Here is a 57,671-nt window from a genome sequence, read left to right on the forward strand (position 1 = left end):
TTAAACTTTCCATTCTTTGACCTGATTGAGGATTTGGTCTATACACATATGAATTCTTGCCGTCCGGCCCTTGTTGCTGGCACCATTTTTCGTGGCGCCAAAGGGGCGATGGAACAGTAGTGAACTCGAAACGGTTGGACCTTCCGCTGCAATGATGCCCTGGTACGCGCCCACATCCATCACAGCCTGGCTGCGCCGCTTGCTCTCGCCGCGTCCCTTGCTGTTGGGATTGCTCGTGGTGGGATTGATGACGACCGAGTTGCGTTTGGACTGGCTCGAGCGGATGGCCGGGTACTATTTGGCCACCACCAATCCCCAGCGTCCGCGCTACGGCGCCATCTGGGACCAAGGGCGTCAAGCCGATCAGGCCCGTCAAGCCCTGGCGCAGTTCGCCAATCAGCGGCAAAACCTGCAACGCGAGGCGCGTCAGGCCGGTTCCCTGGCCGAAGTGGTGGCCACCATCGCCGAGGACACGGGGGCCATGATTTCCGCCGATCATTTTGCCGACCTTTACCTGAAGTTGCCGCCGGTGCTGTCCCAGGAGATTCTTTCGCCCTTCACCCTGCTGGCCTACAACGCGGAGGGGCAGTGGCAGCGCACCTTTCTGGAACGGCAGGACGGCGCGTTGACCATCTATTTGTTGGACGCCCAGAACCAGGTGCTGCACCGACTCAATGTGGGCCCTTTGCTGTTGGGGCACATCGAGCGGGGTGAGGTGGCCATTCAGACCGGCCTGGACCAATTGTTGGACTTCTCCCTGCACATCTATCCGGCGGACCGCTTTTTCAAGACCCTCAACACCTTGCCCGAACAGGTCCAGCAGCGGATCATTTCACACCCCCGGGACTTGCTGGGCGTCAGCGGCCGCATTCGCCGTGTCGCCATCTCCTCGGGCGCTTACGGCGATGCCGTCGATCTGGGATTCGAGGTGGAGGGGCTGGACGGCCCCCGGGTGATTTTGATGCAGGGGGTGCGCGAGGATGTGCGCCGCTTGCAGCAGATGCTGGAGGCCCCCTCCGACGCTTCCCGGCGCTGGACGGAGGGAGGGCGACCATGATGGGGCGAATGGTGATGCTTTTGCGCGGCGCGGCGGGGGTGGCGGCCTTTTTCGTGGCCGCTGCCGCCTGCTTGGTGTTGGTCCTGGTGGTGCTCTTTTTCGTTACTGTGCGCGACCTGCCCAGCGTGCCCGAACCGCTGCGGCGCATCATCGAGACCCCGCCGACCGAGATTTACGCCGCCAACGGGCAACGTGTGCTGCAGATTGGCGGCCGGGACTATGTGCCCCTGGAGCAGGTGTCCATCGCCTTCCTGCAAGCCATATTGGCCACCGAGGACCATCGCTTTTGGGATCACCACGGCATGGACAAGCTGCGCACCCTCAAGGCGTTGGGGATCACCCTTTTCACCGGCCGCACCCAGGGGGCTTCCACCATCACCCAGCAGTTGGCCAAGAACCTCTTTTTCAGCTTCGAACAGACCTACAACCGCAAGTTCAAGGAGCTGTTGGTCAGTTTGCAGATCGAATCCCAGTTTTCCAAGGCGGAGACTCTCGAAGCCTATGTGAACCAGATCTATTTCGGACCGCGCGCCCAGGGGGTGGCCGCGGCGGCCAGTCAATTCTTCGGCAAGAACGCGGCCCAGCTGGACCTGGCCGAAGCGGCCCTGCTGGCGGGGTTGCCCCAATCGCCCTCGCGTTACAATCCGCTGCGCCACCCGGAAAGGGCCAAGCGCCGTCAGAAAGTGGTGCTGGCCCGCCTGGTGGCCGTGGGCGCCATCACGCCGGCCGAGGCGGCCGAGGCGGCCGAGGCGCCCCTCACCTTTCGCCGCCAGGCCGATGACGGGCCGGTGGGCGGCTATTTTGTCGACTATGTGCTCAAGCAGCTGGAGGAGCGCTACGGCGCCGATGTGGTGTACCACGGGGGGCTGAAGGTGACCACCACACTGGACACCCAACTGCAACGCAATGCCGAGGCGTCGGTGGTGCGCGGCCTGGAGGATCTGGACAAGATCATGGCCGCGTCCGAACCAGGAGCGGCGAACGGCAACAGTGGCCGGGCACAGGGCGCATTGGTGGCCGTGCAGGTCAACTCCGGCGCCATCAAAGCCATGGTGGGGGGCCGCCGTTACGCTGAAAGCGAATTCAACCGGGCCGTGGAGAGCAACCGCATGCCCGGTTCGGCCTTCAAGCCGTTTTTGTACTATACCGCGCTGGATCGTTTGGGGCTTTCGCCGGCCTCGCCGATGGTGGACCAGCCGGTGCGCATTCCCGTGGCCGGCGCGCCGGATTGGCGTCCCCGCAATTTCCGGCGGGATTACCAGGGGCCAGTGATTCTCAAAAAGGCGTTCACCGAATCCATCAACAGTGTCGCCGCCCAACTGGTGGCCGCGACGGGACCCGAACCGGTGATTGCCACGGCACGGCGCTGCGGCATTGAAAGCCCATTGGCGTCGGTCTATTCCGTGGCGCTGGGCACTTCCGGCGTCAGCCCTTTGGAGATGGCGTCGGCCTATGCCACCTTCGCCAGCGAAGGCATCCGCTATGCCCCTTTTGCCGTCTGGCGCGTGGAAGACGCTTTCGGCCAGGTGCTGGAAGAACACATCGTCAGCGGTTCGGCGGCACTGGAAAGTCGGCTGGTCTATCAGGTGGTCGATATGATGCAAGGGGTGCTCAATGAGGGCACGGGCACCATCGTGCGCAGGCTCGGTTTCGACAAGCCGGCCGCCGGCAAAACCGGGACCACCAACGATTACCGCGATGCCTGGTTTGCCGGTTTCACGCCCACCCTGGCCGCGGCCGTCTGGGTGGGCCATGATCGCGGGGAAGGGCTCAAAGACGCCCACGGCGTGGGGATTACCGGCGGCCGGGCCGCCGCGCCCATCTGGGCCCATTTCATGATCAAGGCCACGGAAGGGGAGCCGCCCCGGCCCTTTTTGCATCCGGCCGGCATACGGCTCCAGGCGGTGGACCCCGCCACCGGCGAAGCGGTGCCCGAGGATCGGCCCGGCGCGGTGTGGGTGGCCGTCAAGGAGTAACAGAACCGTTTGGGAGAGGGTGTGCAACCGTTTTGAATGGGATCTTGCGCCATCTGTCCGTGCGATTGTGGATGACCCTGCTGTTGGGCGGGCCGTTGCTGCTGGTTTTGATGCCCCTGTGGCAGCGGGCTGTCGGTATGGCGTGGCTCGCGCTGCCGGTGACGGGGGTGCTGGCCGGCTGTTTCGCGCTGATCGGCTGGGCCATGAACCGGCGCGGTGCGGCCCTGATCGAGCGGTTGATGGCCGAGGCGGCGGTTTGGGAGCGGGCCGGCATGGCCGAGCAGGCCGAGGAGGTGTTCGAGCGGGTTCGGGCGGCCTTCGACAGTTTCTGGCTCTCGCCGTTGCGCCGCCGGGCCATGGCGCGGCGCATCACCCGCCGCCTGGCCCGTTTCCATTTATCGCGTTCCGAGCCAGGGGAATTCGGCTGCCGGATGGTGGCCACCTATTTGCGACTGCACCCGACGGATGCGGCGGTGGCCGCGGGTTGGCTGGAACAGGTGCGCCGCATGGACGAACCCGGTCCTGAGGTGCACGCCCTGGCCGAGCGTATCGGCGCCGCCTTGCCCGATGTCCCGACAGTGCAACGGGATTTGATGGCCTTTTATCTGTCCGCTGAACGTTCGGACTACGAGGCACTGCAAACTTACCGCCGTGTGTGGCGCCGGGGGGATCCGATCCCCGACGCATGGGTGGTGAACCTTGCACGCCTGCTGCGCAACGAACACCACATCAACGATTGGGCCCTGCAGGTGTACCTCAAAGGGTACGCCCTGGGAGACCAACCTTGCCTGGAAGGCATTGCGGCCGGCCATTCCCTGTTGCGCCCCCATGTGGACAACCAGGCCGATCTGGCCGCCGCCCGCGAGGCGCTCGTGGATCTGGACGCTCCGCAACAGGAAGCCTTGCTGGCGCGCTTTCGCCCCCGTGCGCCGGAGGCCCCGGGCGCGGTTCCCGTGGACCAGCCGCCCCCCACCGCCCGAGGGAGAGGGCCGTTGGTGGTCGTGGCGACCGCCGGCAAGACCCTGGCGGCATTCGTGACGGATGTCGGACGGCGGGTGCGTCCCCTGGCGCGGGCAATGGCCCTGCGCCGGGCCGTCGGCGTGGCCGTGTTGGTGGCGGTGCTCGGCGTGGCCGCCGCCTTGGGATGGCATTGGGCGGGGACACGGGAGGCGCCTGCCCCACCGCCGCCCGAACCGGTTGCAGAGGTCGAACCGCCGCCCCCGGTGACCGATCCATTCACCATTCAGGTGGCCGCCTATCTGCGACCCGAGGATGCCCAACGCTACGTGGATCGGCTAAAACAGCAGAACATCGATGCCTTCTCGACCAAGGCCGTCAGCGTCAGCCGTACTTGGTACCAGGTCAAGGTGTCCCACTTCGCCACCCGCGACCAGGCGCGCCGCTACGGCGAGCAGCTCAAGACCAAAGGGTTGATCGACGATTTTTATGTCGCCAATTATCAACCGTGACATTTGTAGTGGATATACCCAAAACGAAGTTGCCTGAAGAAAGGGAGGACCAATGAAAGAGAAGACCCGCAAGAATGTGTACGATGCGTTCATCGGCGAGGCCAAGGCCTATTTTCGATTGCTGGCGTTTGCCGAGAAGGCCGAAGAGGAGGAGGTGCCCCAGATCGCCCTGCTGTTTCGTGCCGTGGCCGAGGCCGAGCGGGTGCATGCGACCCGCCATATGAATCTGGCGAAAGAGTTGATCGTGAAGGACACCGACACCAACCTGGAAAAATCGTTTCAGAGCGAGAAAATGGTCAGCGAGACGGCTTATCCTGAATTCATCAAGGATGCCGAGGAGGAAGGCGAAACCGCCGCCGCAACGACCTTCAGTCATGCGCGGGACGCCGAATCCTACCATGCCAAACTCTATGAACGGGCGATCTACGACGTAATCAAGGACAAGGTGAGCACTTATCACGTGTGCCAGGTGTGCGGCTATGTGGTCAGTAAGAAGGCGCCGGAAAAGTGCCCCGTGTGCGGTGCGCCCAAGGAGAAGTTCAAGACCGTGGAGTAGTCAGAAAGCCCCGGAGAACCCCATGTATTGGTCGAACTTGGGGTTCATCGCATTGCCGTCGGCATCGACCCCCTTGAAGGCGAACACCAGGCGGGATGGATCGAGGGTGCCGTCGCCGGTGGCGTTTTGCCGGATGGTGAAGCGCACCGTGGCGGTCTGCTCCTGTTCATTGTAAATGACGGTCAGGGGCATGGCCGGCGGGTTGACTTCGGTCTCCGGTAACCGCAGGCCGTTGTTGTAATCGCGCCCCGGCCCGTTACCGGAAGAGCGCTCGATGGACCAGTTGACCACGTTTTCCACCGATGTGCGGTCCATCTCCTTGCTGAACTGGAAGATCATGTTGAAGGTGTGGCTGCTGTCGGCGGAGGCCAAGTACTCGTTCATGCCGGCCACCTTGGTCTTGGGCTGCATGTAATAGGGAAAGGAGCTGTTGGAGTAGGCGAACATCATCTTGGGCTTGGTCATTTTGTTGATGTAGTTGCCCAAGGTCTCGGCCAGGCCGCGGTCCTTGCGTTCCAAAAAACTTTTGATCTCCTCGGCCTGGCGCATGTCGCCGTTGTCCGCGTGCAGGTAGCCGATTTCGACGTAGGCGGCGTTGAACTCCCGGTTGCGTTGGATGGCCCGTTCGAACTGGGTGATGGCTTCGGCGTACTGTTTTTGGGCGCCCAAGGCCTGCCCCAGGCCGAAATAGCCATTGGGGCTTCGGGAGTCCATCTTGATCACTCGTTTGAACTGATCGGCAGCATCGCTTTGACGGTCGGCTTTTAAATAGGCCTGGCCCAGGGCGAAACGGTTGTTGGGATCGTCATAGATGCGCACCGCCGCTTCGTAGGCCTCGATGGCCTCGCCGATGCGCTCCTCGGCATAATAGATGTTGCCCAGGGCGACCTGCAAATCGTCCCGGTCGCGATGGATCTTGAGCCCTTCCTTGTAGGTGTCGATGGCCTTGTCGGTCTGTTCCAGTTTTTGGTAGGACATGGCCAGGTACTTGGTGGCGTCCACCGAATATTCCGAGTTGGGGTCGAGGCCGATAGCCCGCTTGAACTCCTTGGCCGCCCCCTTGAAATCCTTGTTCTGATACTTGTCGATACCGGCACCCAGCGCCTGTTGGGACAAGGTGGTCAATTGGTGGGACTGGTCCGCCAAGGCGGAAAACAGCGCCTCACCCCACATATTGATGTTGTCGATGTACATCATGTCGCCCCCTTGCCGTGCTTGCCTGCCGGCGCGGCGTTTCGCGCGCCACCGCCCTGATGGATCGGCTCAACTTTTATATCGGCGGTCGGGGGCGGGACTTTAGGGCGCGCGCAAAAATAACCTCCCCTTTTATCGACCCCAAATCCGGGCGCCTAAAATACGGTGTCATTTTTTCGCGAAACCTTTTGCGGTTGGCCGCTGCGGATCGGTCGCTGCAATGCCATTCCGTGCGTCGATCTTTGACAGCGGTATTGATCAATCCCATGTTTTAGATGAACGCGGTAGCACTGCGCACGACCACTCATCCAAGCCCCTCCCGAGAGGGCGAACCGAGGTTGCGCGCCGCTGCCGTGGGTTTAATCAATCGGGCCCCGCCGCGGCGGGGCCGGGAGGTGGTTTATGGAGATCAAAACCATTCTTTGGCCGACCGACTTGTCGGCCAATTCGCTCGAGGCCGGGACCCACGTGGTGTCCCTGGCCCGCAAATACAATGCCGAAGTGGTGCTCATGTACGTGGCGGTGGATCTGTGCGCCTTTTTTCCGGCCTACGGCAGCTACCCGTCCGTGGAGCACTTGAACAATTTCAGGGATTGGGAGATCGAAAAGGCCCGCAAAAAGCTTGAACGGATTTGCAGGGAGGAACTCAAGGCCTGTCCGTTTCTCAAGCTGCGTCTGGTGATGGGTGAACCGGTGGACCAGATTCTGAAGATGGCCGATACGGTGCAGGCGGAGCTGTTGGTGTTGAGCAGCCGCGGGCAGGGCGGCGACGGAGCGGATTTGGGCCGTATCGCCCGGGAGGTGCTGCGCCGCAGTCCGGTGCCGGTGCATGTGGTCAAACACCGGGAGCGGACGGCGGCGGAGGCGCCGGCCTGAGCCGGCGCTTTGTTCAATATGGTGGCCATAGAACGGGCAACAGCGCGACGGAGACCGCCATGACCACCAGGGTCAAGGGCAGGCCCACCTTGACGTAGTCCATGAACCGATACCCGCCCGGCCCCATGACCAAAAGGTGGGCCGGATGGGAGAGGGGGCTGGCGTAGCTGGCCGAAGCGGCCATGGCCACGGTCATCATCAACAGGTGGGGTGAGATGCCGAGGCTTGCGGCGGCATTCAAGGCGATGGGCGCCATGAGCACCACCAGGGCGGCGGTGGGCACCACCTGGGTGCAGATGACCGTTACGCCGAACAGGGCCGCCACCACCCAACGGGGGCCGAGATCACCCACCGTGGCCAGCAGGACGGCGGCACCCATCTCTGCGGCGCCGGAGTTCTGGATGGCCTCTCCCAGGGGCAGCATGGCGGCGATGAGAAACACCACCCGCCATTCGATGGCCCGGTAAGCCTCTTCCATGCTCAAGCAGCCGAACAGCACCATCAAGGTGGCGCCGCTGAGTCCGGCGATGGCGATGGGCACGAACCCCAGAATGGCGCTGAGCAAGACCGCCAGCATGATGGCGGTGGCGATGTGGGCTTTTTCCAGGCGTGGCGCGCGCGCGGCGGCTGCATCGAGAATGATGAAATTGCGATCGCGGGCCACGGCTTCCAGATTGCTGCGCGGGCCGTACACCAGCAAGGCGTCGCCGAACTGCAGCGGCATGTATTGCAGCCCGGTGCGATAGGCCCTGCCCTTGCGCCAGATGGCCAGCACGCTGATGCCGTAATGGTCCCGGAACAGCAGGTCGGCCAAGGTGCGCCCCACCAGGGTGCAGCGGGGGGAGAGCAGCACTTCGGTAACGCCGATCTGTTGGGATTCCAGTTCGGCCATCAGACTGGAGGACTGCGCTTCGATGGTCAGGTCCTGCAAGCCTTCCAACACTTCCAGATCGCGGGGCGATCCCTGCAACACAAGGAGGTCACCGGGTTGAATGGTTTCGCTGGGCGAAGGCATCCAAAGCAGTGTTTCACTCCGCACAATGGCCACCACCGTCAGTCCGAAGGCGTCTCCCAGGCGACTTTCCACCAGGTTGCGATCGGACAGCACCGATCCCTCCGGCACACGCACGGGCAGGAGGCGGCTGCGTTCGCCGGCCAGTGGATCGGTCTCCGCCGCGGTCGGAAAGTGCAGTTCGTCGAAGAGATGCGCTTGCTTCAGCGATTCCAGGGCTTCTTGTTGTCCCTCCAACACCAATCGATCCCCCTGGGCCAGCTTGCGCCGCCGCAAATCCCGTACCCGGGCGCCCGCCGCATCCCGCAACGCCAGAACATGGACCTGATGGCGCCGCCGAAGCTCGCTTTGCTCCAGGGTTTTGCCCAGCAAGGGCGATCCCTCGGTCACCCGGCCTTCGGCCACGCGCAGGCGGTGGGTGACCAGTGGGTCGATGGTCGACATGGGCGCCACCTGTAAATGCTGGCTGCCATGGAACCGTTGCAGGTGGTCCGGGCGGCCGTGGACCACGAGGGTGTCGCCGGCTTGCAGGACGTCGCCGGGGCGCGGGGCGAGCATCAACGTTTCCTTGCGCTGCAAAGCCACCACCGTCAAGTAGAGGGCCGATCCGAGGCGGCTTTCGGCCAAAGTACGGCCATCCAACGGGGAGTCGGCCGGGATGCGGGTGGTGAAGATGTGGGTGGCCAGTTGATAGGTGGCATCCACCCCGGCGTGGGGGTCGGTGCTGGTCGCGGCGCTTTGCCGCGGCAGCAGATGGCGTCCCAGGAGGACCACGAAAAGGATGCCGGCGGCCACGATGGCCGCCGTCATGGGCGTGAACTCAAATATGGTGAAGGGCCGCAGACCGGCTTCGCGCAAGGCGTCGGTGACCAGAATGTTGGGCGGGGTTGAAATCCCGGTGAAAGGACCACCCAGCAGACAGCCCAACGCCAGGGGCATCAGAAGGCGCCCGGGCGGTCGTCCACTGCGCCGGGCCAGCTCCATGGTGGGCGGCAACAGGATGGCGGCCACCGTGACGGTGTTGATCAAGGCCGATAACAGGCCGGCGGCCGTCATCAGGGCCACCACCAACAAGGCTTCGCTGCTTTTGGCGAAACGCTGCAACGGTTGGCCCAGCCGGTGGGCGATACCGGTGCGGGTCAAACCCGCAGAAAGAATGAACATGGCCCAGACGGTGACCACCGCCGGGCTGCTGAATCCCGCCAGCGCTTCCCGCGGCGTGACCAAGCCCGTCAAGGCCAAGGCCGATAGCACCATCAGGCCCACCAGATCCACCCGCAACCAGCCACCGACGAACAGCACGAAGGCGATTGCCACGATCACCAGCAACAAGAGGATGTCGAACGTCAATGCGGGCTCCTCTAATCTTTTTAAAAGGTGCTGTTCGCCTTGGCATCGAAGAGCGGCGCCGCTTCAATCTGCTCGGCGGACATCAGGTGCACGACCCGTTTCAGTGCAGCCAGAATCATCAGCTGTTCCCATTGCTCCAGTTTGGCGAAGCGCTCGATGAAGGCCTCTTGCAGCGGGGGGGGTGCACTGTCCAGAATCTGATCACAGTCCGGGGTGGTGGTGATCATGATGCGGCGTTTGTCCCGGGTGTCGCGGCTTTTGGTCACCAGGCCCATCTTTTCCAGGCGATTGAGCACTTCGGTGACCGTTGCTTGGCTGACACTGATGAGTCGCGCCAACTCGCTGACCGATATCTCCGCGTGCCGGGCGATTTCGTTGAGCAGGATCAGCTGGGGGCCGGTCAAGCCATAGCGGCGTTGCAGATCCCGGGAGTGCAAAGAGATGGCCTGTGTGATTTTGCGCAAACTGGCCAACATCTCACGGTGCATTTGCGGTTGCGTGTCGGTTCGGTTTTCTGAGGTCAGTAACGGTGGCATCTGCCTTGACTCCATCTCAATTGAATTCTTGGTCCGCTGCAAGGGCTGCTGAAAGGCCTATTATCAAAGAATACCAACAACACCAACGGGACTTTTGTGCATTATCGAAAACCGTTTTGCGGCGGACGCCAAATGCATGTGCACACGAAAGAAAAATAGACGATTCATTTTATGATATGTATGTATGGCTTTATAATCAAAAAATCCAATTAAATTTTTTATCATAAAAATATAGGCAGTTAAATTGTAATCGCAATGATTGCTTGACAGAAATGACTTAAAATTGTATAGAATTCTATGTTTCGGGGACGATGAAAAAAGAGCGGTCGTACTTCGCTCATGCCGCAAGCTCCCATGTACCATCCAACCCACCGGCGGCCCGGGGCTGTGACGGTCCCTTCTTGTACCGACTGCAAAGACCATCATGGAGTGACGGTGAGGACCAGCGGCAGCCGTCGGTGACGCCCCCCCGAGACCGAGGCTTTAAACGTTATGATGCAACGACAAATTCTGGAATCCTCTTTGGACAACGGCAAGTTGCTGCGTTCCTTGGGTGCCCGCCGCGGCCAGGGCAAGGTTTCGGCCGGAATGCAACGGCGCATCGACAGATGGCGGCGGCGTTTGCCTGATCTGATTCAACCGAAACTGGTGAACTGCATGGTGCCGCTGCGATCGGCGCAGAAAGGGCGTCTGTATCTGGCCGACGGCGGCGTTTTCAAAGGCCCGAAACTGGCGCGCACCCTGCGCGATGCGGACACGGTCTGTTGTTTCGTGGCGACCATCGGTGCCGATCTCGAGGCGGAAGTACAGCGCTGCATGGCGCGCAATCGCTTCGCCGATGCCTACGTCTTGGACACCTTGGGATCCCTGGCGGTGGAGTCCCTGGTGGAACGCTTCCATTTGGCCCACGAAGAGCAAATGCGGGCCCGGGGCAGGGGCGTGACCCTGCGCTTCAGCCCCGGTTACTGCGATTGGCCGGTACTCGAACAAGTTTCGTTGTTCGACCGCTTCGGCCAAGAACGGCCGGCCGGGATTCGGTTGACGGAAACGTGCCTGATGAGCCCTCGCAAATCCATTTCCGGCGTATTCGGTATCGTGCCCCACGGTGTGGACGGCAGTGTCGCCGATTACAATCCCTGCCGCTTCTGCACCCAACGCAATTGCAAAGCACGCCGTGCGCCGGCCGGCAACTGACGTTGATCCGACGGTCCGAGCATTAAATTGCCACCCCAATCCAAAACCAGGAGATATGACTGATGCGAAGCGGTCTGAATGGCGGCGCTTACAAGCCCCTGACCCCCGAGGCAATCGAAAGAATTCACGAAACCACAATGACCGTCTTTTCCGAGGTGGGCGTGCAGGTCAACCATGAAGAGGCCATGACCCTTTTCCGCAAGGCCGGTGCCCGGGTCGATGACCACAGCCGGGTCGTTCGATTCCCGCGGGAGATGGTGATGGAGCTGGTGGCACAGGCGCCCGCCGAGGTGACCCTTTGCGGCCGCGACCCGGACGGACACCTGGACTGCACCATCGGCGACACCCGGGTCTACCTGGGTACCGGCGGCACGGCCCTCAATGTGCAGGAACCGGGCAGTGACATGGCGCGATCCTCCCAACTCAAGGACATCGTGGACATGGCGCGCACGGTGGACGCCCTGGAGAACATCCATTTTTACATGCTCAATGTCTTTCCCCACGACGTGGAAAAGGACGACATCGATGTCAACCGGTTCGGCGCGGCCCTCAATCGCACCCGGAAACACATCATGGGCGGCGTTTACACCACCGAGGGCATCCGACGGGTGATCCGGATGGCGTCGCTGATCGCCGGTTCGGAGGAGGCGTTGCGTCAGAGGCCCTTCATATCCATGGTGGCCTGCATCATCAGTCCATTCAAACTGGATGAAGATTACGGCCGCCTGGCCCTGGAGGTGGCCCGTCACGGAATTCCACTGGTAGTGCCGGCCGAACCGCTGTGCGGCGCGACATCGCCCATCACCCTGGCCGGTAACCTTGTGGTGTGTTGCGTGGACACCCTGACCGGCGTGATGCTCTCCCAGTTGGCGCGGCCGGGCACGCCGGTGCTGTTCGGCAGCGTCGCCTCGATCACCGATTTACGGGACATGAAATATTTGGCCGGGGCGGTGGAGATGGGATTGATCAACGCCGGCGCCAGCCAGATGGCCCAGTTTTACCAACTGCCCATTTATGCCACCGCCGGCATGACCGACGCCAAGGTCAACGATGCCCAGGCGGGCTATGAATCGGCCCTGACCAGCCTGATGGTGGCCCTGGCCGGGGGAAATTGGATCCATGACGCGGCCGGGTTCATCGAATTTTGCATGACCGCCTCCTTCGACAAACTGGTGATCGACAACGAAATCCTGGGCATGGTGATGCGTGCCGTGGAGGGGATTCGGGTGGATGACGAAACCTTGGCCCTGGATACCATCAAGGCCGTGGGTCCGGGGGGCCACTTTCTGTCATCGCGGCACACCCGGCGCAACATGCGCTACGAGTTGTACCAGCCCCAGCTCAGCGACCGGGACAACCGCCCGGTGTGGGAGGCCGCCGGCGCCGCCGACGCCCAACAGCGGGCCACGGCCCGCGCGCGACAAATTCTGGAGGCACCGTTGCAATCCTATTTACCCGAAGCGGTGCGCCGTCAAATCTTGGAGGAGATTCCGGGTATCCAGCCTTTCCTGATGGAATAGGCCGCCGACCGTCGGCGACCTGTTTGGACCGACCCGTAGGGGCACGGCACGCCGTGCCCGATCAGGCCCGGTCCCATTAACCCGTAGGGGCACGGCACGCCGTGCCCAATCAGGCCCAATCCCATTTAAAGGAGTCCTACCCGTCATGATCATTATCGGTGAGAAGATCAACGCCACCCGAAAGGCGGTCAAGCCCATGATCCTGGAGCGCCGGGAGACGGAATTGATCGAACTGGCCCAAAACCAGGCGGATGCGGGGGCTGCCTATATCGACATCAACGTGGGGACCGGCACCGGTGGCCGGGAAGACGAGGTCGAAGCCATCCGCTGGGCCGTGACCACGGTCAAGGCGGCCGTGGCCAAACCCATCTGTGTGGACAGCGCCGATGCTCGCGTGTTGGCGGCGGGTCTGGCGGCCTGCGACGGCCATGACGCCATGATTAACTCGGTCAAGGCCGATCCGGACTATTTGGCCGAGGTGTTGCCCATTGCCGCCCGCCATGACGTTCCGGTGATCTGCCTGGCCATGGACCTGGAGGGGATCCCCAAGGATGTGGCCGGCCGTCTGGCGGCCTGCCAAACCATTGCCGATGCGGCCGGCGCCCACGGGGTGCCCGAAGCCCATCTTTACTTCGATCCGCTGGTGCTGCCCATCGCCGCCGACGCCACCCAGGCCAAGGTGACCCTGGACACGTTGGCGGCCGTCAAGGACCGCTTTCCGGCGGCCAAGACGGTCATGGGGCTTTCCAATGTTTCCTATGGCCTGCCGGCCCGTGCCCAGCTCAACGCCGCCTTTCTGGCCATGGCTCTGTATGCCGGGCTGGATGCCGCCATCATGGATCCCATGGATTCAACCATGCGCGCGGCGGCCTTGACCGGCACGGCCCTGATGGGTCGCGACCGCCATTTTCGTAAATATTCGCGTGCTTTTCGCAACGCATAACCACAAAGGAGTTGCCAGTGGGACTTGCCTTTCGTGACGGTACCATCGTCAAACCCTACGAACGTCTGGACAAGGAGGAGATCATCCGGCTGCACAAGGCCTCCCTGGCCATCTTGGACAGCCCGGGCATCTGGTGTTACAACGAGCGCGCCGCCAAGCTGATGGGCGCTGCGGGCGCCAAAGTGAGCGAGGCCGTCGAATTCGGCCAGACCCTCTGGCGCATCCGGTTGCCGGCCGGTTTGGTGGAAGAGTGTGTCGCCATGGCCCCGTCGCAGGTGGTGCTGGGCGCCCGCAAGCCGGAAAACCGTCTGCTGCTGGACGCCGGCACGCCGCGCATCTATTTCGGTTCCGGTTCGGAAACCAATGTCTGGTTGGAAACCGAGATGCAATCGTTCACCAGCGCCGACGGCGGTGAGACGGTCCAAATCCCCCGTTTCCAGAAGCGGCGCGGCAGTGCGGCCCTGTTGTGCCGGGCGGCCCATTTGGGCGAACAGCTTGAACACCTGGATTTCTTCATCCGGCCGGTGAATGTGCAGGACGAAGGGGTGACCGAAGACAACCACGACGTCAACAAGTTCTTCGCTAGCCTCAACAACATCACCAAGCACGTGCAGGCCGGCCTGACGCGCACCGACCGCCTGGCCGACCTGGTGCGCATGGGCGAAATCATCACCGGCGGGCCGCAGGCATTGCGGGAGAATCCCATTTTTTCCTTCATCGCCTGTGTGTTCAAAAGCCCTTTGCAACTGGTGCAGGACACCGCCGACAAGGTGTTCGCCATCGTGGAGGCGGGGCTGCCCATTGTGATCAGCTCTTCTCCCCAGGGCGGCAGTTCGGCCCCGATCCAGGAGGCCGGCATGGTGGCCCAGATCAACGCCGAGATTCTGGCCGGCGTCACCTTCACCCAGCTCATCCGTCAGGGGGCGCCGGTTCTCTACGGCAGCGTTCCGGTGCGCGCCCGCATGGACGACTTGCACGATCTGTACGGCTGCCCGGAATTCAACCAGTACAACATCGACTGCGCCCAGCTGGCCCGCCATTACGAGATTCCCTGCTACTCCACCGCCGGCGTGGGCGATGCCAAGGTGCCGGGCATGCAGGCCATGTTCGAAAAGCTGTTCACCCACCTCTACATGGCCATGAGCGGCGCCCAGTACATCCATTACGCCTTCGGTCTGCTGGACCGCACCAACACCTTCTGCCCGGTGCAGGCGGTGATCGACGACGAACAGATCGGCAAGGTCAAACACTGCCTGCGGGCGCCCAAGGTGGGCGAAGCGGAGGCGCAGGACGCCGTGGCCATGGTGGAAAAGGTGATGGGCACCAGCCACCGTCTGTTCGCCCGCCATGCCCGCAAAGCGATTCACAGCGGCGACGTGTCCGACCCCTACCGTTTCGAAGCCAAGGGAATGGAGGACGAAGTGATCGCCCGCGCCTTGGACCGACTGGCCGAGATCGAAGCACTGCCGCCCGTCCATCTGCCGGCGGCGACGGTGGACCGCATCTTCGAAGAGGTGCCGGGTCTGCTGCCCCAACTGCGTGTGTCACAGGACGCGTGATTGCGACCCAACCAATAAAATCCGATCCAATTTATAAAAGGAGTGCACCGATGAATCAAACAGAGCTGATCGAAAAAATCAATTTCAACATTATTCAAGGGCGCATGACCGCCGAGGACGAAGGCTTCGACGAAGGACTGGAAGGCCAACCGGCGGTGACCGAGTTGATCGAGCAGGCCGTCGAAGCGGGCATCGACGCCAAGATCATCGTGCTCGACGGGCTGACCGGCGCCATGGAGACCGTGGGCGCCAAATTCGACAAGGGGGAGTACCTGATTCCGGACATGTTGGCCTCGGCCGAGTGCGTGGGGGCGGCCATGGACATCCTGGCGCCGTTGTTGGCCGACGCCGGCGTGGAGAGCAAGGGCAAGTTCGTCCTGGCCACGGTGGCCGGGGATCTGCATGACATCGGCAAGAACATCGTGGCCATCATGCTCAAGGGGGCCGGGTTCGAGGTGCTGGACCTGGGCAACGACGTTACCACCGGCCGCATCGTGGAGGCCGTCAAGGCCAACAACGCTCAATTTCTGGGCCTTTCGGCCCTGCTGACCACCACCATGCGGGAGATGGGCGTGGTGATCAAAGCCCTGGAAGAGTCCGGCCTGCGCGACCAAGTGCGGGTCTTGATCGGCGGTGCCCCCACCTCTGAGGCCTTTGCCGCAGAGATCGGCGCCGATGCGCACTGCCGGGACGCTTTTCATGCCATCGACCTTTTACGCCAGATGGCAGCATAGGCGGTATCCCATGGCTGAAAAAACCGCATACACCCAAGCCGCCGTGAGCGGCAAATACGACAAGTCATCGGGCCTGCTGGGCAAATACGACAACGTGCGTCGCTTCTGGGAGGACCAGCTGACCGGCATCTTTTTGCGACCGTCGCTCAACGATCTGGTGCAGCGCAAAAGCGAACGCATGGAGCGGCTGCGCATTCTGGACATCGGCTGCGGCAACGGCGACGGCTACGATCTGATCATGGACGTCAACAGCAAGGATGCCGGCATTTTCGAGTACATCACCGCCGCCATCACCGACGACCGGCTCCAGACCTACGTGGGCCTGGACATCAACGAAGAACTGCTGCAACAGGCCCAGGCCGGCTATGGCCAAAACCCCAAAGTGCAATTCGTGCAGGCCGATCTTTCCAACGGACTGCCCGATGCGACACTGGAAGCGCCGCCCTTCGATCTTTACTTTTCCTCCTACGGTACCTTCTCCCACTTCGACACGGAGCAGACCGTGCGCCTCATGGCCGATGTGTGCCGCCATGCCTCCGACGGCGCGTTGTTCGTGGGCGATTGGCTGGGCCGCTACGCCTACGAGTGGCAGGATCTGTGGCACCATCCCGTCGACCAGGAGTATTGGATGAACTACCGTATCTCCTACATCTATCCCGAGGCGGAGCGGGATCGGCACGACGTGGCGACTTTCCCCCTGCGGTTGTTGTGCGCCGACGAGATCCTGAGCATGGCGCAAGCCGCCGGCAAGGCGGCCGGTTGCACCCTGCGGCCGGTCAAGCTTTTCGACCGTTCGGTGCTCATCGGGCGCCACATGGACACGGGCGACTACAATCGCCATTGTCCCAAAATGCGCTATGCCGTCAACTCCCTGTTCGAAGGCTACACCCGTACCGACCTGGAGAGCGTGCGCGTGAACTATGTGCCGCGGCCGGGCTTCGACGCCCTGAACCATCACTTTGAAATGTTCTTCATGGCGGTAAACACCCTGGTGGACTACACCATCGCCTTGCTGGCCCATCACGACCCGGGCCAAGGGGTGGTCGGCAATGTGCCGGAGATTCAACCCTACTATCCCGAACCGCTCAAGGAGACCATGCAGGCCATGCGGCGGGTGATCGAGGGGGTGGGGTGGCTGCAATGGGGCGATGTGCGCGCCAATGTGATCGAGCCCCATCTGGGCTACTGTCTGCGCAAGTTGGAGATGGAACTGCAGCAGGGCATGGGCACCGGTCACAGCCTCTGCGGTATTTTCGAGATTAAGAAGTAGTTCTGCGTCAACCGGCCTGCATCTTTTGCCATGACGATTCCATGGAAGGCACACGGGGCAACGAAAAGGCAATTGCCGTTTCCGTAACCTTGTGTGTCTTCCTCGGGGCCACCCCTCCCCCGCGGCACCTCCCCTCTTGCTCCCCTTGACAAACATGTGAGCCGTAGAAAGCTTATACCTTTAAAGCAGCCCGAGGTCGTGCTCCGGATTCCGCCACGGGATATTCACCGGTTCGCCGGTGGCACCGCGGTGTTTTTTCCTTCTTCGGGGGTTGCGGCGCAAAGGTTGCCTTTGTGCCGTTTCGCGGGGTGCACGCAGGTGAAAGGAGTCTGTCATGAGTGATCAAGAGGACCGTTCGATCAGTTGCGAAATGGATACATCGGATGGGGAATCCCAATCCGATTTGACTTGTTGTTATACCATGGATGCGTCGGGCGATGCCCAGCCCCTCGATGCCGCGGCGGCGGATGACTGTTGTTGCTGTTGCTGCTGTTAGAAGGGCGCGGCGCCGGCTTCGATCAATCCGTTCCCGCTCGGTCGTTGTCGCTTTGCCGGTTCCATCCCAACGAGCAGCGGCACGGCGGGCGGGAACGTTAAGGGCTCATGATCGCGAGCCCTAAGGGAGGTTCGACCATGAAACATACATTACCGTCCTTACCCTATGCCTATGATGCATTGGAACCCTACATAGACACCCGTACCATGGAGATTCATCACACCAAGCACCACCAGACCTATGTCGACAAACTCAATGCGGCTCTGGAAGGTCACGAGGCGCTGCACGGGTCGCCGGTCGAGCAGTTGGTGCGCAACCTCAACGAGGTGCCCGAGGCCATTCGCACCGCGGTGCGCAACCACGGCGGCGGCCATGCCAATCACAGTTTTTTCTGGTCCCTGCTCAAAAAGGAAGTGGCGGCGGCGGGTCCGGCGGTGGAGGCCATCAAAGGGCGCTTCGGCAGTTTCGAGAAGTTCAAGGAGGATTTCTCCAGCGCCGCGGCGTTGCTCTTCGGCAGCGGTTGGGCCTGGTTGGTGGTGAATCGCGGGCAGTTGGAGATCATCACCACGCCCAATCAGGACAGCCCTTTGACCCAGGGCAAATCCCCCATCATCGGTCTCGACGTGTGGGAGCACGCCTACTATCTGCGGTACCAGAACCGTCGTCCCGAGTACATCAGTGCCTTTTTCAATGTCATTGACTGGGAGCGGGTCAATACCCACTACAAGGCGTCCGTTTCCTGATACCGGCATCGTTCTGCGCGGGTCGGCGGGTCCATCGCCGGCCTGCGGCGGGCCGTTTTCGGAGGGCCACAATTCAGGTTTTACGAGGGCCGTTTCTCTGACTTCCCCTATGGTGTTCAAGGGTTCTGTCGATGTACCCTACCTTCATTGAGCAGACCCGCCACTGCTGATTGCCGTTTGTCGACGGCTGTTCTCGCCGGCAAGGTGCCGTTTGTCCGCTGCTGAGCGCAAGGGAGCCGATTGGGCGACTGGGCAGGAAGCCGGTCGGGGGCGGTGGTGCATCATGCCTTGGATCAATCCAGCAAAGAGGGGGAATGTATGAGAAAGACCGTTGTATGCTTGATGGCAGCGGCCTTGTTGGCCCTGGGATGCGTGCCCGTAGACGATGGCGTCGGCGGCGGCTCCCCGGAGGAGCGTCCGGGCAACTGGCCGTTGACCGGACAGTTGGGGGTGCACGATCCGGCGATCATCAAGGAGGGGGATGTCTGGTACGTTTTCGGTACCGGGATCGGCATTCAAGTCAAAAGATCCAGCGACGGTTACGACTGGCGCAACAACGGCCGCGTGTTCCACAGCTATCCTGCCTGGGCGCGCCGTTATGTGCCCAACCACGAAAGCAACATCTGGGCACCGGACATTCACCACCGCAACGGCACTTACTACCTCTACTATGCCGTTTCGTCCTTCGGCAGCAACACGTCGGCCATCGGGTTGGCCACCACGCGCAGCCTGGCCAACCCGAACTGGACCGATCAAGGCCTGGTGATCCGTTCCACCTCGGCCGACAACTACAACTGCATCGATCCCAACCTGGTGGTGGATGCCTCCGGACGGCCCTGGTTGGCCTTCGGTTCGTTCTGGAGCGGCATCAAGATGGTCGAACTGGACGGTGCCACCATGAAACCCAAATCCGGTGCCACCATTCACAGTTTGGCGACGCGGCCCAATACGGCCATCGAAGCCCCGTTCATCGTTCATCGCAATGGTTACTACTACCTGTTTGCTTCCGTGGATCATTGCTGCCAGGGTGTCGACAGCACCTATAAAATCATTTTCGGACGCTCACGGAGCGTGACCGGCCCCTATCTGGACAAGAGGGGCGTCAGCATGCGCAATGGCGGCGGTACGCTGTTCGATGCCGGCAATGATCGCTGGCGGGGCCCCGGCGGCCAGTCCCTGTGGGGCACCGATGTGCTGGCCCATCACGCCTATGACGCCCAAAACAACGGCGCCCCCACCTTGATGATCAAAACGGTCTATTGGGACGGCGACGGTTGGCCCTACAAAGAGGGGGACACAACCGGTGGTGGTGATTCCGGCGGATGCAATTAGCGACCATCGGAAACGGCCCTTCTGCGGGCCATCGCCGGGTTCGTGCGTGTTTGAAATCATCGACGTGGCTGCCAAGGGCACGGCATGCCTGCTGCGCAGGACGGCTACGCTGTCGATTTCAAAATCGCGGCGGCTTGCCGTCCCTCAGCGGCTGTGTGCAGCAGCGGTGCGGCTTTGTGAATCTCCGTCTTCGGTGGACACCAGTTCGCCGATGAAGTGGCCGATGACCACCTTGCTTCGAATGCGTACCGGTATGCGCCGGTCATCGGCGGTCAGCCACAGCTCGAGCCGCGCATCGTCGCTCTCCTTGAAAACGCCGCCGATGTGGCGCATTTCCGGTTCCACGCGGTAGGTGTCGAAGCTGCGCCCGTCCTGCAGGGTGATGGTTTCCCGTTCCCGAATGGTCAAGCGGCCGATCACATTTTTCTTGCCGTCCGTGACCGGCCGTTGGACCTCTTCGCCGGGGGTGAGGGGGGTGGTGCGGGTGAAGTAAAAGGCCGACAAGGGATCGAAGCTGCCCTCCTGCAAGCTGATGGGGGGCTTCTTTTCGCCGAAATTGGAGTAGTGGGCCTCGCCGGCAGCCCAGTCGAAGCGCACGATTTCGTCCCGCCGGTGGCTCCCTTCGTGCTGTTTCTTGGTGAAATGGAGCGAGCGGGTCATGTCCAGATCGGCATAGGCGTCGAGGCGATCACGCACTTTGTAGAACAGGTCGATGAAGCGGTTGGACTGCACCGTCATGACAAAATGGTAGGCCGCTTCACCATTGATGGTGGTCAACGGCATCACCTCCAGGGAGGCCGTTCCGGCGGGAACGTTCTCCCAACGCAAGACATAAGTCAGCTTTTCTCCAGGTTCAAAAGGCATATCGCTCGTGTGACCCCATACGCTTGTGTGAAAGGCGCCCAGCAGAAGAAAGAGCGCCACTATTGATCTTGCAAAGAGAGGTACGGGCCGATGCATGTTGCCCTCCATTCGTGTTGCGGTCCGATCCTTTTCAAAAACCTTCATATCATGTTCTCCTCCATTGCCCAAGGGACGCCGGAATTTGTCTGTTCAGACGATCCGGCAGCGTGTTCGGTTTACAGCACGGCGGTCTTTTGCCTCCGGCAGCACAACGCGGCCCAACACATCCCCAAGACAATCCACCAACAATCCATCCATCCACTCCCCACCCACCCACTCACTCATTCACCCATAAATATCCAATAGATAGAATACCTTAACTTAAAACTTAAAACTTAAAACTGCCCGCCAGGACCTAAAACCGCCCGCCAGGGCGGGCGGCGGCATCGTTTGCTCTCGATGTCCGGTTGGTGTATCTTGTGCTTCATGAAACAGCGTCCTTGCAATCGTTGGTGCGGCCGCAAGGCCTTTCAGCTCGGTGTCGCGGGCTTCGTTGTGTGGGGCTTGCTGGCTGTCGGTTGTGCCACGCCGCGTCCGGATGGGGACGCGGTTGCCTGGCGATGTGATACGGCGGCCGATACGGCGGTGGCGCGCGGTGATTGGCAGGCGGCCCTGGAGGGGCATCTCGCGCTGTTGCGACAATCGCCCGATAACTGCCTTGCCCTTTACCATTTGGGATACATCAGGGGTCATCTGGGGGATAGGGCACTGGAGACCGCCGCCTACGAGCAGGCCGTGGCCTGCGGATACGATCAGGACGACCGCCTCTTTTTCAATCTGGGCATGGCCTATGGCGCCCTGGGTGACCTGGAGCGGGCGGGCAGGGCCATGGAGAGAGCGGTGGCGTTAGACCCGGAAAACGGGGATAATCATTTCGGCCTGGCCCTGGTGGCGGCGTCGGCCGGGCATTCCGAAAAGGCCGAACAAGCCTTGCGGAGAGCCATCACCGTTGCACCGACCCATCTGGAAGCCCGCCTGGAGCTGGTGCAACTTATCCTGGACCAGGGTCGCTGGGGCGAAGCGCGGACCCATCTGGCGGCCGTGCGTGCCATGGATCCCGGCAACGGCGAGGCAAGGCGCCTGCAACAGATCCTGGAATCCCTGCAGGCCGGCCAATATTCACGCTGATACCGCCGGTCGACCGCTACCCTTTGTTCAACGATTCAGGAGTTCGCACCATGGATTTTGAGCCGCCGCCGATGCGCACCGTCACCTGCAACAATGTCGATATCCCCTATCTGGCCTATGATGGCGACGGCCCGCCGGTGGTTTTGTTGCATGCCACCGGTTTTTTGCCTTGGCTCTGGCATCCCGTCGCCGCCCTGCTGGCGCCTGCCCATCGGGTCATCGCCCCTTTTTTCGGCAACCATCGTCCATCCGATCCGCGCAACGGCGGCCTCGATTGGCTGCAACTGGCTCGTGACCTGGAGCGGTTGTGCACTGCCCTGCAGGTGCAGGATCCCGTCTTGGTGGGCCACTCCATGGGGGGTACCGTCAGCATTCTGGCCCACGTGACACTCGGCGTGGCGGTGCGCCACATGGTATTGATCGAGCCCATTTTCCTGCCTGCGGAAATCTACCGCATGAAAATAACGGTGGAGGAACATCCCTTGGCCGCCAAGGCAATGCGGCGGCGCAATTCATGGCCTGATCGGGAAGCAGTGCGCGCCGATTTCATGGCAAAGCCCTTTTTCCGCAACTGGGACCCTGCTGTTTTCGAACTTTACATCACCTTCGGTATTCGCAACGATCCGGCGGGCGGCGTGCGGTTGACCTGCCCACCGGAGCAGGAAGCGGCCCTGTTCATGGGTGGCGGACACCATGACCCGTGGCCCTTGTTGCCGGCGGTGCAATGCCCGACCCTGGTGATGGAGGGGGAGGACAGCGAGAACCGGCCCTGGATCGATTTGACCCATGCCGCAAACTTGATTCCCCGAGGCCGGCACATCATGTTATCGGGTGCGGGGCATTTGATTCCCATGGAACGACCGGGGGAAGTGGGGAGGGCCCTGGCGGGCCCGGTTTTAAGTGTTAAGTGTTAAGTGTTAAGTTGAAGGAATTCTGTCGATTAGAGATGGTTGGGTGGTTGGGTGGTTGGGTGGTTGGGGACGGGTTTTTGGGTTTTGTTGGGTTTTTTGCGTTTGTTGGGTTGCCGGGTCGGCCACACCCCCCGTAGGGGCACGGCATGCCGTGCCCGGGTGGTCCCGAGTGGTCCGCTCGGGTACGGCATGCTGTTTCCCTGCGACACCGGTGGTCATAACAATTGGGACATACAAAGGATCTGATAATAGGATGCGCTGACGAAGGAAGCGCATCGTTTCAATAACTTAAAACTCTTAACACTTAACACTTAAAACTGCCCTCGGAGTGATCGGTGCCTTGAAAAAGGGATGTTGCATGTATTATATTATGAAACTTTTTTGAATGGTGCCGCGTCTGTAATTGGTGCCGCACAGTCTAATCGAACTGTTTGTCGGGGCGCCGATTCTCGTTGAACAAGGTGTTACGCCAGACGAGGTCGGGCACGGGGACAATCCGCGGCAGAATCGGCGGGTGAGGGGCAGGCGGCTGCCCCGGGGATGGGAAGCGCAATGTTGACCGGGTTTGAAAAAATCGTGGAAGAGCGCATCCGACAGGCCCAATCCCGGGGTGCTTTCGCAAACCTGGAAGGTGCCGGCAAGCCACTGAACTTGCAGGATGATCGCCATATTCCCGAAGATTTGCGGCTACCTTACAAAATCCTCAAAAACGCCGATTGCCTGCCACCGGAAATCGAGTTGAAAAAAGAGATTCACCGCACCGAGGATCTGCTGGCGCACTTGCCCGACACCGCTGATCGTTACAGCTTGCTCAAAAAACTCAATTTCCTGATCATGAAAGTCAACGCCTTGCGCCAAGGCAGTGTGCGGTTCGACATCCCCCAGCAATACATGGCGGGGGTGTCGGATCGTCTGGCGTCCAAGGGGAAACCCGATACGCAATGCAAATGAAATCTAAAGAACCTGGCGAAAGCCTTTTCAAAGGTGTTTTGCTGGCCCACCTGATCCTGGTGCTGCACTTTGTTTTACTTGCCGTGCTGGTGGTGGTGGTGTTTTTTTTCGGCTGGCTGGTAACGCACCTGTTCTGGATTATTGGTGGTCTCTTTTTGTTGATTTCCCTATCCGCCTATCTTTTCTACCGGCGCTTGCGCCGGGAGGGGCGCTCGCTGCGGGAGGCGATGCACTCACCGCTGTTTGCCGGCCGTTCGGTGGAGATCCATCTGTTGGGCGGCATGGCGTCCCTGCGCGTGGGGCCGCCCACTCATACCCGAACCATTGCGCAACACGGCGATCCGGACGCGCCGCCGGCCCTGGAAGACCCGGAGGTGATGCGCATACGCGAAATTGCCGTTCTGGCCGATCTGCTCGACAAGGAGTTGATCAGTCCGGAGGAGTTCGACGCGGCCAAACAGAAGATTCTGGGAAGGGGAGCCCCATGAAAAAGACCATCGCCCTATTGTGCGGCGGGATATCGTCGGAAAGGGAAGTATCGCTCAAAAGCGGCCAACAGGTGCTGCAAAGCCTAGATCCGGACCAATACACCGTACGGCGTTACGATCCGCGGGACGATCTGCCCCGGCTGGTTGCCGACGCCCCTCTGCTGGACGCCGCCTTGATTCTGCTCCACGGCCCTTATGGAGAGGACGGCACGATCCAGGGATTGCTCGAGTTGCTGGATATTCCCTACCAAGGCGCCGGGGTGCTCGGCAGCGCCCTGGCCATGAACAAGCTGGCCACCAAGCAGCTCTATGAAAAATGGAGCATCCCCACGCCGCCCTATGTGGCGGTGCGCCGTCGGGATCCTTTGGCGGCCGAGGCGTGGGTGGCGCAGCTGGGGCTGCCCCTGGTGGTCAAGCCGGTCAGTGGGGGATCGAGCATCGGCATGACCATAGTGCGCGCCGTCGATCAATTGGCCACGGCCGTGGAGAAAGCCTTTGAGCATGACCACGCCGTATTGGTCGAGCAGTATATCCAGGGGACCGAAATCACCGGTGCCGTATTGGGCAACGATAATCCTGAAGCCTTGCCCTTGATCGAGATCATCCCCGATCCGCGTTGTGAATTTTTCAACTTCGAAGCCAAATACACCGCCGGTGTCACCCGCGAAATCTGTCCGGCCCCCTTGGCGCCGGACCTGGCCGAAAAGGCCCAAGGATGGGCCTGCGCGGCCCACAGGGCCTTGTTTTGCAAAGGCTACAGCCGTACCGACATGATCCTCAAGGGCGACGCCATATATGTGTTGGAAACCAACACCATCCCTGGTATGACGCCCACCAGTCTGTTTCCCCAGGCGGCGCAGGCCGCGGGTATTTCATTTCCGCAACTGCTGGACCGCTTGATCGAACTGGGCATCGAAGCTCACCGCCAACGTTGAACCGCCATGCGCATTGACGGGTACACCCAATTGATGGAGGCCTATCACCAACTGGCACCGGGGGACCTCTTTGTCGGGCAGATTCCGGCTTCGCCGCTGAAGGCGGTTCTTCTGACCGACCTGGCCTGCCGGGGGGTTCGCCTGCTGCCGTCGGCCGTCGCCCAGACCCTCCATGGCAACAAATGCGCCCAAGCTTTTCTCCTGGCCCCCTGGATGGTCCCCCACACCCGGGTGATGACGCGCCGCAAAGCCTTGCTGGATCTGTTGGGCGAATTTGAGCGTCGGGGCATCGCCGCGGCCGTGACCAAGCACGACCACCTGCACTGCGGCCACGGGGTGCGCAAATGGGACGACCTGGAGATGCTATACAACTGTATGAGCCTGGACGAGGGGCGTTTCCCGTTCGTAGTGCAGCCCTATTGCGAAGTGACCGTCGATGTGCGGGTCGTGCTGGTCGGCGAATATGTGGAGGCCTATGCACGGTGCAACCCGCAGGGCTTCCGCAAAAACCTGGCCGCCGGCGGCCACAGTCGGCATCATGTCTTGACGGCGGATCAGGAGGAGATGTGCCGCCGGGTGATGGACAGGGCCCAAATGCCCTATGCCCACATGGACCTGATGGTCCTGGGGGATGGGACGGTCTATTTGTCCGAGATCAGTCTCTATGGCGGCGTCCGCGGCGCCCGGGTGACCCAGGCCGAGCTGGAGCGAATGAAACGAAGTCGACTGGCGGAGCTGGCCGGATCGATCTATGTCGACGAGGGGTGACGCCGGCCGCGGGTTGCGCTGCCCTTGTGGTTACTGCATAATCTCTTGTCTGATTTAAAAACTGTTTCCGATAGGGAGGATGTCCATGAGAGTATTGGTGGTCGGCGGCGGAGGCCGCGAGCACGCGCTGGTTTGGAAAATCAAGCAAAGCCCGTTGGTAAAAAAGATCTACGCCGCACCCGGCAATGCCGGCATTGCCGAACTGGCGGAGTGTGTGTCCATCGACGCCGAAGCCGTGGACCAGTTGCTCGCCTTTGCCCGCAGCGAAAAGATCGATCTGACGGTGGTGGGGCCCGAGGGACCCTTGGCCGCCGGCATCGTGGACCGTTTCGAAGCGGCGGGCTTGCGTATTTTCGGCGCCAGCCGGGCCGCCGCGGCCATCGAAGCCAGCAAATCCTTTGCCAAACAGATGATGAACAAGTACGGCGTGTCCACCGCACGGGGCGAGGTGTTCGGCAGTATTAAAAAAGCCGAGGCTTATGTAAAGAAGGTGGGGGCGCCGGTTGTGGTCAAGGCCGACGGTCTGGCCGCCGGCAAGGGCGTGATCGTCTGCGACACCGTGGTCAAGGCCGTGGCCGCTCTCAAACAGATCCTGGTGGAAAAAGCCTTCGGCGATGCCGGGCGGCAAGTGGTGGTCGAAGAGTGCTTGACAGGGGAGGAGGCCTCTTTTCTGGCCTTCACCGATGGCAGTACGGTGTTGCCCTTGCCCACCTCCCAGGACCATAAACCGGCGCTGGACAACGACCAGGGGCCCAACACCGGCGGCATGGGCGCCTACTCGCCGGCCCCGGTGGTGGATCGCCATCTGCACGCGCGCATTATGAAGGAGGTCATGGAACCCATCGTGCGGGGTATGGCCGCCGAAGGACATCCTTACAAAGGCGTGCTGTACGCCGGTTTGATGATCGACCGCGACCGTATCCGGGTATTGGAGTTCAACGGCCGCTTCGGCGATCCCGAGGCCCAACCGCTGCTGATGCGTCTGAAAAGCGATCTGGTGCCCATCATGCAAGCCACCATCGACGGCCGCCTGGACCAGTGCCGCCTGGAGATCGATCCACGGGCGGCTGTCTGCGTGGTGATGGCCGCCGGCGGTTATCCCGGCAAGTATGAAAAGGGGGAAGTCATCCCGGGCCTGGACAAGGTTCGTCGCATGAAGGAGGTGATGGTTTTTCACGCCGGCACCGCCGTCAAGGAGAAGGAGGTGGTCACCGCCGGGGGCCGTGTGCTTGGCGTCACCGCCTTGGGCGACACGGTGGCCGCCGCCATCGACAAGGCCTACCAGGCGGTGAACAAGATCAGCTGGCAAAAAGTCCATTTCCGCAAGGACATCGGCCAAAAGGCCTTGGAAAGGCTGCGCGTCAAACCCCGGGTGAGCATCCTCATGGGCAGTGATTCGGATCTGCCGGTGATGGAGGCCACCGTCGCCATTCTCAAAAAGTTCGGCGTGCCTTTTGAAATGACCGTCGCCTCGGCCCACCGCACCCCTGAGCGTGCCGGTCGAATCGCCGCCACCGCCCGGGAGCGGGGCATCCAGGTGATGATCGCCGCCGCCGGGCAAGCCGCCCACCTGGCCGGCGCCATCGCCGCCCAGACCACATTGCCGGTCATCGGCGTGCCCATCGATTCTTCGAGCCTGCAGGGGCTGGACGCGTTGCTTTCCACCGTGCAGATGCCGCCGGGGATTCCCGTGGCCACCGTGGCCATCGGCAAGCCGGGGGCCACCAACGCCGGATTGCTGGCCGTTCAGATTCTCTCCGTGGCGGACAAGACTCTGGCCGACCTGTTGGCGGACTACAAGCAGGAGATGGCCGAAGGCGTGGCGCGCAAGGCCAAAAAGCTTGAAGAAAATTAATAAGACAATGGTGGTGGACCCGCTCCATCCGGAAACGGCACTGATCCAGCAGGCGGCGGCCCTCATTCGGCAAGGCGGGGTGGTGGTATTTCCCACCCTGGGACTTTACGGATTGGGGGTCGATCCGTTCAATGCCCAAGCCGTGGCCCGCATCTTCGCCCTCAAAAGGCGCGATGCATCCAAGCCGCTGCTGGTGCTGCTGGCGCACCCGGCCATGACGGCCCGCGTCGCCCGCCCGGCCACCCCCATGGCACGTCGCCTGATGGATCATTTCTGGCCGGGCCGCGTCACCTTCGTCCTGGCGGCGCGGCCCGATCTGTCCGACAATTTGACTGCCGGCAGCGGCAAAATCGGGGTGCGCCAAGCGGCCCACCCCGTGGCCGCCGCACTGGCCCAAGCGGTCGGCGGCCTGATCGTTGGCACCAGTGCCAATATCTCCGGCGCTGCCGCCTGCGCCGCCGTAGCCGATCTGGATCCGGCCGTGCTGGCGGCCGTCGATGGGGTGTTGGATGCGGGTCTATTGACCGGTGCGCCTTCCACTGTTGTGGATGTGACGGGATCGGCGCCGGTCATTCTGCGGCAGGGGGCGGTGCCGGCAGAGCAGATATTGACATGGAACGACCGATTCGTTTGATTCGAATGCCACGGTCGGAAGGGAATCGGCCCAGGCGCAATTCCCGTATTGACAAAGGGGTTCGTCTTTTTTATAAATGCGCTTTCATGCCGGAGTGGTGAAATAGGTAAACGCAGCGGACTCAAAATCCGCCGGGCGCAAGCCCTTGAGAGTTCGATTCTCTCCTCCGGCACCATAAAAACAAGCGCAGGGGGCACCTGACTCAGGTACCCCCTGCGCTTGTTTTCGAGATGCCGCATCACGTAATTGCGCGCTCGTAAACGCCCGCCGGCTTCCTCTCTCGAATGCCTAAGAGAATTCTCGTGTCAAGGTCGGAGAATCCATACAAATTTTCACCCGCAAGGCTCTGAGACCCTGTACCCCGGGCAGATCATCCAAAGTGAAGTTCTCCATTTCATTGGAAAGGTGACCTTTGGCTTGTAGGAATTGGATATGTTTGCGCAAATCGCGCAGTTCCTGGAGCCGGGAGTAGACGACGGCGATGTGCTCAGGCTGGGTCAGCCGCTCCCGCCCGCCATTCAAGGTCGCTTTGTCCAAACGGGATCTGATAATCTCGTAGCGGACATCATAGGCGCCATCCACATCGAACCTTTTTTCATCGTAGCGGAATCTTACAGACAGTGGTGTGGGATTGTAATAAATCAAGTGGCAGGTTTCCAGAGGAACGGCAAGGCTTGGCTTGACCTGCTGGGTATGCCATGCCATGCCACACGCCAGCATCAGTTGCCAAAGTGCTAGGTTCTGCAGGTGAAAGGGGTTGAAGCGGCCATCCTCTCGCAGGGCCGCCCCAAGGTAGATGATGTAGTCCAATCCATCTGTTTGACGTTTCTCGAAGTAGTGCGGGAAAGAATGCTGGGCTTTGGCCTCTTCATCATCCAAATAAGCCGAAAGACGCTTATTGAGCATCGCGATACTATCTTCGTATTCCTTGCGCTTGCGGTATACAAAGCCGCGCCGGGGATCGACAGGTTGCCAGTAGGATTCGACGGATAGGGCCACAGTTGTTCCCATCCGACCCAGTTCTTCAAAGGCGGGTTCCACTTCCTTTCGCAAAAACGCAATGATTTCTGTTTCCGTTCCAGCTTGCAGGGATTGCTCCAGGCCCTCCATGCGCTGTTCGATGCGATGCTGCAGTTCCATTACCAACGGCCACGGATGGATTTTGTATGCATGCTGGACAACAGAGAGTGCAAGGGACAGTTGCTCCAATAGGTCTGCCTGAATGCTTGCCGTACGGGCGTCGGCCGAGCCGCGTATGTCCGTTTGTCCGTACAGGGGCATTACATCCTTGAAGATGATCGGTTCCATTTCGGCCTTTTCGTTCGTCTGTAAACATTCCAACTGGCGAAATGCTGCTTTGCGGAACCGCCACTCCACGGATGGATGCAGAGCGGTGCACTTTTTCTTGATGATGGTTTGCACGATGTTGTTGATGTCATCTACACCGCGTCTTACGGCCATGGAAAGCATCGGCACCAAAGGTTTGATCAGCACTTTGTCCATTGCGCTGAACGCATCGGGTTGGGGCGACATCACATAAAAAGTGCCGATGATCTGTCCCTGATAATGCAGAGGGGCGATCAGTACTGCGCGTATGCCGCTGTCCAGCAGTTCCTTTTCGGCCTCGCACAGCCGCTTTTCGTTTGCCAAGTTCGGTACAATTAAAAGAGCGTTATTGGCTACAGCCCGCAGCCAAATCGAGTCTTTGAGTTCCTCCAGGGAGACATGGTTGGAATTTCTGAAGATGCAGTTGGCGGAACTGAGATCATTGTGGCGCACCACCCATACCTGATTGCCCTGCAGAGCGCCAATGCCTGCTTTCAAATCCGGTTTTCCGAACAAGATTTGCAGGCGATCCTGCAGGCGCTTAAAACCTTCCGTGCAGAACATCGTTTCCTGTTCAATCAGGTCGCGGGCCAAGTCCAGGAAAACTTCGGATTCGGTTACGTCAACGGCACGCACAAGCGTAAAACCGTGAAAAATAAATTCTTGCGGCGGAATAAGTTTGGCGAGCATATCCGGATCATCGATATGGTCCAGAATGCGTCTGCGTTCTTTTTGTGTAAGGGGCTTGGGTTTGCCAACGGTTTTGATTTCCAAAAATTGCCAGTCGGGCAAGATCCTGAAATAACGTGCCAATCGGGTCTCAGGATCCAAAGCAGCTCGCACTACCGGTGTATTGCGCCCGTGCGATATCCCGTAAACCTTGTCCAGAATCAGCCAGAACGCCCGCTGTTGCAGAAACCTGTCGGTATCCAGCTCCGGTTGCTTGAGCTCTCCCTTGATTTGTCCTTCCTCGTTCATCACAAGATGCTTGAAGGCGGGCGTATAATAAAAAGGCCTGTGATCTAATGGCGTCATCGCCCCGGCAATGACATTGTCCCAATCGGCTGCGGGAAAGGCGGCGGACATAAGGGATGCCACTGCCGTCTTTTCGGTTTCGATTGCCGCCGGATCCTCCAAAACACCACAGAGTGCCGGGTTTGCATTAATGGTTGCTTCAAGATCCTCGAAACATCGGGCCATGTCGGTGCTGCGGGGCACCACGCGATTTTTCCAGAATCGCAGCAAAGGGCCAAGGCTCAGCTCGGACTTGAAATTGTGGGGTGACAATTTTTGTGAGTTCATAGAAGACACTCCATTGAAGCGATACAAGGGCAACAGGCAAAAAAACCAAATTAAAGCCGCGCACGGCAAAACCACTCCTTTAATGCCGTATGGACTTGCCCGCACTGAAAGCTCGGGCCAGGCGTCGGCCGATGCCGTAGTAGGCCTTCTCCTTTCCCGCGCTGTAAACAATGGGTTTGATTTTGCCGACATCCGGTTGGCCGTCGCCGGTGCAATCCGCGGAGACATGGGTTTCCATGATTTGCCCGACGATCAGGGCGTGGCTGCCCAGGTTCAATTCGTGCACCACCTTGCACTCCAGGTTCAGCGGGCATTGGGCGATCAGAGGGGCGGTTTTCAGATCGCCGTAAAAGAGGGTGAAACCGCAGGCGGCGATTTTGTCCTGTTTGGATCCGGAAACCATGCCGCAGTAGTCGGTCTCCCGGACTTGGTCTTCGCCGGGGACGTTGACGGAAAAGGCGCCGTTTTCCTTGATGCCGCGAAGGGTGTGGCGGTGGTGTTGCACCGCCACGGTGAGCATGGGCGGGTTGCTGTTGGCGATGCCGCTCCAGGCGGCCGTCATGAAATTGGGTGCGCCGGCCACAAGGGTGCCGATCAGGAAGGCCGGCATGGGGTAAACAAGGGTCTGTGCACCGAGTTTGATTTTCTCCATTGGGAACCTCTTTCTCCCCGAAGGGTGCGGTGACTGGGTTGTCGTTTCAGTCGCATGGTACACGCGTCGCGATTAAAAGAAAAGGGGCCGGCACCGCGGTGCAGGGGAATTCGGGGTCGAATTAGGGGAAACCCTAATTGACAGCGCCGGCGCTGTCGGATAATCAACACTGTCAAATTCCAGCCACGCTGATCGGTTCCTTCTGCATGATTGGCTGTATTTTGTTGGGCTTCGTACTGCATTGAAAAATGGATGAAAGGCCCTGCATTGCGCTGCTTCGCGGCAGGCGATGGGAGCAGCCTTTGCGCACCCGGTGCCACGCTATCCGTCGCACAATTCTCTTTGTGCGCGCTGCAGGGCGATGGGAGGGACGGATGCTTTGTCCCGGCCCGCCCCTGACCCGTCATCATCTACGTCAAACAAGATGGATCCGGCCAGGATCGTCTGTTCCATTTCAACCCATCACCGGGAAGAGAAAGATTATGAAACAGCAGCGCTTCAATTGGATTTTCGCCATTGTCGCAACTTTGTTCCTTCTGTTGCTGGCATCCCAGTTGCTATTGGCCGCCAATGCAAGGGCGGCCTATGAATGGCGCAACGTGGCCATCGGCGGCGGCGGTTATGTGCCGGGTATCGTCTACAGCAAGGCCGAGCCCGGTCTGGCCTATGCACGTACCGATGTGGGCGGCGTGTATCGATGGGATGCGGCGGATCGTTCCTGGATACCGTTGACCGACAGCTTCGCCGACATGAACAATCTCGGCGTGACCGGCATCGCCCTGGATCCCAACGATGCCGACCGGGTTTACCTTTCCACCGGCCTATACACACAGTCGTGGTGGGACAAGAACGGCGCCATCTACCGCTCTGTCGATCGCGGACAAACATGGGCCAAGACGGAGCTGCCCTTCAAATTGGGCGGCAACGATCCGGGCCGCGGAGACGGCCCGAAACTCCAGGTCGATCCCAACAACAGCCGGGTGCTGTATCTGGCCACCATCGCCAACGGGTTGTGGCGCAGTACCGACTATGGCGAAACCTGGCGCAAGGTGGACGCCTTTCCGGGCACCAAGTGCACCTTCGTGGCCATCGACGGTCAATCGGGTACGTCGAGCGGTGTCAGTCGCGAGCTCTACGTGGGCACATACGACAATTTGCCGGATCGGTTGCAAGGGGGCATCTACAAGAGCGCTGACGGCGGTGCCACCTGGGCCCTGATCCCCGGCCAACCCACCCGGCTCGCTCCCAAAGCCTACGAGCCGGCCGACGTGCCGTTGCCTCCCAATGCCCTACAGGCGGTCATCGGCGGTGATTTTGTTTACTTTGCGTTTGCCAACGGCCCTTCACCCCATGGCGACTACGTCATCGAGAACAACATCGTCAACGGCGCCGTGTTCCGCTACAACAAGGTGACCGGTGCGTGGACCGACATCACCCCCGCACTTGAAATGCAAGGCGGATACTGCGGGCTGGACATCCACCCCACTGATCCCCATACCGTCTTTGTGGCCTCCATATCCCGCTGGTGGCCCCGGGACGACATCCATTTCACCACCGACGGCGGGCAGACCTGGCAATCATTGATCCTCAACACCGAGATGTGGCCCTACACACCCGTGGCCACCTTCGATCACAGCAGCGCGCCCTACACGGCGGACAAGGTGCCCCACTGGATGTCCGCGCTGGCCATCAACCCATTCAATCCCGATGAGGCCATGTTCGGCACCGGCTACGGGGTGTACACCACCGGCAACCTCGGCGATGCCTTTGCGGGCAAGGCCACCCATTGGGTGTTTGAAAACGACGGTTTGGAGGAAACGGTTCCCCAAGAGCTGATCAGTCCTCCCGGGGGGGCACCGCTGGTCAGCGCCCTCTTCGATGTCGATGGGTTCCGGCATGACGATTTGACCATTTCGCCCCTGGGCGGCGGCCACACCCCAAACGGCGGTTCCAGCGTCAGCATCGCTTTCGCCCAGAATGCGCCACACGCCATGGTACGGTCCCATAATGACGGCGACCGCTTCGGCTCCATGTCATGGGACGGCGGCGACAACTGGTATTTCTTCTCCGCCCAACCCGGCGGTGCCCGCGGCGGCGGTCCCATCGCCATCTCGGCCGATGCCACCCGCATCGTTTGGGCAGCGGAAGGCGCGGCGGTGTCCTACTCGGCCGACGGCGGCAGCTCCTGGTCCGTCAGTCAGGGTATTCCCGCCGGCTTGAAGCCGGTGGCGGATCGCAACATCGACAACACTTTTTACGCTTACGACAAGATCAATGGCCGGGTCTATCGCAGCACCAATGGCGGTGCGGGCTTCAGCGTCGCCGCATCGGGGCTGCCCACCCTCGGCACCTGGGATGACGGCGGCGTACTGGTTTCGGTTTTCGGCCATCCCGATCAGCTGTGGCTGGCATTGGGGTACAACGGCCTGTATCGTTCGATGGACGGCGCGCAGTCGTTCCAGAAGGTGGTTGGTGTTGACAGAGCTTTCATCGTCACCGTGGGCAAGGCCGCAACCGGCGCGAACCATCCGACCCTTTTCATTCACGGCACCATCGGCGGCCTGGAAGGGCTGTACCGCTCCATCGACACCAGCTTCAGCTGGACGAAAATCAACGGCGCCGATCAGGAGTGGGGCCGTTACTACACCTGCATGACCGGCGATCCCGATCGTTTCGGTCGCGTCTATGTGGGTACCCAGGGGCGAGGCATTTTTTACGGCGATCCCACCGGATCGGGCGGCGGCGATGAACCCTCCGTGGTGCCGGTCAGCGGGGTCACCCTGACACCCACCGCTTTGACCCTGGACGTGAATGCAACGGGACTGTTGATCGCCGCCGTTGCGCCGGTAAACGCCACCAACGGCAACGTCCACTGGAGCGTCGCCGATCGGGCGGTGGCCGGGGTGGATGCATCCGGCACCGTCACCGCAAACACCCCCGGAACCACATTGGTCATGGTTACGACGGCCGATGGCGGTTACACAGCCACCAGCACGATCACAGTGGTGCAACCTTCTTCCGGCGGTGATGACGATCCGGAAGAACCGTCGGCGGGCACGGGTACCGTGCTGAGGGAGTATTGGACCGGGGTCGGCGGCATCGGGATTTCCTCGCTCACCGGCCATGCCGATTATCCCGCCAACCCCACGGGCCGGGAAACCCTTACCGCCCTGGAAGGCCCGACCGATTGGGGGGATCGGTACGGAACGCGCATCCGGGGGTACCTGCATCCGCCCCGAAGCGGCAGCTACACCTTCTGGCTGGCCGGCGACGGTGCCGGGCAGCTGCTTCTGAGCAGTGATGCCTCGCCGGAAAATGCTTCCATCATCGCCACGGTGCCGCTGCGGACCGACCCTCGACAGTGGGACCGCTACAGCTCCCAGCAGTCCGCTCCGGTGCAACTGGTCGCCGGTAAAAAGTACTACATCGAAGTGCTGCACAAGGAGGCGGTCGGCGGCGACCACATCGCCGTTGCCTGGCAAGGCCCCGGTATCGACCGACAGGTGATTGCGGGCGATTTCCTTTCACCCCCTACGAGCAGCGTCGATCCGGGTGACGGCCAGACGGGCGACGATCCGCATGAAGATCCGGAACCGGAGGACGGCTCCGGCGACGAGCCGCATGAAGATCCGCAACCGGGGGACGGCTCGGGCCACGAGCCGCCCGTTGACGATCCGCCGGGGGATACCCATGGCGATGACCCGCGCTTCAATTACGCCGAAGCCCTGCAAAAATCCCTCTACTTCTACGACGCCAACAAATCGGGACCCGGTATCACCGGCGGTCGCCTGGGTTGGCGGGGGGATTGTATGCTGTTGGACACCGCGGTGCCGCTCAATACCGAAATGACCAATATGAGTCGGTCCTTCATCGAAGCGCACCGCCACATCCTCGATCCGGACGGCAGCGGCACGGTGGATTTGAGCGGCGGATACCACGACGCCGGCGATCATGTGAAGTTCGGCCTGCCGCAAAGCTACTCCTCTTCCACTTTGGAGTGGGCGCTCTACGAATTCAAGGACGCCTTCGTCCAAATCGGTTCCTATGAGCACATGCTGGACATCCTGCGTTGGTTCTCTGACTATTACCTGCGCAGCACTTTCCGCAACAGTGCCGGCGAAGTGATCGCCTTCAACTACCAGGTGGGCGAAGGCAGCATCGACCACAATTGGTGGGGGCCGCCGGAGTTGGTGGACCATGACGAATTGCCCCGCCCCGCCTACTTCGCCACCGCCGAAACACCGGGCAGCGATCAGGCCGCCGGCGCAGCCGCTTCGCTGGCCATTTCTTACCTGAATCGGCAGCAGGAAGACCCGGCCTACGCCGCCCGGTGTCTGGACACGGCGGTCGCGCTCTACGAATTTGCCGTGCAACATCGGGGCCTGGGCTATGACGGTGGATTTTACAACTCGTCCTATGACTACGACGAATTGGCATGGGCGGCGGTTTGGCTGCACATCGCCACCGGACAGGACCGGTATATCGATGACATCGTGCGCAAGGACGGACAGGGCCTCCATACCGGATGGTTATCCCGCATCCTCAATTCCGCTTCGGACGATTGGCAGAACATCTGGGTGCACTGCTGGGATACCAAGTGGGGCGGGGTGTTCGCCAAGCTGGCACCCATCACCAACAATCCGCAGCATTGGGAGATTTTCCGTTGGAACCTGGAGTATTGGTCCGGTGTGCCCCGGCAGAACAGTCACGATACCAACTTCCTGATGCAGACCCCGGCCGGTTTCTCCTATCTCAACACCTGGGGGTCGGCGCGCTACAACGCCGCGGCGCAGTTTCAGGGGATGGTCTACAAGAAGTACGCAAGCGACGACCGTTTCGATGCCTGGATGACCCGCCAGATCCAATACCTCATGGGTGACAACCCGTTGAACCGTTCCTATATCGTCGGTTACAGCGATCACTACGCCGAGCATCCGCATCATCGCGCGGCCCACGGATCCGCCACCAACAGTGTGTTCGATCCCCCCGAGCACAAACACGTTTTGTGGGGTGCGCTGGTCGGCGGTCCCGGGCCCCAAGACGAACACGTGGACGACACCAACGATTACATCTACAACGAGGTGGCCATTGATTATAACGCGGGTCTGGTGGGGGCGCTGGCAGGCCATTACACCTACTTCGGTGAAGGCCATCAACCGCTGGCGGATTTTCCGCCGGACGACCCCGAGCTGGTGGAGTTCAAGGTCGAGGCCAAGATCGAGCAGGTCAACGCCGAGCGTTCGCAGCTCACAATCCGGGTGACCAACGCATCGGCCTTTCCGCCGCGCAAGGAGATCCCCATTGCGGCGCAATACTTCTTCAATATTGCCGAATTGTTCGCCAGGGGACAGGACATCGGTGATGTCCGGTTCGAAGCCTACTACGACCAGAACGCCGTGCACGGCGCCTCCGTGCAGGTGGATGGCCCCGTCGCATGGGATGCGGCCAACGGTATATACTACATGGAATTTCGCTGGCCCGATGAAGGGTTCTACGGGACCCGTGAGTACCAGTTCGCCCTGATCGCCGGCCAGGATGCCACTTACACCGCCCATTGGAATCCAAACAACGACCACAGCTTCCAAGGCCTGGGCAGCACCTATGTGGAAACCCAAAATATACCACTGTTTGTGGACGGTGTGCACTATGCCGGTGTGTTTCCGGGCGAGGCAGTGGACCCCGTGGACCCCGTCGATCCGGTAGACCCAGTGGACCCGGTGGACCCGGTGGATCCTGTGGATCCGGTAACGCCGCCGGTGGCGTGCACGGTCACCTACACCATCGCCAATCAGTGGAACACAGGCTTCACAGCCGTGGTGCAGATTGTAAACCACACCCCCGCGCCTATCAACGGTTACACCTTGGATTGGGATTATGCGGCCGGGCAGCAGGTCAGCGGCTGTTGGAACGCCACCTTCAACCAGAGTGGGGCCACGGTCAGCGCGGCCAACCCGGCGGGCAACTGGAATGGCACCATCGGCGCCAACGGCGGTACCGTCGGCTTCGGTTTCCAGGGCACCTACAACGGCACCGATAACCCGGTCCCGGGAGCGTTCCGGCTCAACGGGCAGCTGTGCGGCGGTGAACAGGCAGGGCCGGGACCCGGTCCCGACCCTGTCGATCCTGTAGATCCAGTGGACCCTGTAGATCCGGTGGACCCGGCGGACCCTGTGGATCCCGCGGGTGCCTGTACCGTCAACTACACCGTTGCCAACCAATGGAACACCGGCTTCACCGCCGAAGTGCATGTGATCAACAACGGCGCCGAACCGGTTTCCGGTTACACCTTGACCTGGGATTTCACCGCCGGCCAGCAGACCACCAGCGGCTGGAACGCCACCATCGCCCAAAGCGGTGCCACGGTCAATGCGGCCAATCCGGCGGGCAACTGGAACGGCACCATTGGCGCCAACGGCGGTAGCGTCAGCTTCGGCTTGCAGGGCACCCACGGCGGGGCGAACCCCATGCCCGACCAGTTCCGGCTCAACGGTCGGTTGTGCACCCGCCAGGGCACCGTGCCCGACCCCGACCCGGGGCAGCCCGATCCCGAGCTGCCCGAGCACGGGGCGTTGTTTCCGCCCGAACTGCGCGCGGCACTGGATGCCGGGCAGGCGCCGAACTTCACATATCACCGTTTCCGGGCCCGGGCCGAAATCGCTTTGGCCAATGCGGATTAGGACCGGCTCTTTCCTTGAAGCGGCAAACACGCAAACGGAACAACCGAGTCCACCACGATTTGTCGCGGCGGAATCGGTCTGTACGCTTTTATTCAACCTTTATTGAGGGAGAGGCAAGATGAGAAGCAGACACAAACATTTTTCCCTACTGGTTTTGATCCTGCTGCTGGCGTTTATCGGCATGGTCGGTCAGGGATGCGATCCACGTGATGTCATTGGCGGCGGCGGCAGCACCGTAACACCGCCTGATCCGGCACCGACGCCGGACCCTGATCCTGGGGACACGGGTTCCCCCATCGGCTTTCATGTCGCCGACGGCCAACTGCTCGACGGTCACGGGGTGCCCTTTGTGATGCGGGGGGTGAACCATCCCCATGTCTGGTACACGCACCGCACGCCCCAAGCGATTCAGGACATCGCTGCCATCGGCGCCAATGCGGTGCGGATGGTGCTGGGCAACGGCCATCAATGGGGCCCCACGCCGGCGGCGGAAGTGGCGGACCTCATTACCCGGCTCAAAGCCCCAAACATGATCGCCGTGCTGGAAGTGCACGATGTGACCGGTTATCCGGAAAAGCAGGAAGCCGCGCCGCTGTCTACGGCGGTGGATTACTGGATCTCCATCGGCGACGTGCTCAAGGGGCAGGAAGATTTCGTGATCATCAACATCGGCAACGAGCCGCTGGGCAACAACGTGCCGCCGGCCACCTGGACGCAAATCCACATCGAAGCGATCCAGCGGCTGCGCAACGCCGGATTCACCCACACCCTTATGGTGGATGCGGCCAACTGGGGACAGGATTGGGAGCGGATCATGCTCGACAACGCCCCTGCCGTTTTTGCCGCCGATCCACTGAAGAACATCGTGTTCAGTGTGCACATGTACGAAGTATATGGGCAGCGCAGCACCATCGACCATTACCTTTCCACCTTTGTCAACCAGCACCGGTTGCCGCTGGTGGTGGGAGAGTTCGGTGCCGACCATTTCGGTCAAGCGGTGGATGTGGCATCGATCCTTGAGCTGGCCGACCGCTACGGGGTCGGTTACCTGGGCTGGTCCTGGTCCGGCAACAGCGGCGGCGCCGAGTCGCTGGACATTACTTACGGTTTCAACGTCAACAGCCTTTCTCCCTGGGGTGACTTTTTGATCAACAGCACCTACGGTATCCGCAACACCGCGCAGCCGGCGACGGTGTTCATGGGCGGTCCCGTGGATCCGGTGGATCCGGTGGACCCTGTAGATCCGGTGGACCCTGTGGACCCCGTGAACCCGGTGGACCCAGTGGATCCAGTGGATCCGGGCACGCCGACGGCGGCCTGCACGGTCAACTACACCATCGCCAGTCAGTGGAACAACGGGTTTACGGCCGATGTGGAGATTGTCAACCACGCCGCGGCGCCCATCACGGGGTATACATTGACTTGGGATTTCGGTGCCGGTCAACGTGTGGCCGGTGGTTGGAATGCCACCTTCGGTCAAGAGGGCACCACTGTGAGCGTTGCCAATACAGGGGCCAACTGGAACGGCACCATCGGTGCAAACGATGGTGCGGTGCGTTTCGGTTTCCAGGGTACCTTTGATGGCGGCCGGAATCCGGTGCCCACGGTGTTTCGCCTCAACGGCCAGGTGTGCGGCGGAGCAGTGGACGACCCGGTGGTTCCCGTGGACCCGGTTGATCCGGTGGACCCGGTGGACCCGGTTGATCCGGTGGACCCGGTGGACCCCGTGGACCCGGTTGATCCGGGTACGCCCACTGGTGCTTGCACAGTGGACTATGCCGTGGCCAACCAGTGGAACAGTGGGTTCACTGCCGATGTGACCGTCACCAACAATACGGCTGCGGTTATCGACGGCTGGACGCTGGCGTGGCACTTTGCCGACGGTCAGCAGATCACCGGTGGCTGGAATGCCAACGTGACCCAGGCGGGTGTCAATGTAACCGCCGGCAATCCGGCCGGCCATTGGAACGGCATCTTGCGGTCCAACGGCGGTAAGGCCACCTTCGGCTTTCAGGCCAACCATTCAGGCACCAACGCCACTCCCGTGCGGTTTACCCTCAACGGCGTTGTTTGCAGCGACGGGCAAACCACGGACCCGGTGGATCCGGTAGACCCGGTAGACCCGGTAGACCCTGTGGACCCTGTGGACCCTGTGGACCCCGTGGACCCCGTCGATCCGGGCACCCGGGTGGACAACCCGTTCGTGGGCGCCGATGCCTATATCAATCCGGATTACGCGGATAAGGTCTACCAGCAAGCCAACGCCACCGGCGGTGCTTTGGGTGCAGCCATGGCGCGGGTGGCCGAGTATCCGACGGCGGTGTGGCTGGATCGCATCGCGGCCATCGCGGGTGCCGGCGGTGCCATGGGTCTGCGCGACCATCTGGACGAGGCGTTGGCGCAGCAAAAGGCCGGCCGTCCCGTGACCGTGCAAGTGGTGGTTTACAACTTGCCCAACCGGGACTGCGCGGCCCTGGCCTCCAACGGCGAGCTGCTGGTGGCCCAAAACGGCATGCAGCGGTACCCCACTGAGTACATCGATCCCATCGCGGCGATTCTGGCCGATCCCAAGTACCGCGACTTGCGCATCGTGGCGATCATCGAGCCCGATTCGCTGCCCAACCTGGTGACCAACCTGGACACGCCCATGTGCGCGGAAGCCAACGCCACGGGGGCCTACGTGCAGGGCATCCAGTACGCCATCGACAAGCTGCAGCCCATCGGCAACGTTTACATGTATCTGGACATCGCCCATTCGGGCTGGTTGGGCTGGGACAGCAACTTCCAGCCGACCGTGCAGCAGTACGTGCAGATGCTGCGGGGCACCAACGCGGGGCTCAACAGCATCAGCGGTTTTATCACCAACACGGCCAACTACACCCCCACCACCGAAGTGTATCTGACCAACCCCGAGCTGCAGGTGGGCGGGCAACCGGTCAAGGCGGCCGATTTTTATGAGTGGAACCCCTACTTTGACGAATTGCGTTTCGCCCGGGCGCTGCGCACCGCCTTTGTCAACGCGGGCCTGCCGTCGAGCATCGGCATGCTGATCGACACATCGCGCAACGGCTGGGGCGGCGAGGACCGTCCCGGCGGCGTGAGCGGTTCCAACAACCTGAACACCTACGTGGACCAAACCCGTGTGGACCGGCGTCCCCACCGCGGTGGCTGGTGCAACCAGGCCGGGGCGGGTATCGGGCTGCGTCCCCAGGCCAACCCGGCGCCGGGCATCGATGCCTACGTGTGGGTCAAACCGCCGGGAGAGTCCGACGGAGTGGCCTCGGCCGGGGTGATCGATCCCAACGACCCGAACAAACGGTTCGACGCCATGTGCGATCCCTTCGCCCAAAACCGTTACAACAACGCATACGGCACCAATGCGCTGCCCAACGCACCGCATGCCGGACGCTGGTTCCCCGAGCAGTTCGAGATGCTGGTGCGCAACGCCTATCCGCCGCTCAGCGGCACGGTCATCCCGCCCGATCCCGATCCGGTGGATCCTGCAGGCGACACCTTTGTCGGCCGGCATGGGCAATTGCAGGTGGTCGGCAATCAATTGGTCAATCAGTTCGGCGACCCTGTGCAACTCAAGGGGATGAGCACCCACTGGGTGGCGTGGTACCCAGAAGTGATCAACCGTCAGTCCATCGAGTGGTTGGTGCATAACAAGGGCATGACCCTTTTTCGGGTCGCCATGGGCGTGGAGCCCGAGGGGCACTACCTCGACGCGCCGGAGTTCAATAAGGCCAAGGTCATTGAAGCGGTGCAGGCCTGCATCGACCTGGGCATCTATGTGATCATCGATTGGCATGACCACAACGCCCACCAGCATTTGCCCCAAGCCCGGGCCTTTTTCGAGGAGATGGCCACCCGTTTCGGTTATACGCCCAATGTGCTTTACGAAATTTTCAACGAACCGGAACAAGTCAGTTGGAGCGGCGTGGTCAAGCCCTATTCAGAGCAGGTCATATCCGCCATTCGCCGCATCGACCCGGACAACATCATCCTGGTGGCCACCCCCCAATGGTGTCAATTGCCCGAACAGGCGGCGGCTGATCCCATCGCGGCGGACAACATCATGTACACCCTTCACTTCTACGCCGCATCCCACGGCCAGTGGTTGCGGGACAGCGCCGATCGGGCCATGCAGCGCGGCATTGCCATTTTCGTCAGCGAATGGGGTGCTTCGGATTATACCGGCGGGCTCAACGGCAGCCTGGATCTCAATGCCGCCCGGCAGTGGATCGACTGGATGAACGCCCGCAACATCAGTTGGGCCGCCTGGAACCTGGCCGACAAGGATGAGACCACCTCCATCCTGGTGCCCGGCGCCGATGCCTACGGCAACTGGACCGATGACGACTTCAAGGGCCACGGACCGTTCGTGTTGCAGAACATGGCCCAATAGCAGTTGACAATAAACGCAATAAAAAGCACCGGTCATCGCCCCAGGGCGATGGCCGGTGTTGTTTTGTTGATTCGTTTTTTCGATTTGGTGTTGGATGGTATCAAGTCGCACGGTGCAAGGTGGCCGGTGCGTGTTGCCGGCAATTGTCCATGGCATTTGGGTGTTGGTTGCGGTATGTTATGGGCTTTGTCCTGGCAACCGGAAACCAAGGAAAGTCGTCATGAAGATCGCCGTCATTCAAATCAATCCGCTGATCAGCGATTTCAAGGGGCAATTCGAACGGATCGTCGACGCCTGCGGTCAGGCTGCGGCCGCCGGCGCCGATTTGGCTGTTTTTCCCGAGCTGGCCCTGTGCGGCTACCCGCCCAGGGATCTGCTGGAGCAGCAGATCTTCGTGGATGCCAATCAACGCTGTCTGGATCGGTTGGTGCAAACCGTGCGCGGCATCGGGGTGGTTTGCGGCCTGGTGACCCGTAACACGAGCGAGGCGGGCAAACCCTTGTTCAACAGCGCAGTGCTGTTCGAAGAGGGCCGCGTTCTGCACCAGGTGCACAAACAACTGCTGCCCAGCTATGATGTGTTCGACGAACAGCGCTATTTCGAACCCGGTCCTTCCAGCCGCCCTGTGGCGTACAAAGGCCAGCGCATCGGCTTGACCATTTGCGAGGATGCCTGGAACGACAAGGACGTGTTTCGGCGCAGGCTCTACGCCCTGGATCCGGTGGAGCAGTTGGCCGCGGACGGCATGGATTTGCTGATCAATATCGCCGCATCGCCCTTTGCGCGGGGCAAGCGGGCCTTTCGCGAAGGGCTGCTTGCCAAGATGGCCCGCAAACACAAGGTGCCGGTGGTGTTCGCCAACCAGGTGGGCGGCAACGATCACATCCTGTTCGACGGCGCCGGCGTGGTGTTCAGCCCCCAAGGCGAACCGATGGCGCGCTGCGCGGATTTCGAGGAAGACCGAGTAATATATGACACCGTCGAGGGGTGCGGGGAGATGCACGCCGTCACCACGCCGGATACCCGTGCCGTTTTTCGAGCCCTGGTCATGGGCACCCGGGACTACCTGCGCAAGTGCGGCATCGGCCGGGCGGTGGTGGGCTCCTCCGGGGGGATCGATTCGGCCCTGGTGGCCTGCGTCGCGGCCCGGGCCCTGGGGCCGGAGAACGTGGACACGGTCTTCATGCCGTCGCGCCACACTTCGCCGGACAATTACGAGGACACCCGCGCCCTGGCACGCAATTTGGGCATCGGCTACAGCGTCATTCCCATCGACGTACTCTACGAAGCCTTCGTCAAAGTGTTGCTGTCCGACGCCGACCGGGGTTCACCGACGGTCACCGAGCAGAACATTCAAGCCCGTGTGCGCGGCACCCTGCTCATGGGGATTTCCAACCGCGACGGCTGCCTGGTACTTTCCACCGGCAACAAAAGCGAATTGGCCGTGGGGTATTGCACCCTTTACGGGGATATGAACGGCGGCTTGGCGGTCATTTCCGATGTTTACAAGACGCTGGTGTACGACATTTGCCACATGCTCAACCAGGAGCAGGAGCTGATTCCCCGGCGCATTCTACAAAAGGCGCCGTCGGCCGAACTGCGCCCCGATCAGACCGATCAGGACGATTTGCCGCCCTATGGAGTGCTGGACGCTATTCTCGAAGGCTACATCGAACAGTTGCAATCCCTGGACGCGCTGGTGGCGGCCGGCCACGATCCGCGCACTGTGGCAGAGGTGATCGCGCTGGTGGAACGCAACGAATACAAGCGCCATCAAGCGGCGCCCTGCCTCAAGGTGACCGCCAAGGCCTTCGGCGAAGGCCGCCGGTACCCCGTGGCCAAGCGTTTCACCACCGTCGATTAATCCGTTTTTTTGGAAACCGCTTTTTTACGATCCCAGCCCCAATTTTCATAATATTGCCAACTGGCAATAGAGTTGAGTTCGCGAATCCGGCGATCTTTTTCCAGCAAGCTGGCCCGCAGCACGTCACCGATGGAAAGCAGGCCGATGTAGTGGTCCGCCTTGCGGATCAGAATGTGGCGGATGAACAGCCCCAGAAACATCTCCTCCAGGCGCACCACTTCGGTGTCATGGGCGGCGCTGTGCAGTTGGGTGGTCATGTGATCGCCGATGGGGGCGTGGCGAGGATCGAAGTCGGGTTGGGCCATGGCGCGCAGCAAATCCCGTTCGGTCCAGATGCCCAGCATTTCGCCCTGGTCTTCGACTAGAATGGCACCGATGTTGGCTTGGTTCATGCGTTGGATGGCCGCGGCGACGGTTTGATCCGGGGCGATGGTGATGATTTTAAAGGGTCGTTTATCGTTGAGAATGTCTTCGGCGGTTTTCATGGGACGCTCCTTCTTTGAGCGGTTGGCGGCGGCACCTGGTCACCCCCGATGTTCGGCGAGGGCGATCACAGGCGTTTGGGGAACACTATAACCATTTGTATCTGTATGTAAAACAAATCGTGTCGCAGATCGTGCGAAACCGGGTCCTTCTTCCAACCAGGGGGCTTGGCGTTATCATGGGGGGCCTCTTTTTTTTAACAATCCTCACAAACCGCTTGATTTTGAGCTGAAAGATGTTACACTGCCTTTCAATCAATCAAGGCCCGATCTTAATTGGCGGGCGGTTTCGCGCTTAAGGAAAGTCAGGCATATACGCAGTGACATCCTCAAGTCGGAAGCTTTGGGAACTTTATGAAAGGAGGATGTTACTATGCCAAGTGGAACAGTAAAGTGGTTTAACAGCAGCAAAGGCTACGGCTTCATCGAGCAGGAAGCCGGTGGTCCGGATGTTTTCGTCCATCATTCCGGTATCAATTCAACCGGTTTCAGGTCACTCAATGAAGGCGACCAGGTATCGTTCGATATCCAGCAAGGCCCCAAGGGCCCGTCGGCCGTCAACGTGACCATTCGTTAGTTTCGATTTCGAATGCGTCCAAGGGCATTTTCCCCGACCAGGGGAAGATGCCCTTTTTTTTTGTTGGGCCACTGCGCCTTTTCGGGCACTCCGGTTCACTGCCGCGCCGGCCTTCGGGCCGGTCCCTGGTTTTGCCGGAAGGCCGGCGGGGCCCCCAACGCCTTGCCCTGCCAACTGTCCCTTTGTACCAGACGCGTCTGAATCCGTTGATACGTTTCAGGTTTGCGCAGGGCCCAACGGGGCGCCAGTAGTTCGCTGGGACGAGGATCGCCCGTAAGGCGTTGGATCACCATCCCGGACGGTAGCCGCTCCAACACATCACAAACCAGGTCCACATAGGCCGATTGGCTCAAGGGTCGATAGTCGCCTGCTGCGTAAAGCGCGGCCATGGGGGTGCCTGCAACCACGTAAAGCAGGTGCAACTTGATGCCGTCGATGGGCAAGCGGCCGACATAGTCCGCAGTGGCCAGCATGTCGGCGCGACCTTCTCCGGGCAGCCCCAGGATGATGTGGGCGCAAATCGAGATGCCGCGGCCGGCGGTGGTGCGGACCGCCCGCTCGAAGGTCGCAGCGTCATGCCCTCGGTGGATGCGGGCCAGGGTGGTATCGTGGGCCGATTGCAGGCCGTACTCGATCCACACCATGTGATGTTGCGCATACCCGGCCAGCAGGTTCAGCACTGCCTCATCCACGCAGTCGGGCCGCGTGCCCACCGCCAGCCCCACCACATCGGGAACCGCCAGCGCCTCGTCGTACATGGCTTGCAAACGGTCGATCGGGGCATAGGTGTTGGAAAAGGATTGGAAGTAAGCCAAATACCGGTGGGCTTTGAAGCGGCGCACCACGGCGGTTTTCGCGGCCAGCAATTGTTCCGAGATGGATAGGCCGCGGGCGTGGGCGCCGGTGCCGGAGCCGCGCGCATTGCAGTAGATGCACCCTCCGCTGCCCTTGGTGCCGTCCCGGTTGGGGCAGGTCAAGCCGGCATCCACGCTCAATTTGTGCACCCGTTCGCCGAAACAGCGACGGAAATAGGTGTTCAAATCGTAGTAACGCCGGGGAACGGGGTTGGATCGGGGCATTGGCGGTGCCTTACCGTGTCTTCGCCTTCATGGCATTGGGTGAGGCGGTCGGTGCGTCCATCAGCGCCCGGGCCGCGGCCGTCAAGCGGTCTTGCAACAGCAGTTCCGCGTGCCGCAAATCGGCCGGCGTGTCGAAGGCGCAGACCAGTTCGCGCAACATGGTATCCAGGGGCGACGGCGCAACCCCCAGGCCTCGATAGTCGATGGACGGTCGGCGGTGCGGCGGGTCGGAAAAGAAGTTGTGGCATGGCGTATCGTGCCCGCTGGGCCGAAAGGGCCAATCCAGCTTCAGGTCCAGCAGCTCCGTCAACCGCCGCCGCGCCTCCGGCCGGCCCATCGCCCGGGAGGGCTCCAGGAGGGTGCCTGTGCGCTGCTCTATCCATTGCAACATGGCCGCCACCAGATCGGCTTCGGTGACCACCATGCCGTACAAATACCAATCCTGCGCCACAAGGCGCAGCAACTGCTTGTAACGCGCCGGCAGCGTGCGGGTCGCCGGGCAGAAATAGCTGTGGCAGGCCAGGCCGCCATAAAAGCTCAATCCCCGCCAATCGATGCCGTTGTTGCCTTCGGCCAGCGGGTGGAGCAAACACCCCACCCTGCTGCGACGGGGACCGATCAGCCCGATGAAAGGGCAATGGTGAAAATCGGGAAAGGGGCGTTTGTCGCACTCCCGATCCTGCACCCTGTGTGAGAAATCATCCATGGCCGCCACGGTGCGCGGCAGTGTGGCAAATGTCTCGGTACGCCGGGTGAGCAAACGGTTCAGATTGGCCCTGGAGGGATCGGCCACATTGTAAAGACCGCAACAGGCGCCGCAGGAGACCGTCTCGTTCACCTGGCACAGGTAGACGCCGCCGGGAACCGGTTCCATCTGTGGCTGTCGCCCTTCCACGGGATGTGCCTGCCTTTGTCGTGGTTTTACGGTTGCCGTTGTCCAAGTGCCAAAGGCAAATTCCTAACACAGGCAAAGCGGCCTGTCACGTCGATTGCGGCGTATTCATGCGGCGTGCCGGGCGCCACACGACGGGTCCGGCATGCACCACGCTGGGGGCTTGGCAGGGGCGTTACGCTTTTAATGCGGGAATATCACCGTGGGTCTTTTCGTATTCAGCCACGGCGGCGGCCAGTTGTTGCAGCAACTGTTTGGCGTCCATGGGGCTGGCGATGGTGCGGATCCGCGGGCACCGGGCGATGTGGGCTTCCGTGCAGGCGTGGGGATCGTCGCCGAACACCTGAAATTGATCGAAGACGAACACATCGGCGTTGAAGCCCACCTTGAAATAGTTGACATATTTGCCTTCGATGGGTTCTTCGATGCCCGATGCTTTGCGCTTGCCCGCCATGGTCACCTCGCTGCCCGGCCTAATGCATTGACGTTGTTTCAAGACCAGACAGCAAGGAGAATGCCATTGGCGCCAACGGTATGAAAAACGCAATATTTCAGTGGGTTGTTTTTTTTCAAGTGGATCTTCCGGCCGGGGGATGGCGGGGGTGTAACGCCTACCTGTAACGCTTGCCCGCTACCGATGTAACAACGGGTGTAACAATGTCACGCCATGAGGTGCGCGCACATGAAAGGCGCGATTGGGTCGGGCAGGGGCGATTGGCAGAGACCACCGGTTTGGCGCATGGATCATTGCGTTTTCGGCGTGCAACCCTTGCTGCGCGTCAGACGGGGGTCGGGGATATGTTGTAGCGTTTCATGGAGCGGTAGATTCGCATGCGGCTCCACTGGAGGCGACGGGCCGCTTCGCTCTTGTTCCAACGGGTGCTTTGCAGGGCGGCCATCAGGCGTGATCTTTCATCATCGCCGTCGCCGAAGTGCAACCGTTTGGTGAATGCCGGCGGCAAATCGACGAATTCGATCCGCTTGGTTTCGCATTGCAGAAAGCAGGCTTCGATCAGATTGTTCAACTCCCGCACATTGCCGGGCCAGTTGTATTGCACCAAAGCCGCCAGCGCCTCGTTGGAGAACGCATGGATGTCGCGTGTCAGGCGCCGGTTGAGCCGGGTGATGGCCATATCCACAAGTTGGGGGATGTCCTCTTTGCGTTCCCGCAGGGGCGGCAGATGGATATGGGCCACATTGAGCCGGTAGTAAAGATCGCGACGAAAGAGCCCTTCCGCCACGAGGGCTTCCGGGTCGCGATTGGTGGCGGCGATGATGCGCACGTCCAATTGAACGGCGCGCCTGGCGCCCAGGGGAAAAATGGTGTTGCTTTCTATGCTGCGCAAGATCTTGGCCTGGGCATGGGGGCTCATTTCGCCGATTTCGTCCAGAAAGAGGGTGCCGTGGGTCGCCAGGGCAAACTTGCCTTTCTGGGGCAGCAGTGCGCCGGTGAAGGCCCCTTTGCAATAGCCGAACAGCTCGCTTTCCACCAGGCTGTCCGGGATGGCCGCACAGTTGACACACACCATGGGCTGTGTGGATCGCGTACTGGCCGTATGGATGGTCTCGGCCACCAGCTCTTTGCCGGTACCGGTTTCGCCGGTGATCAGCACTGTGGAGCCGACGCCGGCCACCCGCATCAAGTAACGTTTGATCTGCCGCATCTCCTGGCCGCTGCCGACGATGCGCGCGTCTTGATCATGCGATGCCATCCGTTGCCGTCCTTTTCGGTGGAAGCAGCCGTCCGTCACGAAGCACCCCCATTGCTGACAGGTTAAGGTGTTGTCTTCTTCGAATGTGACGCATGACGCAGTAGGGCCGGAACAAGATCATGCAGGGCAGGAGTGCGGAAAGACGATCCAAGTGCGGCACCATCGGGGCACGATCTATATTTTCAATAGCACATTGCTGCGGCAAGTCAAGCACTCAACCGGCCATGCGGAAGGCGCCGGACGGGTTGCCAGCCGCAAGGGCCCCGCCGTGCAGGCATGCCGGTCCTTCCGTCGCCCGCCGGGGCGAAATGGGATTGTGGCGATGGCACGGCGCCGTTTGACTTGCCCTGTTCATTGCGTTATGCGGTTATGCCTGACCGGGTGAGCGCACCGCCGCCCTTGTTCTTTCCCCTTACACTGGAAGGCCTACCATGATTGGTTTGATAACCCGATTGTTGCCGGTCTGGGCCGTGTTGCTCTCCGCCGTCGCCATTGCATGGCCCGACCGTTTCACGGCCCTGGGCGGGTGGATCGTGCCCCTGCTGGCAGGGGTGATGTTTTGCATGGGCATGACCTTGACTTGGGACGATTTCCGCTCGGTCTTTCGGCGGCCGGTGGATGTGGGGCTGGCCGCCTTGCTGCAATATACGGTGATGCCGCTGGCCGGTTGGGGCTTGGCCGTGGTGTTGGGACTGGAACCGGCCTTGATCGCCGGCATGGTACTCCTGGGCAGTACTTCAGGCGGCACGGCGAGCAATGTGATCACTTACCTGGCAAGGGGCAATGTGGCTTTGTCCATCACCTGTACCCTGGTGTCCACCCTGTTGGCGGTCGTCATGCTGCCCCTGCTGAGCTGGTTCTACTTGCGTCAGGTGGTGCCGGTGGACGTGCTCGGCATGGTGCGCAGCGTGGCCCAGATCGTGCTGCTGCCTGTGCTGCTGGGAACCGCCATCAACAGCGTGGCGGCGCGGCGGATAACGCCGATCAAACCCCTGCTGCCACTGCTGTCGGTGGTGGTGATCGTGTTGATTATCGCCGTTATCGCGGCCCTCAACGCGCAGCGGTTGCGCCAGGTGGGCGGTTGGTTGCTGCTGGCCGTGGTGCTGCACAACGGTTTCGGGTTGGCCATGGGGTACCTGCTGCCCCGCTTGCTGGGACGGGATGAGGTCACTTGCCGCACCCTGGCCATCGAGGTGGGCATGCAGAACTCCGGCTTGGCCGTTGCTCTGGCACTCAAACATTTCTCTCCCCTGGCCGCTCTTCCGGGTGCCATTTTCAGCGTGTGGCACAATATCAGCGGATCCATTGCGGCCGCCGTTTGGAGCCGCAACGCCGGTGCGTTGCCGGTGTCATCCGGCAAGGGCCGATGAACGGCCCGGATCGAAATTGGCTTTGCGCGGGGCGGCATTGGATGCCGGCAGCGACGACAACATCACCATCGTTTTGATGGATGCACCGTCCGCTGCACGATGAGGAGCGCAGGTCACTGCCAGGGGTTGTTTCCATCCCGGCAGAGATGCAAACAACCCCTTCGGCTGCAGTAAAATATCATGCGGGGCTTCAGGCGAAGCCGTTTTCCTTGTGTTTGGCTGCAATGGCGTCGGCCAGCCGGTCCAAGGCTTCGAAGGCTTGGACCGTGGGTTGGCCTTTGCACAGCACCGGATCGAGCACCTCCACTTTGAGATTGGGAATCATGCCGGCAAGGGTCTCCACAGTTTTGCCGCCCCAGCCGTAGGAGCCGATGATGGATAGAAAACGGGCTTTGGGCCGCAAGGCGTTGGCCAGGAAGGTGCCGTAGGCGGCCACCGGGTGGGGACCGGCCAGCACGGTGGGGGTGCCCACCACGATGGTACCGGCGTCCACCAGGCTGATGGCCAGTTTGCCGATATCGGTCACCACCAGGTCGTAGGCCTCGACCCGCACATCCCGGTCCGCAAGGGCGTCGATCAGGTGATCCACCATCTGCTGGGTGCTGCCGTGCATGGAGATGTAGGGCAGCACCACCAGATTGCGCGGCTGCGCCGAGACCCATTCCGCGTAGGCTTCCATGATCCACTCGGGCCGATCGTAGATCTGGCCGTGGCTGGGAGCGATGATCCGGATATCATAGGGCTTCAATTTTGCGATATTTTTCTCGATGGTGCCGCGGAAGGGCATCATGATTTCGGCGAAGTAGCGCTTGGCGGCTTCATAGACCCGGCAGGTGTCGTTGACGTACAAATCGCTGGAGGCGATGTGGGAGCCGAAGAAGTCGCAGCTGAACAAAATTTGGTCTTCGGGCACATAGGTGACCATGGTTTCGGGCCAATGGACCCAAGGGGTGTGGATGAATTGGAGGGTTTTGTCTCCCAAGGAGAGGGTCTCGCCGTCGGTTACGGTGACGATGGCCGCTTCCGGGAGGTGCAGCAGGTCCATGAGCATCGCCTTGGCCTTGGGGCTGGTGATCACCTTGGCTTGCGGGAATCGTTCCAGCACCTGGCCGATAGCGCCGGAGTGGTCCTGCTCGGCGTGGTGCGAAACGATGTAGTCGATTTTGGGCTCCGCCGCGATACGTGCCAGCCACGGTTCGGCCAGGGGCGGATCCACGGTGTCCAGCAGAGCGGTTTTTTCACTGCCTTCGATCAGGTAGGCATTGTAGGTGGTGCCGTCGGGCAGCGGTATGAGGGAATCGAACAGGCGCCGGTTCCAATCCACGGCGCCGATCCAGTGAATGCGGTCTTTGATGGTGCGTTTGTGCATGATGCCACCTCCGTTTCAGGTCTCTTTTTCGAACTCTTCCTTGCCCACGCCGCAGACGGGGCACTCCCAGTCGTCCGGCAGATCCTCGAAGGCGGTGCCGGGGGCGATGCCGCCCTCCGGATCCCCTTCGGCGGGATCATAAATATAGTCGCAGGGGATACAACGCCATTGGTCCATGGTCGGCTCCTTTTCCAGAGAAAGATACAGGGGATGAGGTGCCGTCAGGCCGCCGCTCCGGGCGGCCTGACGGTGTGGTTGATCAGCGGCCGGCCATCATGGCCGCGATGTCGTTTTCGACGGTGTCGATGGGTTTGATGTCGAACTTTTCCACCAGCACCTTGGCCACGCCGGGGGAGAGAAATCCCGGCAGGGTGGGGCCCAGGCGGATCCCCTTGACGCCCAAAGCGAGCAGGGCCAGCAACACCGCCACGGCCTTCTGTTCATACCAGGCGATGTCGTAGGAGATGGGCAGGTCGTTGATGTCGTCCAGGCCGAACACCTCCTTGAGCTTCAGGGCGATGACCGCCAGCGAGTAGGAGTCGTTGCACTGGCCGGCATCCAGCACCCGGGGAATGCCGCCGATGTCGCCCAACTGCAGCTTGTTGTAACGGTACTTGGCGCAGCCGGCAGTGAGAATGACCGTGTCCTCGGGCAGCTTTTCAGCCACCTCGGTGTAATAGGCGCGGGTCTTCTGGCGGCCGTCGCAGCCGGCCATCACCACGAAGCGCTTGATGGCTCCCGATTTGACCGCATCGACCACTTTGTCGGCCAGGGCCAGCACCTGGTTGTGGGCGAAACCACCCACGATGGCGCCGCTTTCCAGTTCCGTCGGCGGCGGGCACTGTTTGGCTTGGGCGATCAAGGCCGAAAAGTCCTTGCTGCCGCCGGCCGGCCGGTTCGGGATGTGGGTCGCCCCGACATAGCCGACCACGTTGGTGGTGTAGAGCCGGTCCAGGTAGGTATTGTCCTTGCGCAGCGGCACCAGGCAGTTGGTGGTGAGCAGAAGGGGGCCGTTGAAGGCTTCGAACTCCTTGTTCTGGTGCCACCAGGAGCCGCCGTAGTTGCCCACGAAATGGTTGTACTTCTTGAAGGCGGGATAGTAGTTGGCCGGCAGCATTTCACCGTGGGTGTAGACATCCACCCCGGTGCCCTCGGTTTGTTGCAGCAGCTCCTCCATGTCCTTCAGATCGTGGCCGGAAATCAATATGCCGGGGTTGGCGCCGACACCGATGTTCACTTCGGAGATTTCGGGATGGCCGTAGGTGGTGGTGTTGGCCTCGTCCAGCAGGGCCATGGTGGCAACGGCGGTCTCGCCGGCTTTCATCACCAGTCCCACCATCTCGTCGGCACTCAGGTCGCGGGTGGTGGAGGCCAGGGCGGTGTGCATGAATGCGTTGATTTCCGGTTTGCGGAACCCGAGAATGGCGGCGTGGTCGGCATAGGCGGCGATGCCCTTCAGCCCGATGGTCAGCATCTCCCGCAGAGAGCGCACATCCTCGTTCCCGGTGGCCAGGATGCCCACCGCCTTGGCTTTTTCGGCAAAGGTGTCGGCTGCACCGTTCCAGGTGGCGGCATCGGGCAGGGCGCCATCGAAATCGCGGCCGTTTTTGGCCTTGTAGGTTTCGAGGAATTTGGCGCGGATGCGGTCGCGGCGGCGCAACCCTTCCTGGATCGCTTCGCTGAAGCGCGCATCGTCCCAGGCGGCGTTGGTGATGGTGGCGAACAGGCTTTCGACGATGAAGTCGTCGTTGTCGCGATCCGCGGCGCCCATCTGATCGAGTTGTTCACCGTACACGGCGATGCCCTTGAGCACGAAAATCAGCAGGTCTTGAAGGTTGGCGGTCTCTTCGGGTTTACCGCACATGCCTTTGACGGTGCAGCCGGTGTTTTTGGCGGTTTCCTGGCATTGAAAGCAGAACATGGTTTAACTCCTTCCTTGGTTGTTATCCACGGGAGCACACTCCCGCAGGGCGGCGGCATTCATCGGTTCCCCCTTTCGGCATCGCGTGGCGGCTCTTTTTCGCCCTTGATCGCGGCTTCCAGTGCCTCCAGGAAGGCCTCCAGGGGATACCCGTGTATGCGGGCGACATCCGCCAGGGTGTGGAACGCTTCGGTGGGGCACCCCACGCACAACATTCGGCGCTCGATGAAAAAGGCCAGGGCGCCGGAATGGCGGCGCAGGGTCTCTTGAACGGTCATGTCGCCGTCAAGTGCCATCTGGAACACCTCTCTTGTTTGCCGCATCAGAGCGTGACGTTTTTCTTGCCGCCGAAGTAGCGCATGAACTGGGCCCGTTCGTAAATGGCCGGGTCGGTGCTGCGCTCCTGGCTCAGTTTGCCTTGGAAATCGCCCAGCCGCTGGTAGCGTTTGCCGGCCATCCACTGTTCCAGGCCGGTGTTCATCTCCTGCAAGTAAGCGGCACCGTTTTTGTAGAGCGTGGAGGCCACCTGCACGGCCGCCGCGCCGGCCAGCAGTTGCTTGATTACGCCGCTAACGTCGTGGACGCCGGTAGAGGCAGCCAGGTCGCAATCCACCTTGTTGGCCATCACGGCCACCCAGCGCAGGGAGAGGGCCAGCTCCGACGGGGTGCTGAAGACGAAAGAGGGTTTCACCTCCAGTTTGTCCAGGTCGAAGTCGGGACTGAAAAAACGGTTGAACAGCACGATCCCCTTGATGCCGGTTTTGGACAGGCGCTGGATCATGGGGCCCAGGTCGGTGAAGTAGGGGCTGATTTTGAGCGCCACGGGGATGGAGACCGCCCGGGTCACCTTCTCGGCGATTTCGAAATAGAGCGCTTCTTTCTGTGCTCCCGTGTGCTTGAAGTCCGTGGGCGGGAAGAACATGTTCAGCTCCAGGGCGTCGGCTCCCGCTTTTTGCAGGTTGACCGCGTAGGAGAGCCACTCCACGGAGTGGAAAAAGCAGTTGATGCTGGCCATCACCGGGATGGAGACCGCCTTTTTGCACGCCTCCAGCAGTTGAATGTACTTGTTGAGGTTCTCTTCCCGGATCACGTAGTCGTAGTACGCAATGGGGCTTCGTTGGCCCTGGTAGTCGAAATATTCCGGATCGCCGTAAGTCTCCTTGGCGGTTTTGATGAAGTCGGCGTACTCGTTCATCACCTCCTCTTCGAAGATCGATTTGAGCACCACGGCTCCTGCGCCGTTGGCCTCCAGGGTTTTGACCTTCTCCACCGAGCCGGTCATGCCCGAACTGCCGGCGATGATGGGGCTCTTCAATGTCAGTCCGAGGTATGAGGTGCTCAGATCCATGGGGTGCGCTCCTTTCGTTGGTTTGTCCTTGATCGCGGGCCACCGTTTTGATCGCCAGCCTACCCGGTGTCGGTCACCGTGTCTTTGCGCCGGCGCAAACAGGCGGCCGGTTTTATGGCGTTTCGCTGAACAGCACCAGGGCATGGGGGTCGGCGATCACGATGCGTTCCCGGCCGGACCGGATCCAGCCCTTTTTTTCCCAGCCGCTGAGGGTGCGGCTGGCGGTGTATAGGGTCGTACCGCTGTAGTCGGCCAGCTCCTGGCGGCTCAGGGGCAGATCGATGGTTACGCCGCCGGTGGTGTGGCGGCCGGCGTGCTGCATGATGCGCAGCAGGGCCCGGGCGATGCGCCGCTCCACTTGCTCGGTGCGCAGCTCGAGGTAGCGTGTCTGGATCTCTTCCAGGCGATCCAGGGCCATGCGCAGCAGATTGCGCGCCAGGCGCGGGTGGCGGTCGAGCAGATGTTCCAGGGCGGCCTTGTCCCAGGCGGCCGTGCGGGTGTCCGCCACGGCGCGGGCGGTAAGGGGGTAGGTGCGGTCCTTGAACAACGCCAGGGCGGCGGTGGTTTCCCCCGGGCCGACATAACGAATGAGGGCCTCCTTGCCTTGTTCGTGCAGTTGGCTCAGCTTGAGCCGTCCCTCGATGACCATGAAGCAGCGCCGGGCCGGGTCGCCCTGGCGGAAAAGGGTTTGGCCCGCCGGGCACCGCATCATGCGGGCGCATTGCAGGATGGCATCGATATCGTGTTGCGCGATGTCCGCAAACAGGGGAGACGGTAAGGTGGCGGCAGCTACCGGGGCCATGTTGCGCCTTTGCTGAGGGTGGGCGGGGTGCCCCGGCCGGCCAGGTGCCGTTTGGGGGCGTGTTTGTCTATGCTCTATTTGAGCTGTCTGCCGTCAGGTTGTCAAGAGAGGGATTCAGGCGGGCGGACGGTCCGGTGCCGTAGCCGGCGCGATGATCGAGGTGCCATGGCGCGGCGGGCCGGAATTCGGAAAGGCGGCGGCGCCTTGCCCGTGAGGCAAGGCGCCGCCGGATTTGTTGCGGGTCATCACCAAGCCCGGCTAAATAGGTTGATGGCTATTTGGCACGACCTTCGCGCCAGGCCTGGATCAGCTTGTCGTAGTCCACGGTTTCGCCCTTGGGCTTTTCGTTCTGCAGTTTGGGCTTGGGGGAGCCGGGCTGTTTGAACCAGTAGTCCGCATCCCGCTCGGGGTTCAGTTTGGGGCCGCATTCGCCTTGGGTCTTGGACCGGGCGATGCGCTCCATGACCCGATCCATCTCGTTGGCCAGGTTGTCCATGGCCGTGTCCACGGTCACTTCGCCGGAAACCGCCTCACCGATGTTTTGCCACCAGAGCTGGGCCAGTTTGGGATAGTCCGGCACGTTGACCCCGGTGGGGGTCCAGGCCACGCGGGCCGGGCTGCGGTAGAACTCCACCAGGCCGCCCAGTTTGGGTGCCCGTTCGGTGAACGAGGCGTGGCGGATGTCACTGTCGCGGATGGGGGTCAGGCCCACATGGGCCTTTTTCAAAGAGGTGGTTTTGGCCACGCAGAACTGGGCGAAAAGCCAGGCGGCCTTGCGCCGTTCCAGGGGGGTGCTCTTCATGAAGGTCCACGAGCCGCAGTCCTGGTAGCCCAGTTTCATCCCTTCTTCCCAATAGGGGCCGTGGGGCGAGGGCGCCATGCGCCATTTGGGCGTGCCGTCTGCGTTGACCGTGGGGCCGGGTTCCACCATGTTGGGTAGAAACGAGGTGTACCAGAAGATCTGCTGCGCCACGCTGCCGCCGGCCAGAAAGGGCAGGTAGGTGTAAAAGTCCATGCCCAGGCTGCCGGGCGGCGCGTATTTACGCAGCCACTCCATGTACTTACGCAAGGCGTACTTGGCGGCCGGACCGTTGGCCGCGCCGCCGCGCGCCACGGTGGCGCCCACCGGGACGCATCCTTCCATGCGGATGCCCCATTCATCAACGGGCAGGCCGTTGGGGATGCCCACATCGCCGGCGCCTGCCATGGAGAGCCAGGCGTCGGTGAAGCGCCATCCCAAATCGGGGGCTTTCTTGCCGTAGTCGTTGTGGCCGAAAATCGCCTTGCCGTCGATTTCGCGCACGTGTTCGCTGAAGAATTCGGCGATGTCCTCGTAGGCCGACCAGTTGACCGGTACCCCCAATTCATAGCCGTAGATCTCCTTGAACTGCTTCTTGAAATCCTCCCGGCTGAACCAGTCGTAACGGAACCAATAGAGGTTGGCGAACTGCTGGTCGGGCAGCTGGTAGATTTTGCCGTCGGGTCCGGTGGTGAAGGATA

General features: G+C 61.3%; 45 protein-coding genes and 1 tRNA gene (1 of these 46 running past the window's edge). 28 read left to right on the forward strand and 18 right to left on the reverse strand.

Annotated elements, in window-relative coordinates; genetic code table 11:
• Positions 1 to 151 precede the first annotated feature (151 nt).
• From MRX98_RS13805 to MRX98_RS13820, 4 genes are read left to right on the forward strand one after another with little or no spacing between them, the layout of a single operon-like run.
• The gene (locus MRX98_RS13805) at positions 152 to 1,057 is read left to right on the forward strand and encodes a hypothetical protein (RefSeq protein ID WP_246910122.1); all 906 of its coding nucleotides are present in this window, start codon (positions 152 to 154) and stop codon (positions 1,055 to 1,057) included.
• Positions 1,054 to 3,033 (forward strand): transglycosylase domain-containing protein, encoded by a 1,980-nt coding sequence (locus MRX98_RS13810; protein WP_246910126.1) that lies wholly within the window; start codon positions 1,054 to 1,056, stop codon positions 3,031 to 3,033. Before MRX98_RS13805 ends, MRX98_RS13810 begins: the two co-directional genes overlap by 4 nt.
• A gap of 32 nt (positions 3,034 to 3,065) precedes the next feature.
• Positions 3,066 to 4,502: an SPOR domain-containing protein gene (locus MRX98_RS13815; RefSeq protein WP_246910129.1), complete on the forward strand. Its 1,437-nt coding sequence runs from the start codon at positions 3,066 to 3,068 to the stop codon at positions 4,500 to 4,502.
• Between the two features lie 52 nt (positions 4,503 to 4,554).
• A complete protein-coding gene (locus MRX98_RS13820; protein ID WP_246910133.1) occupies positions 4,555 to 5,058 on the forward strand; it encodes a rubrerythrin family protein in 504 nt (167 codons plus the stop codon).
• Here the strand turns inward: MRX98_RS13820 and MRX98_RS13825 are convergent, their stop codons facing one another.
• Positions 5,059 to 6,255 (reverse strand): tetratricopeptide repeat protein, encoded by a 1,197-nt coding sequence (locus MRX98_RS13825; RefSeq protein ID WP_246910136.1) that lies wholly within the window; start codon positions 6,253 to 6,255, stop codon positions 5,059 to 5,061. It abuts the gene before it with no gap.
• A 399-nt stretch (positions 6,256 to 6,654) separates the two neighbouring features.
• On the opposite strand from MRX98_RS13825, the gene MRX98_RS13830 reads away from it, so the two are divergent.
• Positions 6,655 to 7,128, forward strand: a complete 474-nt coding sequence (locus tag MRX98_RS13830; RefSeq protein ID WP_246910139.1) for a universal stress protein — start codon at positions 6,655 to 6,657, stop codon at positions 7,126 to 7,128.
• 13 nt (positions 7,129 to 7,141) lie between these two features.
• Here the strand turns inward: MRX98_RS13830 and MRX98_RS13835 are convergent, their stop codons facing one another.
• Positions 7,142 to 9,490 (reverse strand): SLC13 family permease, encoded by a 2,349-nt coding sequence (locus MRX98_RS13835; RefSeq protein ID WP_246910152.1) that lies wholly within the window; start codon positions 9,488 to 9,490, stop codon positions 7,142 to 7,144.
• A gap of 20 nt (positions 9,491 to 9,510) precedes the next feature.
• Positions 9,511 to 10,026 (reverse strand): MarR family winged helix-turn-helix transcriptional regulator, encoded by a 516-nt coding sequence (locus tag MRX98_RS13840; protein ID WP_246910155.1) that lies wholly within the window; start codon positions 10,024 to 10,026, stop codon positions 9,511 to 9,513.
• 492 nt (positions 10,027 to 10,518) lie between these two features.
• On the opposite strand from MRX98_RS13840, the gene MRX98_RS13845 reads away from it, so the two are divergent.
• From MRX98_RS13845 to MRX98_RS13885, 9 genes are all read left to right on the forward strand, one after another.
• Positions 10,519 to 11,220 carry a vitamin B12 dependent-methionine synthase activation domain-containing protein gene (locus MRX98_RS13845; protein WP_246910158.1) on the forward strand — a complete coding sequence of 234 codons (702 nt, stop codon included), beginning with the start codon at positions 10,519 to 10,521 and terminating at the stop codon, positions 11,218 to 11,220.
• 62 nt (positions 11,221 to 11,282) lie between these two features.
• Complete coding sequence (locus MRX98_RS13850) at positions 11,283 to 12,740, forward strand: trimethylamine methyltransferase family protein (RefSeq protein ID WP_246910201.1); 1,458 nt, start codon at positions 11,283 to 11,285, stop codon at positions 12,738 to 12,740.
• A gap of 145 nt (positions 12,741 to 12,885) precedes the next feature.
• On the forward strand, positions 12,886 to 13,683 hold the full coding sequence (locus MRX98_RS13855; protein ID WP_246910204.1) for a dihydropteroate synthase: 798 nt from the start codon (positions 12,886 to 12,888) through the stop codon (positions 13,681 to 13,683).
• Between the two features lie 17 nt (positions 13,684 to 13,700).
• Positions 13,701 to 15,242 (forward strand): trimethylamine methyltransferase family protein, encoded by a 1,542-nt coding sequence (locus MRX98_RS13860; protein ID WP_246910208.1) that lies wholly within the window; start codon positions 13,701 to 13,703, stop codon positions 15,240 to 15,242.
• A 50-nt stretch (positions 15,243 to 15,292) separates the two neighbouring features.
• Positions 15,293 to 15,976 carry a corrinoid protein gene (locus MRX98_RS13865; RefSeq protein ID WP_246910212.1) on the forward strand — a complete coding sequence of 228 codons (684 nt, stop codon included), beginning with the start codon at positions 15,293 to 15,295 and terminating at the stop codon, positions 15,974 to 15,976.
• Between the two features lie 10 nt (positions 15,977 to 15,986).
• Positions 15,987 to 17,246: a class I SAM-dependent methyltransferase gene (locus MRX98_RS13870; RefSeq protein ID WP_246910215.1), complete on the forward strand. Its 1,260-nt coding sequence runs from the start codon at positions 15,987 to 15,989 to the stop codon at positions 17,244 to 17,246.
• A 334-nt stretch (positions 17,247 to 17,580) separates the two neighbouring features.
• Entirely contained in the window at positions 17,581 to 17,742 is a 162-nt protein-coding gene (locus MRX98_RS13875) for a hypothetical protein (RefSeq protein ID WP_246910219.1), read from the forward strand.
• Between the two features lie 137 nt (positions 17,743 to 17,879).
• Positions 17,880 to 18,485: a superoxide dismutase gene (locus tag MRX98_RS13880; RefSeq protein ID WP_246910222.1), complete on the forward strand. Its 606-nt coding sequence runs from the start codon at positions 17,880 to 17,882 to the stop codon at positions 18,483 to 18,485.
• Positions 18,486 to 18,803: 318 nt separating this feature from the next.
• Complete coding sequence (locus MRX98_RS13885) at positions 18,804 to 19,817, forward strand: glycoside hydrolase family 43 protein (protein ID WP_246910225.1); 1,014 nt, start codon at positions 18,804 to 18,806, stop codon at positions 19,815 to 19,817.
• A 144-nt stretch (positions 19,818 to 19,961) separates the two neighbouring features.
• Here the strand turns inward: MRX98_RS13885 and MRX98_RS13890 are convergent, their stop codons facing one another.
• Entirely contained in the window at positions 19,962 to 20,681 is a 720-nt protein-coding gene (locus tag MRX98_RS13890; RefSeq protein WP_246910228.1) for a DUF3108 domain-containing protein, read from the reverse strand.
• A 465-nt stretch (positions 20,682 to 21,146) separates the two neighbouring features.
• On the opposite strand from MRX98_RS13890, the gene MRX98_RS13895 reads away from it, so the two are divergent.
• The 9 genes from MRX98_RS13895 (at position 21,147) to MRX98_RS13935 (ending at position 28,565) form a co-directional block, all read left to right on the forward strand.
• The gene (locus MRX98_RS13895) at positions 21,147 to 21,848 is read left to right on the forward strand and encodes a tetratricopeptide repeat protein (RefSeq protein WP_246910231.1); all 702 of its coding nucleotides are present in this window, start codon (positions 21,147 to 21,149) and stop codon (positions 21,846 to 21,848) included.
• A 50-nt stretch (positions 21,849 to 21,898) separates the two neighbouring features.
• On the forward strand, positions 21,899 to 22,762 hold the full coding sequence (locus tag MRX98_RS13900; RefSeq protein WP_246910246.1) for an alpha/beta fold hydrolase: 864 nt from the start codon (positions 21,899 to 21,901) through the stop codon (positions 22,760 to 22,762).
• 549 nt (positions 22,763 to 23,311) lie between these two features.
• Complete coding sequence (locus MRX98_RS13905; RefSeq protein WP_246910248.1) at positions 23,312 to 23,710, forward strand: DnaJ family domain-containing protein; 399 nt, start codon at positions 23,312 to 23,314, stop codon at positions 23,708 to 23,710.
• Positions 23,707 to 24,198 carry an SHOCT domain-containing protein gene (locus MRX98_RS13910; RefSeq protein ID WP_246910268.1) on the forward strand — a complete coding sequence of 164 codons (492 nt, stop codon included), beginning with the start codon at positions 23,707 to 23,709 and terminating at the stop codon, positions 24,196 to 24,198. Before MRX98_RS13905 ends, MRX98_RS13910 begins: the two co-directional genes overlap by 4 nt.
• Positions 24,195 to 25,133, forward strand: a complete 939-nt coding sequence (locus MRX98_RS13915) for a D-alanine--D-alanine ligase family protein (protein WP_246910271.1) — start codon at positions 24,195 to 24,197, stop codon at positions 25,131 to 25,133. Before MRX98_RS13910 ends, MRX98_RS13915 begins: the two co-directional genes overlap by 4 nt.
• A gap of 6 nt (positions 25,134 to 25,139) precedes the next feature.
• Positions 25,140 to 25,901, forward strand: a complete 762-nt coding sequence (locus MRX98_RS13920) for an ATP-grasp domain-containing protein (RefSeq protein ID WP_246910274.1) — start codon at positions 25,140 to 25,142, stop codon at positions 25,899 to 25,901.
• Between the two features lie 85 nt (positions 25,902 to 25,986).
• Positions 25,987 to 27,756, forward strand: coding sequence for a phosphoribosylamine--glycine ligase (purD, locus tag MRX98_RS13925; RefSeq protein WP_246910314.1), 1,770 nt, complete (start codon positions 25,987 to 25,989; stop codon positions 27,754 to 27,756).
• Positions 27,743 to 28,390 carry an L-threonylcarbamoyladenylate synthase gene (locus tag MRX98_RS13930; RefSeq protein WP_246910331.1) on the forward strand — a complete coding sequence of 216 codons (648 nt, stop codon included), beginning with the start codon at positions 27,743 to 27,745 and terminating at the stop codon, positions 28,388 to 28,390. Before purD ends, MRX98_RS13930 begins: the two co-directional genes overlap by 14 nt.
• Positions 28,391 to 28,478: 88 nt before the next feature.
• Positions 28,479 to 28,565 (forward strand) — tRNA-Leu (locus MRX98_RS13935).
• A 113-nt stretch (positions 28,566 to 28,678) separates the two neighbouring features.
• On the opposite strand, the gene MRX98_RS13940 is transcribed toward MRX98_RS13935, so the two are convergent.
• Together MRX98_RS13940 and MRX98_RS13945 are read right to left on the reverse strand one after the other, a co-directional pair.
• Complete coding sequence (locus MRX98_RS13940; RefSeq protein WP_246910334.1) at positions 28,679 to 31,018, reverse strand: GAF domain-containing protein; 2,340 nt, start codon at positions 31,016 to 31,018, stop codon at positions 28,679 to 28,681.
• Positions 31,019 to 31,097: 79 nt separating this feature from the next.
• Entirely contained in the window at positions 31,098 to 31,670 is a 573-nt protein-coding gene (locus tag MRX98_RS13945) for a flavin reductase family protein (protein ID WP_246910337.1), read from the reverse strand.
• A gap of 482 nt (positions 31,671 to 32,152) precedes the next feature.
• Here MRX98_RS13945 and MRX98_RS13950 point away from each other — a divergent pair, with 482 nt between their 5' ends.
• The 3 genes from MRX98_RS13950 to MRX98_RS13960 all read left to right on the forward strand — a co-directional run bounded on the left by MRX98_RS13950 (position 32,153) and on the right by MRX98_RS13960 (position 44,619).
• A complete protein-coding gene (locus tag MRX98_RS13950) occupies positions 32,153 to 38,347 on the forward strand; it encodes a glycoside hydrolase family 9 protein (protein ID WP_246910339.1) in 6,195 nt (2,064 codons plus the stop codon).
• 118 nt (positions 38,348 to 38,465) lie between these two features.
• On the forward strand, positions 38,466 to 42,755 hold the full coding sequence (locus tag MRX98_RS13955) for a glycoside hydrolase family 6 protein (protein WP_246910353.1): 4,290 nt from the start codon (positions 38,466 to 38,468) through the stop codon (positions 42,753 to 42,755).
• 220 nt (positions 42,756 to 42,975) lie between these two features.
• Positions 42,976 to 44,619: an NAD+ synthase gene (locus MRX98_RS13960; protein WP_246910369.1), complete on the forward strand. Its 1,644-nt coding sequence runs from the start codon at positions 42,976 to 42,978 to the stop codon at positions 44,617 to 44,619.
• On the opposite strand, the gene MRX98_RS13965 is transcribed toward MRX98_RS13960, so the two are convergent.
• Positions 44,616 to 45,104 carry a CBS domain-containing protein gene (locus MRX98_RS13965; protein WP_246910395.1) on the reverse strand — a complete coding sequence of 163 codons (489 nt, stop codon included), beginning with the start codon at positions 45,102 to 45,104 and terminating at the stop codon, positions 44,616 to 44,618. The genes MRX98_RS13960 and MRX98_RS13965 overlap by 4 nt on opposite strands.
• A gap of 370 nt (positions 45,105 to 45,474) precedes the next feature.
• Here MRX98_RS13965 and MRX98_RS13970 point away from each other — a divergent pair, with 370 nt between their 5' ends.
• Positions 45,475 to 45,678: a cold-shock protein gene (locus tag MRX98_RS13970; protein ID WP_246910398.1), complete on the forward strand. Its 204-nt coding sequence runs from the start codon at positions 45,475 to 45,477 to the stop codon at positions 45,676 to 45,678.
• A 95-nt stretch (positions 45,679 to 45,773) separates the two neighbouring features.
• On the opposite strand, the gene mnmL is transcribed toward MRX98_RS13970, so the two are convergent.
• The 4 genes from mnmL to MRX98_RS13990 form a co-directional block, all read right to left on the reverse strand.
• Positions 45,774 to 46,757: a tRNA modification radical SAM protein MnmL/YtqA gene (gene mnmL / locus MRX98_RS13975; RefSeq protein ID WP_246910401.1), complete on the reverse strand. Its 984-nt coding sequence runs from the start codon at positions 46,755 to 46,757 to the stop codon at positions 45,774 to 45,776.
• Positions 46,758 to 46,767: 10 nt separating this feature from the next.
• The gene (locus MRX98_RS13980) at positions 46,768 to 47,631 is read right to left on the reverse strand and encodes a hypothetical protein (protein ID WP_246910404.1); all 864 of its coding nucleotides are present in this window, start codon (positions 47,629 to 47,631) and stop codon (positions 46,768 to 46,770) included.
• A gap of 193 nt (positions 47,632 to 47,824) precedes the next feature.
• Positions 47,825 to 48,103, reverse strand: a complete 279-nt coding sequence (locus MRX98_RS13985) for a DUF3467 domain-containing protein (protein ID WP_246910407.1) — start codon at positions 48,101 to 48,103, stop codon at positions 47,825 to 47,827.
• A 325-nt stretch (positions 48,104 to 48,428) separates the two neighbouring features.
• A complete protein-coding gene (locus tag MRX98_RS13990; RefSeq protein ID WP_246910420.1) occupies positions 48,429 to 49,361 on the reverse strand; it encodes a sigma-54 interaction domain-containing protein in 933 nt (310 codons plus the stop codon).
• A gap of 431 nt (positions 49,362 to 49,792) precedes the next feature.
• Here MRX98_RS13990 and MRX98_RS13995 point away from each other — a divergent pair, with 431 nt between their 5' ends.
• Positions 49,793 to 50,731: a bile acid:sodium symporter family protein gene (locus MRX98_RS13995; RefSeq protein WP_246910424.1), complete on the forward strand. Its 939-nt coding sequence runs from the start codon at positions 49,793 to 49,795 to the stop codon at positions 50,729 to 50,731.
• 190 nt (positions 50,732 to 50,921) lie between these two features.
• Here the strand turns inward: MRX98_RS13995 and MRX98_RS14000 are convergent, their stop codons facing one another.
• From MRX98_RS14000 to MRX98_RS14030, 7 genes are all read right to left on the reverse strand, one after another.
• Entirely contained in the window at positions 50,922 to 52,100 is a 1,179-nt protein-coding gene (locus MRX98_RS14000) for an FprA family A-type flavoprotein (RefSeq protein ID WP_246910427.1), read from the reverse strand.
• 15 nt (positions 52,101 to 52,115) lie between these two features.
• Entirely contained in the window at positions 52,116 to 52,277 is a 162-nt protein-coding gene (gene rd, locus MRX98_RS14005; protein WP_246910430.1) for a rubredoxin, read from the reverse strand.
• 82 nt (positions 52,278 to 52,359) lie between these two features.
• Entirely contained in the window at positions 52,360 to 54,021 is a 1,662-nt protein-coding gene (gene hcp / locus MRX98_RS14010; RefSeq protein ID WP_246910433.1) for a hydroxylamine reductase, read from the reverse strand.
• A 59-nt stretch (positions 54,022 to 54,080) separates the two neighbouring features.
• Positions 54,081 to 54,317 (reverse strand): DUF1858 domain-containing protein, encoded by a 237-nt coding sequence (locus tag MRX98_RS14015; RefSeq protein ID WP_246910436.1) that lies wholly within the window; start codon positions 54,315 to 54,317, stop codon positions 54,081 to 54,083.
• A 26-nt stretch (positions 54,318 to 54,343) separates the two neighbouring features.
• Entirely contained in the window at positions 54,344 to 55,369 is a 1,026-nt protein-coding gene (locus MRX98_RS14020) for a dihydroorotate dehydrogenase-like protein (RefSeq protein ID WP_246910451.1), read from the reverse strand.
• A gap of 112 nt (positions 55,370 to 55,481) precedes the next feature.
• Positions 55,482 to 56,171: a Crp/Fnr family transcriptional regulator gene (locus MRX98_RS14025; RefSeq protein ID WP_246910466.1), complete on the reverse strand. Its 690-nt coding sequence runs from the start codon at positions 56,169 to 56,171 to the stop codon at positions 55,482 to 55,484.
• Between the two features lie 274 nt (positions 56,172 to 56,445).
• On the reverse strand, positions 56,446 to 57,671 hold the 3' portion of the coding sequence (locus MRX98_RS14030) for an ABC transporter substrate-binding protein (RefSeq protein ID WP_246910473.1). Its footprint extends 508 nt past the window's final position; the window shows 1,226 of its 1,734 coding nt (coding positions 509-1,734); the start codon falls outside the window, past its right edge — the gene reads right to left on this strand; it ends in the stop codon at positions 56,446 to 56,448.

Source organism: Desulfatitalea alkaliphila (assembly GCF_022968795.1).
GTDB classification, from domain to species: domain Bacteria; phylum Desulfobacterota; class Desulfobacteria; order Desulfobacterales; family Desulfosarcinaceae; genus Desulfatitalea; species Desulfatitalea alkaliphila.

Coding starts and splice junctions, on each gene's coding strand:
- MRX98_RS13805 (WP_246910122.1), top strand. CDS start 152: ATGATGCCCTGGTACGCGCCCACATCCATCACAGCCTGGCTGCGCCGC.
- MRX98_RS13810 (WP_246910126.1), top strand. CDS start 1,054: ATGATGGGGCGAATGGTGATGCTTTTGCGCGGCGCGGCGGGGGTGGCG.
- MRX98_RS13820 (WP_246910133.1), top strand. CDS start 4,555: ATGAAAGAGAAGACCCGCAAGAATGTGTACGATGCGTTCATCGGCGAG.
- MRX98_RS13825 (WP_246910136.1), bottom strand. CDS start 6,255: ATGATGTACATCGACAACATCAATATGTGGGGTGAGGCGCTGTTTTCC.
- MRX98_RS13830 (WP_246910139.1), top strand. CDS start 6,655: ATGGAGATCAAAACCATTCTTTGGCCGACCGACTTGTCGGCCAATTCG.
- MRX98_RS13840 (WP_246910155.1), bottom strand. CDS start 10,026: ATGCCACCGTTACTGACCTCAGAAAACCGAACCGACACGCAACCGCAA.
- MRX98_RS13845 (WP_246910158.1), top strand. CDS start 10,519: ATGATGCAACGACAAATTCTGGAATCCTCTTTGGACAACGGCAAGTTG.
- MRX98_RS13850 (WP_246910201.1), top strand. CDS start 11,283: ATGCGAAGCGGTCTGAATGGCGGCGCTTACAAGCCCCTGACCCCCGAG.
- MRX98_RS13855 (WP_246910204.1), top strand. CDS start 12,886: ATGATCATTATCGGTGAGAAGATCAACGCCACCCGAAAGGCGGTCAAG.
- MRX98_RS13865 (WP_246910212.1), top strand. CDS start 15,293: ATGAATCAAACAGAGCTGATCGAAAAAATCAATTTCAACATTATTCAA.
- MRX98_RS13870 (WP_246910215.1), top strand. CDS start 15,987: ATGGCTGAAAAAACCGCATACACCCAAGCCGCCGTGAGCGGCAAATAC.
- MRX98_RS13875 (WP_246910219.1), top strand. CDS start 17,581: ATGAGTGATCAAGAGGACCGTTCGATCAGTTGCGAAATGGATACATCG.
- MRX98_RS13880 (WP_246910222.1), top strand. CDS start 17,880: ATGAAACATACATTACCGTCCTTACCCTATGCCTATGATGCATTGGAA.
- MRX98_RS13885 (WP_246910225.1), top strand. CDS start 18,804: ATGAGAAAGACCGTTGTATGCTTGATGGCAGCGGCCTTGTTGGCCCTG.
- MRX98_RS13890 (WP_246910228.1), bottom strand. CDS start 20,681: ATGCCTTTTGAACCTGGAGAAAAGCTGACTTATGTCTTGCGTTGGGAG.
- MRX98_RS13895 (WP_246910231.1), top strand. CDS start 21,147: ATGAAACAGCGTCCTTGCAATCGTTGGTGCGGCCGCAAGGCCTTTCAG.
- MRX98_RS13900 (WP_246910246.1), top strand. CDS start 21,899: ATGGATTTTGAGCCGCCGCCGATGCGCACCGTCACCTGCAACAATGTC.
- MRX98_RS13905 (WP_246910248.1), top strand. CDS start 23,312: ATGTTGACCGGGTTTGAAAAAATCGTGGAAGAGCGCATCCGACAGGCC.
- MRX98_RS13910 (WP_246910268.1), top strand. CDS start 23,707: ATGAAATCTAAAGAACCTGGCGAAAGCCTTTTCAAAGGTGTTTTGCTG.
- MRX98_RS13915 (WP_246910271.1), top strand. CDS start 24,195: ATGAAAAAGACCATCGCCCTATTGTGCGGCGGGATATCGTCGGAAAGG.
- MRX98_RS13920 (WP_246910274.1), top strand. CDS start 25,140: ATGCGCATTGACGGGTACACCCAATTGATGGAGGCCTATCACCAACTG.
- purD (WP_246910314.1), top strand. CDS start 25,987: ATGAGAGTATTGGTGGTCGGCGGCGGAGGCCGCGAGCACGCGCTGGTT.
- MRX98_RS13940 (WP_246910334.1), bottom strand. CDS start 31,018: ATGAACTCACAAAAATTGTCACCCCACAATTTCAAGTCCGAGCTGAGC.
- MRX98_RS13945 (WP_246910337.1), bottom strand. CDS start 31,670: ATGGAGAAAATCAAACTCGGTGCACAGACCCTTGTTTACCCCATGCCG.
- MRX98_RS13950 (WP_246910339.1), top strand. CDS start 32,153: ATGAAACAGCAGCGCTTCAATTGGATTTTCGCCATTGTCGCAACTTTG.
- MRX98_RS13955 (WP_246910353.1), top strand. CDS start 38,466: ATGAGAAGCAGACACAAACATTTTTCCCTACTGGTTTTGATCCTGCTG.
- MRX98_RS13960 (WP_246910369.1), top strand. CDS start 42,976: ATGAAGATCGCCGTCATTCAAATCAATCCGCTGATCAGCGATTTCAAG.
- MRX98_RS13965 (WP_246910395.1), bottom strand. CDS start 45,104: ATGAAAACCGCCGAAGACATTCTCAACGATAAACGACCCTTTAAAATC.
- MRX98_RS13970 (WP_246910398.1), top strand. CDS start 45,475: ATGCCAAGTGGAACAGTAAAGTGGTTTAACAGCAGCAAAGGCTACGGC.
- mnmL (WP_246910401.1), bottom strand. CDS start 46,757: ATGCCCCGATCCAACCCCGTTCCCCGGCGTTACTACGATTTGAACACC.
- MRX98_RS13980 (WP_246910404.1), bottom strand. CDS start 47,631: ATGGAACCGGTTCCCGGCGGCGTCTACCTGTGCCAGGTGAACGAGACG.
- MRX98_RS13985 (WP_246910407.1), bottom strand. CDS start 48,103: ATGGCGGGCAAGCGCAAAGCATCGGGCATCGAAGAACCCATCGAAGGC.
- MRX98_RS13990 (WP_246910420.1), bottom strand. CDS start 49,361: ATGGCATCGCATGATCAAGACGCGCGCATCGTCGGCAGCGGCCAGGAG.
- MRX98_RS13995 (WP_246910424.1), top strand. CDS start 49,793: ATGATTGGTTTGATAACCCGATTGTTGCCGGTCTGGGCCGTGTTGCTC.
- MRX98_RS14000 (WP_246910427.1), bottom strand. CDS start 52,100: ATGCACAAACGCACCATCAAAGACCGCATTCACTGGATCGGCGCCGTG.
- rd (WP_246910430.1), bottom strand. CDS start 52,277: ATGGACCAATGGCGTTGTATCCCCTGCGACTATATTTATGATCCCGCC.
- hcp (WP_246910433.1), bottom strand. CDS start 54,021: ATGTTCTGCTTTCAATGCCAGGAAACCGCCAAAAACACCGGCTGCACC.
- MRX98_RS14015 (WP_246910436.1), bottom strand. CDS start 54,317: ATGGCACTTGACGGCGACATGACCGTTCAAGAGACCCTGCGCCGCCAT.
- MRX98_RS14020 (WP_246910451.1), bottom strand. CDS start 55,369: ATGGATCTGAGCACCTCATACCTCGGACTGACATTGAAGAGCCCCATC.
- MRX98_RS14025 (WP_246910466.1), bottom strand. CDS start 56,171: ATGGCCCCGGTAGCTGCCGCCACCTTACCGTCTCCCCTGTTTGCGGAC.